This window comes from Longispora urticae, from assembly GCF_053902585.1.
In genome coordinates this window covers 1-57653 of the sequence record NZ_JAQZSH010000016.1, presented here as the reverse complement: position 1 = coordinate 57653, position 57653 = coordinate 1, and the positions used below count along the sequence as shown (strand labels likewise).

Genomic DNA, 57653 nt, shown 5'->3' with positions numbered 1-57653 from the left:
CCCCCCGACGGGCTCGGGGCCCCCCCGCCCGCCCCGGCGCTAGTCCGCGGTCAGCGGGGACCCGGACGGCGCTGCCGTGGGCGGGGTGAAGACGACCCGGGACCGGAGCTGGCGGAACCCGGTCCGTTCCAGTTCGGCCAGGATCGTGACCCGGTGGGCGTCCACATCGGCGACCACCTCCCGGGCACCCCCGTCGGCCAGCACCCGGACGGCCTCGGCCAGCAGTTCGCTCCGGGCGTCCTCGTCGAGCAGGCCCAGGTAGGCCACGAGCGGGTAGCAGGCGTCCCCGGCCGGGCCGACGAGTCCGACCGGCCGCCCCGCCTCCTCCGCGACGCGCCACTCGGCCGGGTTGTCCAGCCAGGCCAGCGGATCGGTGGCCAGGTCCACGCCCCGGACCGCCAGCGCCGTCTCCTTGCCGGTCAGCACGTCCGGCGTGGGGATCCGGGCCACCAGCGCGGTGATCTCGGCCGCGTCGACGGCGGGGCGGAAGGAGTACCGCCCGGAGGTGGCCGGCAGCGGCGTACCCGTCCAGGAGCACCGCACCCGCTCACCCCGCTCGACCAGGCCGGCGAGCCGGGCCGCCGCCATCGGGGCCGCCGTCACGGCCAGCACCTCCGGCCGTCGTCGCCAGTGCGCCGGCAGCGCGGCGTAGTAGATCCGGGGACCGCCGAGGGCCGCGTGCGCGGCGCGCAGCAGCTCCGCGCCGACCTCCGGCCCTGCGGTCAGGTCGAACCGCTCCAGCCACGGGGCGCCGGCGGCACCCGGCGGCCGGCACCAGGCGGCCCGGGCGACGACCCGGCCGGAGCGGAGCGCGACCCAGGTGTTCTCCGGCCGGTACCCGCCGCCGGCGATCCCGTCGGCGTAGCCGACCTGGCGCAGTTGGGGCAGCGGATCGGGCATGGAGTCGAACAGATTTTCCTCGCCCGCGACGAGCGGGCGGATGACGAGATCGGTCATGGCGAACCTCCGGGCAGCGGGCGCCCCGGACTCAGACCCGCGCGGACGCCGGAGCGCGGAGGGGGCACAGAACTTCGGACATTGTTCTGACCTCCTTCCAGCTCGACGGCGTGCCCGGAAACCTACCCGCCGCCCCGCGCCGTCGCAACACGGCCCGGGGCGCTCCCGGCCCGGGCGCGGACAGTGCGGTCCCCCGCGAGGGTCGACGCGGTGGGGGCCCGGCCAGGGGTCAGCTGGTCGGGCGGCCCCCGAAGCGCCACGGGTGGACCTCGACCCGCTCGTACAGGCCGGCCTCGGCGTAGGGGCCGTGGGCCAGCATCGCCTCGGCGGCCGCCCGGTCCGGCAGCTCGACGAGGGTCGCGGTGCCCAGCCAGTCGGTGCCGTCGGCCGACAGCAGCGGGCCGTGCGCGATGAGGCGGTCGGAGTAGCCGGCGGCGAGGTGGTCACGCTGGTCGGCCCGGAGCCGGTCGCGGTCGGCGGTGGCGCCGGGGCGGCCGTGCCCGAGGACCAGGAACTGCGGGTCCCCACCCTTGCCCGGGTACGCCCACATCGTGCGGCCGAGCGTGTTGCTGAACCGGCGGACCAGGACGTCGGCGAACACGCCGGCCCGGTAGTAGGGCTCGTCGTACGCGAACGCGCGGGCCGCCTCGGGGCCGGGCAGGTCGACGATGTGCACGCTGCCGGTGACGCCCTCCCCGTCGTCGGTCAGCGTCGGGCCCCGGGCGATCAGCACGTCGGCGTAGGAGTCCATGAACGTCCAGTGTTCCGCCGTCCGCTCCCACCGCAGGTCCCCGACGTCCGGGCGGTCGCGACCGTACACGAAGTACTCCATCCCGCGATCATAGGCACCGGGCGGCCGGGGTGGGCCGTCCATGTCGGAGAGTGGGGTGGAACGGGGCGGACGTCGGTGCCGTGCGGCACTGCGCCTCCAGCATCCTAGGTCGCTAGGTAGAACCCGGGGCGCGTCCGGCGCTACGATCCGGGGCTATGTCCGCCACTCCCGCGCGCCGGGCCGCCCTCGTGACCCTCGCCGTCGCGTGCGCCGCCGCCGTGCTCGCCGGCTGCGCGTCCCCCGAATCCCGGTGGGTCGCGGGGTCGCCGCCGGAACAGCCGTCCTCGCAGGCACCGGAGGTCGTCCCCACCGCGGAGCCGTCCACGGTGCCCACCCCGGCTCCCCCGACCGCACCGGTACCGACTCCGCCCCGGGCGACCGGCACGGCGGCGGCACCGGCCGAGTTCGCGCGGGTCACGGCCCTGAATGTCATGCCCGGTACGGTCATGCAGGCGCTGGACGGCCGGCCCTGCGGGTTCTCCGGGCAGTTGCGGGCCCGGGTGGTCGCCCAGGTGTCCGCCCCCGGCCGCGGCGCGGGTCAGCTGAAGGTGCGGATCAGCTACGGCGGGTTCGCCGGGTACCAGGGCGACTCGACGATGCGGTACGACGCGGGCCAGCAGGCCTACGTGTTCGACATGCCGGTCATCGAGGTCGCCCGGACGAAGGGCGAGGGCGGGCACCTCGGGATCTCCGTCTCGATCGACCAGCCGCCGATCGGCGGCCACGCGCAACCGCCGCCGACCTCCACGTCCGTCGCGGTCGCCAGCTGCCTGCCCGTGAAGAACGGCACCGGCTGACGGGTCCGCGCCCGGGGCGCCGGGTCCCCGCGGCGGCCCCTCGGGGCACTGAGCCGCCTAGCCGACGACCCGGCCCACGAATCCGGCGAGCCGCCCCACGGTCCGCTCGATCTGCTCCTCCAGGGTCAGCGACTCGTACAGCCGCGCGCCGCCGGCCGCGGGCACCTTCTTGCCGCGCAGGTAGAGCGAGCAGGCCAGGTCGGTGCAGATGTACGTACCCAACGAGTTGCCCAACCTCCCCTCCGGCCCGGCCTTCCGCGCGGTCATCAGCGAGACGCCGTCCCCGGTGTGCGTGGTCAGGCACAGCGAGCACATGCTGCGCCGGGCCCGCGCGGCGCTGGGCGCGGCGATCCGCAGCGCGAGGGCCACGAACCCGTCGCCGGACTCGGTGACCAGGCAGGCCCGTTCGGGGGCGGCGGGGTCGCGCCAGCCGAGGAAGTCCAGGTCCGCCCATGGTCGGGTGGCGAGGTCCCTGGGCACGGCCAGCCGTTTGGCCTCGCCCTTGGTCGCGTTGACGAGGGACGCGCGGATGTCGCGTTCGGTGACTGCCTTCATGGGGGTAAGCTAACTTTTCCTAGAAGTCCTAGGCAAACGATTAAAGCCTCTAGGCTGCGGAGGGTGTGACCCATGGCACGCGCGGGACTGACCGCCGAACGCCTGACCCTGGCGGCGGCCGACCTGGCCGACGGGATCGGCTTCGACAACGTGACCGTCTCGGCGCTCGCCCGGCACTTCGGGGTCAAGGACGCGAGCCTGTACTCGCACATCAGGAACGCCCGCGACCTCAGCGCCCGGGTGGCGGTGCTGGCCCTGGCGGAGCTCGCCGACCGGGTCGCCGCCGCGCTGGCCGGGCGCGCGGGCAAGGAAGCCCTGGTCGCCTTCGCGCACGCCTACCGGGACTACGCGCGGGAGCACCCCGGCCGGTACGCGGCGACCCTGTTCCCGCTCGACCCGGAGACGGCGGCGGCCAGCGCGGCGGGCCGGCACGCGGAGCTGACCCGAGCGATCCTGCGGGGCTACGCGCTGGCCGAACCCGACCAGACCGACGCGGTCCGACTCCTGCACAGCACCTTCCACGGGTACGCGAGCCTGGAGGCCGCCGGCGCGTTCCGCCCGCCCCGCACGGCCGACGCCTCCTGGGACCGGGCCCTCGACGCCCTGGACGCGACCCTCGGGAACTGGCCGGCCTGACCGCCGGGCGCGCGCGTTCCCCGGTGTTGCCGAAACGGCAAAGACATTTGCCGGGTACGGCGGTACCGCGCACGGTGGTCCCAGGAGGTGGTCACGGTGACCGGTCAACTGGGGGACGACTACGACGTGGTGGTGCTGGGCGGCGGCGCGGCGGGGCTGAGCGGGGCGTTGATGCTGGCCAGGGCCCGGCGGTCGGTGCTGGTGATCGACGCGGGCGCACCGCGCAACGCCCCTGCCGCGGCCGTGCACGGGCTGCTGGGGCACGACGGGACGCCGCCGTCCGAGCTGCTGGAGCGCGGGCGCGCGGAGGTCCGGAGGTACGGCGGCCAGGTGGTGACCGGGGAGGTCGCGGGCGTCACCCGCATGCCGGACCCGGCGCCTGACGGGGCCGCTGCCGGGGAGGCCGGGTTCGCGGTGGCCCTGGGGGACGGCCGGACCGTCCGGGCCCGGCGGCTCCTGGTGGCGACCGGGCTGGCGGACGAGCTGCCGGACGTGCCGGGCCTGCACGCCCGGTGGGGCCGGGACGTGCTGCACTGCCCGTACTGCCACGGCTGGGAGGTCCGCGACCAGGCCATCGGCATCCTGGCGACCGGGCCCATGTCGGCCCACCAGGCGCTGCTGTTCCGGCAGTGGAGCGCGGACGTCGTGTACCTCGCGCACACCGCGCCGCCGCTGACCGGTGCGGACGCCGAGCGGCTGGCGGCCCGGGGCGTCCGGGTGGTGGCCGGCGAGGTGGCGGCCCTGGAACTCGACGGCGACCGGCTCGCGGGGGTCCGGCTGCGCGACGGCACGGTCGTCCGGCGCGACGCCCTGGTGGTGGCGCCGCGGATGACGGCGCGCGCCGGTTTCCTGGCGGACCTCGGCCTGCGCCCGGTGGCACACCCCTCCGGGCTCGGCGAACACCTCCCCGCCGACCCGACCGGCCGGACGGACGTGCCCGGGGTGTGGGCCGCGGGCAATGTGACCGACCTGGCGGCACAGGTCGGCGCGGCCTCGGCGGCCGGTGCCACGGCGGGAGCGCAGATCAACGCGGACCTGGTGGCGGAGGAGATCCAGCGGGCGGTCGGGGCGTTTCATCCCACGGAACAGTGAGTTGCCGGGTATTGGCCGGATTGGCCAGACTTGCCCGACGATCCGCACTCCCGAGGAGACGCATGACCATCAGCCCTGCCACGGAGGCGGCGGAGCGGCAGCTCAGCCTCAGTACCGCCGCCGCACGCAACCTGGCCACCACCACCAAGTCCGTGCCGCAGATGCAGGAGATCAGCTCCCGCTGGCTGCTGCGGACGCTGCCCTGGGTGCAGGTGCCCGGTGGCGCGTACCGGGTGAACCGCCGGCTGACCTACACCGTCGGCGACGGCCGGGTCGAGTTCGTCAACACCGGCTCGGACATCCGGGTGATCCCGGCGGAGCTCACCGAGCTGCCCGTCCTGCGCGGGCTCGACGACCCCGACACGCTGTCCGCGCTGGCCGGCCGGTTCACCCAGCTGGAGTTCGAGCCCGGCCAGGTGATCGTCGAGTTCGGACACACGGCCGACCAGGTGTACCTGATCGCGCACGGCCGGGCGGTCCGGCTGGGCGTCGGCGAGTACGGCGACCCGACCGTCCTCGGCGTGCTGGCCGGCGGCGACCACTTCGGCGACTGGTCGCTCGTGGACGACGCGGGCATCTGGGAGCACACCGTCAAGGCCACCACCCAGCTCACCGTGCTCGCCCTGCCCCGGGCGGCGTTCGAGCAGGTCCTGGACTCCTCGACGCCGCTCCGCGAGCACGTGGACCGCCTGGTCGCCGCCGTCGGCCCGGAGATCAACCGGCACGGCGAGGCCGCGATCGACATGGCCGCCGGGCACGTCGGCGAGGCCCTGCTCCCCAGCACGTTCGTGGACTACGAGCTCGCGCCGCGCGAACTGGAACTCAGCGTGGCCCAGACCGTGCTGCGGGTGCACTCCCGGGTCGCCGATCTCTACAACGAGCCGATGAACCAGGTCGAGCAGCAGCTGCGGCTGACCGTCGAGGCGCTGCGCGAACGCCAGGAGTACGAGCTGGTCAACAACCCCGAGTTCGGGCTGCTCGCCAACGCCGACCTGCGGCAGCGGATCCACACCCACAGCGGCGCGCCGACCCCCGACGACCTCGACGAGCTGCTGTCGCGGCGGCGCAACTCCAAGGCCTTCTTCGCGCACCCGCAGGCCATCGTGGCGTTCCTGCGCGAGTGCACCAAGCGCGGGATCTACCCGGACAACGTGGAGGTGGACGGGAAGCGGCAGCTCGCCTGGCGCGGCGTGCCGCTGTACCCGTGCGGCAAGATCCCGATCTCGAAGAACCGGACCACCTCGATCCTCGTGATGCGCACCGGCGAGGAGGACCAGGGCGTGATCGGCCTGCGGCCCGGCCCGCTGCCGGACGAGTACCAGCCCGGGTTGAACGTGCGGTTCATGGGCATCAACGAGCAGGCCGTGATGTCGTACCTGGTCAGCGCCTACTACTCGGCCGCGATCCTGGTGCCCGACGCGCTCGGCGTCCTCGACGACGTCCAGCTCGGCGTCGAGCACGGCTAGCCCGCACCCCCGCCCCGCACGAGGGAGGTACCCGTTGCCTGTCATGTCCCACCTGCCCACCCCGGGCGGTGCGCCGCGCGCGCCCGACGACCTGGCCGCGCTCGCCCGGGCGCTGCTGTCCGACACGTGGGCGGCCCCGTCGGCCGCGCTGGACGACCTGCTCGACCCGCCGGAGACGACGGTCCCGGCGGTGTTCCAGGCCCGGCCCACCGGCCTGGGCACCTCGGCGGCGCGGTTGGTGGCGAGCCTGCTCGGGCCGTCGCCGACCGGGGTCGAGGCGCCCGACGAGGGGCCCGGGGAGGCCCCGGCGGCCGAGGACGACCCGCTGCCGGAACTCTTCTGCCCCGGCCCGGTCCGCGACGACCCCGCGCTCGGCGAACTGGTCAACGAACGGCTCGTCGACTGGGCCGGGGAGATGGGCATCTACGCCGGACGCCTGGAGCACCTGCGCTCCTGCAACTTCGGCCGGCTGATGATGCTCACCCACCCGGCGGTGGACGACCCGGACCGGCTGCTGGCCGCCACCCAGGTCGTCGTCGCCGAGTGGGCCGCCGACGACTACTACCTCGACGAGGAGGAGATGGGGGCGGACCCGCGGCTCACGAGCGCGCGCCTGGCCCTGATCTACGGCATGGTCGACCCGGTGGCCCTGCCCCGGGCCTACCAGCCCGAGCTCGACGCGTTCGTCCGCACCGAGCCGATCGCCCGGGCGTTCCGGTCCGGGATGAGCAACCTGTCGCGGTACACCACCGGCACGCAGATGGGCCGGTTCCAACACCAGATGGCGATCCTGTTCACCACGCTCGGGCAGAACGCGAGCTGGCGGGTCAGTCAGGAACGGCCGGCGGTGTGGGAGTACCTCGTGCACCGCAACCACAACAGCTACCTGCCGCCGATGATCCTCATCGACGCCCTCGCCGGCTACGAGCTGAGCGCCGAGGAGTTCTACCACCCGGCGGTGCGGCGCGCGTTCACGATGGCCGGCCTGGCCGCCGTGCTGATCAACGACCTCAACTCCGCCGGCAAGGAATCCGACGACGACCTGAGCCTGCCCGAGCTGCTCATGTCGGAGGAGGGCCTCACCAGGAGGGGCGCGATCCGCCGCACCATCGAGATCCACAACGAGCTGATGCGGGGCTTCGTCGCCGAGGCGGCCGCGCTCAGCCTCGTCGGCACGCCCAATCTGCGCCGGTTCTTCGCCGACACCTGGGCGTGGTGCGGCGGCAGCCGCGAATGGCACGCCACGACCCGCCGGTACCACGCCGACTCCCCCGCCGCCTGACCAGTACGAGGAGAACACCATGACCATGACGGACACCGTTCTGCGCACCGCCTACCAGCGTTCCATCGCCCGGTACTGGGACGAGGAGCGCGACCCGGTGAACATCCGGCTCGGCGAGGTCGACGGCCTGTTCCACCACCACTACGGGATCGGCGCCGTCGACCCGAAGCTCCTGGAGGACCTGCCGAACGCCAGCGACGAGCGGATCATCGCCGAGCTGCACCGGCTGGAGAGCGCGCAGGCCTCGTTCCTGCTCGACAACCTCGGCCCCGTCGCGGCCACCGACCGGCTGCTCGACGCCGGCTCGGGGCGCGGCGGGACCTCGTTCATGGCCAACCAGCGGTTCGGCTGCCAGGTCGACGGGGTGTCGATCTCCCAGCAGCAGGTGGACTTCGCCAACGCCCAGGCCGCCGAGCGCGGCGTGGCCGACAAGGTGCGGTTCCACTTCCGCAACATGCTGGACAACGGCCTGCCGACGGGTACGGTGCGCGCGGCCTGGAACAACGAGTCCACGATGTACGTCGACCTGTTCGAGCTGTTCGCCGAGCACGCCCGCAGCCTGGCGTTCGGTGGCCGCTACGTCACGATCACCGGCTGCTGGAACGACCTCACCGGCGGCCGGTCCAAGGCCGTGATCCAGATCGACGAGCGCTACACGTGCAACGTGCACTCCCGGGGCGAGTACTTCAAGGCGATGGCCGCCAACAGCCTCACCCCGATCGAGGTCATCGACCTGACGGCCCTGACCATCCCGTACTGGGAGCTGCGGGCCCGGTCCTCGGTCGCCACCGGGGTGGAGGAGCCCTTCCTCACCGCGTACAAGGAGGGCAGCTTCCACTACCTGATGATCGTGGCCGACCGGATCTGACGGGTCGCCCGGGACCGTGCCCTCCGGCGCGGTCCCGGGACGCCGGCGCCAGGGGGCGGGCCGGGACCCCGGCGGCGCGTCGCGCACCGATCCCCGTCGTTATCTACAGGTTGCCCCTCGCCCCAGTGGCCTGTCCCGTCCGGCGGTATCCATGACCGACGCACCGTCCACCACCTCCCTCGTCGGCCGGGTCATCCGGATCGCCACCTGCCTGCTCCGCGAGGGCCGCCCGCTGGGCATCTCTGAGATGGCGCGCCTCCTCGGGCTCCCCAAGGCCACGGTGCACCGCCTGGTCACCGCCCTGGTCGCGGAGGGCGCGGTGGTCCGCTACGGCAGCCTGTACGACATCAGCGACCGGACCTGGCGGCTCCTCGACGCGGCGGCCACTCCCCCGCACGCGCTGCTGCGCACGGTGCTCGCCCCGCACGTCATGGAGCTGTTCCACCACACCCGGCACTCCACCAGCCTCGCCGTACTCCGCGGCACGATGGTCTTCCACCTCGAACGCCTCCAGACCCGCACCGGCCGGCCGCAGCTCGCCAACCACGCGCCCGCGCACGCCACCGCCACGGGCAAGGCCCTGCTGGCCCACCACGCCGACATCCACCAGATCCTCGGGAGCCTCCCGCTGCGGGCTTTCACGGCCCGGACCGTCGCCGACCCCGCCGACCTGGGCGCCGAACTGGCCGCGATCCGGGCCCGGGGCGTCGCCTACGACCACGGCGAGCACGTCGAGGACCAGGTCGGAGTGGCCGTCGCGGTGCACGGCGCGGCGGGCAGCCCGGTCGCCGCGATCGGCGTGGTCGGACCGCGGGCCACGTTCCCGTTCGCCAGTGTCGAACCGATCCTGCGGCGGGTGGCGCACGCGGCGTCGACGGCCCTGCGGCGGGCCGGGACCGGTGATCGGGTTCCGACCTGACCCGGCGCGCCCGAGCCGCCGACCCGCGCCGGTGGCCGGCCGCTCCGCCACCGGCGGGTGGCCGGATCGGGAGCCGCTGCCTAGAGTGGAGCGTCCCGCGACGAAAGGCGCCCCGTGAACCCTGACGAGATCGACCGCCGGATCCAGAAGGACACCAAGCACAACAAGCTGGGCGAACTCTCCAAGGAACTGATGATCGCGGGACTCGTGGTGGCGGTGGCGGTCGTCTGCGTGGGGCTGTGGCTGTGCCGGTGACGGCCGACCCGACGGGGCTCGGGGGCGGGTCAGGGTAGAACCAGGGTCCGCGACCGGGGACTCCCCGGAGGCCCCCGCGCCCGGACCGGGCCAGGATCAGGACATGGCCTCCCAGAGAGCACTCGTCCTCGCCGCCCCGCTGTGCGTCGCGGGCTACGGGCTGGTCCGGTTCCTCGGGACCCAGGACGGCCGGTACGGGCCGGGGCTCGACTGGCAGGCCGCCCACCTGCTCGGACTCGCCGGCATGGTCCTGTTCGTCCCCGTGGTCCTCGGGCTCGGCCAGTGTCTGCGGCGGGGGCCGGTCCGGGCGGTCACCGTCACGGCCACCGTGGTCGGGCTGCTCGCCGCGATGGTCCGGTTCGGGGCGGACATCGTCCAGGGCGTGCTGGCCGCGGACCCGGCCGAACTGAGGACCCTGTCGGCGGAGTTCACCGCGATCCCCGGGGTGACCCCCGCGTTCCACACGGTCGGGCCCCTGTTGTTCCCCGTGGGCCTGGTGGTGCTGCTGACGTTGCTCGCGGGGGCGCGCCGGATGCCGTGGTGGAGCCCGGTGGTGATGCTCGCAGGGATCCTCACGACGGTGGTCGACCTGGACCTGCTGCCGGTGGCCGGGCTGCTGATGGCGGTCGCCCTGGCGCCGACAGCCACCTGGCCGGAGCCGAGGTTCGCCCGGTCGGCCCTGGTCTGGAGCCCGTGAACCCCGGCCCGGCCCCTGGTGCGGGATCGGCCGGGGCGCTCCGGCCGCGTCGTGGGTGTCAGATCCCGGTGTTGGCGCCGCCCATGGCCGAGGGGCCGGTGCGCGACTGCTCGGCGATCCCGGCGTAGTTGGCGTTCTCGCCCCGGTCCGGATACATGTCCGACGGGCCGCGCGACCCGAGCCTACCGGCCCGGCGACGGTCGAAGAGGACCGCGAACACAGTCAGTGCCACCACTACCAACCCCGCCCATATCATCCACATGCCACAAAGGTAGGTCTCGCGCGGCCGGTCGACAACGATCGACGATCACGATTCGGATACCGGAGTGCCCGGGCGGCGCGCCGTCCGGGCCGCCAGGTACGGACCCGTCACGCTCCCCGGGGCCGCCGCCACCTCCCCCGGTCGCCCGGCGGCCACGATCCGGCCACCGGCGGACCCGCCGCCCGGTCCCAGGTCGATCACCCAGTCCGCGCCCGCCGCGACGTCCAGGTCGTGCTCGACGAGGACCACGGTGTTCCCGGCGTCGACGAGGCCGCGCAGCTGGGAGACCAGGAGCTCGACGTCGGCGGGGTGCAGTCCGGTGGTCGGCTCGTCGAGCACGTACAGGGTGCGGCCGCGGCGGACCCGTTGGAGTTCGCTCGCGAGTTTGACCCGCTGGGCCTCGCCGCCCGACAGGGTGGTCGCCGGCTGGCCGAGCCGCAGGTAGCCGAGCCCGACCTCGGCGAGGACCGCGAGGCTGCGGGCGGCGGCGGGCACCTCGCGGAGGAAGGCGCGCGCCTCGTCGACGGTCATGGCGAGCACGTCGGCGACCGACCGGCCGTCGACGGTCACCTCCAGGGTCGCGGGGTCGTAGCGGCTGCCGTGGCACACCGGGCACGGCGCGCTGGCCCCCGGCAGGAACAACATCTCGATGGAGATCGCGCCCTCGCCCTGGCAGTTCTCGCACCGGCCGCCGGGCACGTTGAAGGAGAACCGGCCGGCGTCGTACCCGCGGGACCGGGCCTCGGGGGTGGCGGCGAACAGCTTGCGGACCGCGTCGAACAGTCCGGTGTACGTCGCCAGGTTCGACCTCGGGGTGCGGCCGATCGGGCGCTGGTCGACCCGGACCAGCCGGTGCACCCCGTCGAGGCCGGTCGCGGTCACCCCGTCGGCGGGCCGGTCCTCGGCGGCCGGCAGGTCCTCGTCCTCGTCGGGCCGGTCCGGTTCGACCCCGAGGTGCGCGGCGACGACCGCCGGGAGTACCTGGCTGACCAGGGTGGACTTGCCCGAGCCGGAGACGCCGGTCACGACGGTGAACGCGCCCAGCGGGAAGCGCGCGGTCACGTCGCGCAGGTTGTGCCGGGTCACGCCGCGCAGCTCCAGCCAGCCCGAGGGTTCGCGCGGGGCGGGGCGGGCGGATCCGGCCCCCTCGAACAGGTACGGCCTGGTGGCCGAGGCCGCCACGTCGGCCAGCCCCGCGACCTCCCCGCTGTAGAGCACCCTGCCGCCGTGCTCGCCCGCCCCGGGGCCGACGTCGACGATCCAGTCCGCGTCGCGTACCACGTCGAGGTTGTGTTCCACCACGAACAGGGAGTTGCCGGCGGCGCGCAACCGGCGCAGCGCGGCCAGCAGCGCCTCCGTGTCGGCCGGGTGCAGCCCGGCGGACGGCTCGTCGAGGACGTAGAGCACCCCGAACAGCCCGGTGCGCAGCTGGGTGGCCAGCCGCAGCCGCTGGAGCTCCCCGGCGGACAGGGTGGCCGTGGACCGGTCGGTACTGAGGTAGCCGAGCCCCAGCTCCGTCATCGTGCCGATCCGGTCGAGCAGGTTGGCGACCAGGGTCGCGGCGGCCTCGGCGCGGGCACCGGTGACCCCGTCGGCGGCGAGCCGGTCCGGGGCGACGGCGGCGCCGAGGGCCGTGGCCAGCCCGGACAGCGGCAGCGCGGCCAGCTCGGTCACGTCGTGCCCGGCGAACCGCACGGCGAGGGCCTCCGGGCGCAGCCGGCGACCCCCGCACACCGGGCACGGGGCCGACTCCAGGAACCGGGCGGCGCGGGCCCGCAGCGCGGGGCTCTTCGTGGTGGCGTAGGTGTGCAGCACGTAGCGGCGGGCGCTGGAGTAGGTGCCCTGGTAGGGGCGGGTGATCCGGTGGGCCTCGCGCACCGGGTGCACGGTGACCACCGGCTGCTCGTCGGTCGTCAGGATCCAGTCGCGGCGCTCGGCGGGCAGCTCCGACCAGGGCAGGTCGATGTCGACGCCGAGTTCGGCGAGGATGTCGCGGTAGTTCTTGCCCTGCCAGGCGCCCGGCCAGGCCGCGACCGCCCCGTCCCGGATGCTCAGGCTCTGGTCGGGGACCATCTTCGCCGCGCTCACCGTGTGCACCTGGCCGAGGCCGTGGCAGTGCGGGCACGCCCCGACGGCGGTGTTCGGCGAGAACGCGTCGGAATCCAGAGGACCGGCACCCGACGGGTACGCCCCGGCGCGGGAGAACAGCATCCGCAGCACGTTGGACAGGTGCGTGACCGTGCCCACCGAGGACCGGGCCGTGCCGCCGCCCCGGGGCTGGCGCAGCGCGACGGCGGGCGGCAGGCCGGTGATGTCGCCGACCCGGGGCGCGCCGACCTGTTCGATCAGGCGGCGCGCGTAGGGGGCGACGGACTCCAGGTAGCGGCGCTGGGCCTCGGCGTAGATGGTGCCGAAGGCGAGCGAGGACTTGCCGGAACCGGACACCCCCGTGAAGACCACGACCTTGTCGCGGGGTACGGCCACGTCGACGTCGCGCAGGTTGTGTTCGCGGGCGCCGCGCACCCGGACCATGGCGTCGTGCCCCGCGTCGGCAGGTGTCCCCGGCACAGCACACCCCCGTCTCCGCACCTCGGGCGCCAGTCTAGTGAGCCGGACCGGTGACCCGGAGCGGATCCCGGGGGCCGGGCTAGCGCGAGGGCTGACCGGCGCCCGGGCAGGGCCCGCCCGAGCCGTCGGCCGGGTGCGGGGGCGTCGGGCTGCCGGCGTTGACGTACACCCGGGCCTCGCAGACGGGGCAGCGGCTCATGACCTCGTGTTCCATGCGTGGCCCGTACCCGTCGAGGACGTTCTTCGAACATGACCCGGCACGTGCCGGACCTTGGCCGTTCGGCACTGCCGAGGGGACCGGCCGCGAACCTAGCGTGGCGGCATGTCTCTCACCTGGTTGTCGCGCTTCGGCGCAGTGTGCGGTGTCCTGCTCGGCCTCTCGCTCGGCGTGCCCGGCCTCATCGAGTCCTTCACCGGCGAGACCACGGTCACGAGCTTCGTGGTCGGCCTGGGGGCGGCGGGCGGCGCCCCCGCGCTGACCGCGATCTACCTGCGGCAGAGCCACGCGGCGGGCCGGTTCGGGGCGGTGGCCTACGCGGTCAACCTGATCGGGCTCGGCCTGTTCGCCGGGGTCGCGTTCGCCCTGAACCTGGTCGTGTTCTTCCTCGACAGGGCCGTGGTCACCGAGCTGCTCGCGGGGCCGACCCGGTTCGCCGTCCTCGGCAGCGTGCTCGTCTTCGTGGTGGGCACGGTCCTGTTCGGGATCTCCCTGATCCGGGCGAGGGTCTTCGCGCGGCTACCGTCCTGGGGCTACCTCGTCACGCTCACCCTGCTGGCCGTCCTCGCGTCGCTGCCGGACACCCTGTTCAGCAGCGCGGTGCACGTCCTGGCCTGCGCGTCGATGGTGTGGCTGTCGGTGTCCACGTGGACCGGGACCTCCCCGGCCCTGGCGCGGACGTAGGCTCGGGGCCGTGACCTCCTCGCGGCCCGTCCCGTGGGTGTCGCCCGTGCTGTACGTGGCCGTCCTGGTCGCCGGGGTGTACGCCGGCGTCCGCGGCCTGGGCGACACCCACCTCGTCCTGTTCACCGGCGGGCTGGCGGCGCTGATGAGCCTGGAGCACGTCGAGCCGCGCGGGAATGTCCAGGCCGCCCTCCTGCTGGCTGCCCGGACCGGCCTGTTCCTGGTCGTCGCGGCGGTGGACGGCTCGGGCCTGTCCCGGGTGCTGTTCGTGCTCATCCCCTTCACCGCGTACTTCGCCTTCGGCCGGACGGTGGCCCTGGCCCTCGGCGCCGGCTGCCTCGGCCTGGTCCTCGTCGGCTACCAGGTCGCCTCCCCCGGCTGGACCACCGACGTGGAGAAGGTCTCCGACCTGCTGATGTTCACCCTCGGCCTGGTGCTCGCCGTGACGATGGCCTCCGTCGCGGTCGAGGAGCGCTCCGGCCGCCGCAGGCTCGAGGAGTCGCACCGCCGGATCGCCGACCTGTCCGCCGCCGCCGAGCGGACCCGGATCGCCCGCGACATCCACGACGACGTCGGGCACCACCTCACCGCCGTGCTGGTCCTGCTGGAGAAGGCCACCGCCTTCCGCGACCGCGACCCCGACCTGGCCCGCGGGGCGCTCGGCGACGCGGAACGGTCGGCCCGCCGGGCCCTGGAGGACGTCCGGCGGTCGGTGCGGACCCTGCACGCCGAACCCGGGCCGTTCCGCCTGACCCGCGCGCTGGCCGAGCTGGTCGGCGACAGCATCCCGGTGCGGGTGACCGGGGACGAGGACCGGTACGGCGAGGAGACGCTGCGGGTCCTGTTCCGCGCCGCCCAGGAGGGCATCACCAACGCCCGCCGGCACGCGCGGGCCACCGCCATCGAGGTACTCGTGGACTTCGGCGCCGACCGGGCCGCGCTGACGATCGGCGACGACGGCCGCGGGTTCGCCCCCGGCGCGGAGGGCTTCGGGCTGCGCGGTCTGCGGGACCGGGTGGAACAGGTCGGCGGCCGGCTGGACGTGCACAGCGGGCCGGGCACCCGGCTGGTGGTCACCGTGCCCGCCCCTCTCCGGCCCGCCGGGGGCGCGCGGTGACGGTGCGGGTCCTCGTGGCCGACGACCAGGTCCTGGTGCGGGAGGGCATCGCGTCCCTGCTCGGCCTCCAGGAGGGCATCGAGGTGGTGGCGACGGCCGGTGACGGTCGGGAGGCCGTGGCCAGGGCGCTGGCGACCCGGCCCGACATCGTCCTGATGGACGTGCGGATGCCCGACATGGACGGGCTGGACGCCGCCGCGCTGCTCCGGGCCGAGCTGCCGGACTGCCGGGTCATCATGCTCACCACGTTCGACGACCAGCGGTACGTGGTGCGGGCGTTGCGGGCCGGCGCCGCCGGGTACCTGCTCAAGGACCTGCCGTCGGCCCAGCTCGGGGCGGCGGTCCGGCTCGCCCACGCCGGGGTCGTGCAGTTCGACCCGGCGGCCGCCGCGCGCCTGGCCGCGGCGGTCGGCGCCCCGCCGGAGCCGTCGGACGTGGCGCTGACCGCCCGCGAGGTGGAGGTGCTGCGGCTCGTCGCGCGGGGGCTGACGAACCGCGAGATCGCCCGGCAGCTGCACCTGAGCGAGGGCACGGTGAAGAACTACCTGTCCCGGGTCCTGGAGCGGCTCGGCGTCAGGGACCGCACCCAGGCCGCCGTCTACGCGCGGGAGCACGGACTGCTCGCACCGTGACCCGGCCGCCCACGTGCCCCCACGTGGGCGGCCGGGGCCGGGCCGCTCCGGCCGTGCGCGGGGCACACGGTCCGCCCGCCGTCACCCGGCGTCGGGCGGCGACAGGTGCAGCGTGGCGCCGGTGAACATGCTCCGGATCCGCCGGTCATGTGTGACGGTCACGACCGCGCCGGGGTAGTCGGCGAGGGCCCGTTCGAGGTCCTCGACCAGGTCCGGCGCCAGGTGGTTGGTGGGTTCGTCCAGGAGCAGCAGGTCCACCGGGTGTCGCACGAGCCGGGCGAGGTCGGCCCGGCGCCGCTGGCCGACGGACAGTGCCCGCACCGGCTGGTCGAGGTCCGCCGGGCGGAACAGGCCCAGGGCCAGGAGTTCGGCCGCGTGTTCGGCCGGCGGACCGGGGAGACCGGCCGCGTAGACCTCCAGCAGGGTCCGGTCCGGGTCGCCGGTCGCCGGGTCGTCGTGCTGGCGCAGGTGGCCCACCCGGGCGGGGCGGCGTACCGAGCCGGACGCCGGGGCGAGTTCTCCGGCCAGTACCCGCAGGAGGGTGCTCTTGCCCGCCCCGTTGGGGCCGGTGACCAGCAGCCGTCCGCCGGCGGCGATCCGCAGGGACGTGGCCCGCAGCCGACCCGGAACGGCGACCCCGGTGAGTTCGACGACGGGCCCCTCGACGGGCGCGGCTCCGCCGGGCACCCGGGCCGCGAACCGCAACGGCTCGGGCGGGGCGGGCACCGGGTCGCCGAGGAGCGCGCCGATCTGCTGTTTGGCGGCGCGGATCCGCCCCGCCGCGCCATGGGTCCGCGAACGGGCCCGGAACGCCCCCGCGCCGCTGAACCCGCGGGGTCCCTTGCGGGGGATCGCGGTCAGCCGGTCGCTGTTGGCCTCCAGGAGCGCGGTGTGCCGGGCGACCTGGGCCCGCCACTCGGTGTGCCGGTACTGCTGCTCGGCCCGGCGGGTGGCCCTCGCGGCGAGGAAGCCCCGGTAGCCGTCGCCGTGCCGGTGCACGGCGTGGGCGTCACCGTCGACCTCCAGCACCGTGGAGGTGATCCGTTCCAGGAAGGTCCGGTCGTGGGTGACGGCGACGAGGCTGCCCCTGTGGGCCCGCAGGCGTTCCTCCAACCAGTGCAGCGCCGCGTCGTCGAGGTCGTTGGTCGGCTCGTCGAGGAGGAGCAGTTCCGGGGCGGACGCCAGCGTCCCGGCCAGCGCCAACCGGGCCTGGTCGCCGCCGGAGAGCGTGCCGAGGGGACGGTCCCGGTCCAGTCCGGGCCGGCCGAGACCGTGCAGCGCGCGCTCCACCCGGGCGTCGGCGTCGTACCCGCCCCGGGCCTCGAACGCCTCGACCAGCGCGGCGTACTCCGCGAGGTGGGCGGCCGCGCCGTCGCCCAGGTCCCGTTCGGCCGCGTGCAGCCGCCGTTCGAGGTCGCGGATGTCCGCCAGCGCCACGTCGATCGCGGCGGCGACGGTGGCGCTGGCCGGCAGGCCGAGGGTCTGGCCCAGGTAGCCGATCCCGCCGGGGGCGGACACGGTGACGGTGCCGTCGTCCGGGGCGAGCCGACCGGCCATCAGGCGCAGCAGTGTGGACTTACCGCTGCCGTTGTCGCCGAGGACGCCGATCTTCTCGCCGGGACGGACGGTGAGGTCCACCCGGTCGAGGACGACGCGGTCGCCGTAGCGGCGGGTGACGTCGCGCAGGGTGAGTTGGGTGTCGGAAGGGGCATGCGGGACGCGCATGGTGGGCTCGACAATCTCGGCCGTGGCCGGTCGCTGTGACGGGACGCGACGCGGACGCGACGGAGCGGGGCTCGACGTCGACGGTCCGCGGGGGCCGCGATCACAGGAACAGGAATGCCATCCACCCAACGTAACGGCGTTCCCCGCCTCTTACAACAGGTTTCGCAGCGCCGTGCGCGGGGTCACCACCGGGCGGGGTCGGGGGTCCAGGCCGGGCCCGCGACCCGTCCGGTCAGCCGCGCCCGACCGAGCACAGTGGGCGCGGCTGACCGGGTTCGCTCCGCCCCTACCTCTTCGGCAGCTGCTCGAGGATGAACTCGCACAGTTCGCGGGTGATGGCGGTGTGGCCGGTGTTCGCCGAGGACGTGCGGCGCAGGTCGAGTTCGAACCGGTCGTCGTCGAGCGCGTCGACGTTCAGCGCGAGGTCGGCCGGGTCGCCGATGTCGGTGCCGGTCACCGCGAGCGCGCTGATCGTGGGGATGAAGTTCACGTCCGGGTACGGCGCGACGGCCTGCTGCCCGGCGACCGCGCTGATCGTGGCGGCGGCGATGGCGAACGAGTCGAGGGTGCCGCCGGCCACGCTGTCGAGCTCGGGATAGCCCGGCGTGTACTTGTCGGCGGGGAACAGCCCGATGGTCCGGAGCTTGGCGACCTGCTGCGGGTCGCCGGAGCCCTGGATGTAGAGCTCGGTGCCGTAGTACAGCCCCTGGGTGACCTGGAATCCGATCTCGCCGGCCGGGTTGCCGTTGCCCTGGCCGTCGCCGCGGCCGTTGGCCACCCCGATCTTGACGGGCCGCGCGGGCCAGTCGCCGAGCCGGGCCAGTTCGGCGAGGAACTTGCGGCGCTCCTCGTGCTCCTCCGGGTCGGCGGCCAGGCTGGTCTTCTGCTTCCAGAGCATCTGCCGGGCGGCGTCGCTGTCGACGAGGTCGGCGAGGGCGGAGTTGGTCGGCCTGATGTACCAGGCGAGGCTCTGCAGGCTGATCGGGACCCAGGCGCCCAGGTGCGGGGTGTCGTAGGAGAAGTAGTGCGAGACGCGGTGGTCCATCCGGAGGAGTTCCATCCTGGCCAGCGCGTACCGGGTGACGAGGCCGCCCATACTGAACCCGCCCACCACGAGCGGGGTGTCGGTGACGGACTCGGCGATGGCCTGCCAGATGCACTGGGTGGCCGTCTCGGCGTTGGCGAGGATGGAGCGGGAACAGTCGCGGTAGCCGAGGACGATCACGTCGTAGCCGCGCTGGTTGAGTTCGGTGATCAGCGCGAACTCGCCGTTGTTCTCGAAGCCCCAGTACAGGGCGGTGCGGTCGCTCTCGCCGAGGTGGAAGCCGTCGGACATGATGATCGGCTGCTGGAGCTGGTCGTGGCCGGGGGCGTAGTAGACCCAGCCCCAGCCCCCGTCGAGCGTCCACGTGCGGTCGGGTACGCGGACGCGTCGGACGGACTGGTCGGGCTGGGCCTGGCCGAACGGGTAGACGGCGGATCCGGTCATGGGAAACCCCTTCCATCGGGTACTACCAATGACCGAACGTAGTCTTGCCATATTCGGAGAGCAATGCCCGTTGTAGACGGTCCACAGCGGATTAATCGATATTTAGCTGTGTTAAGAGTTCTGTAGCGCCTGGTAGGGCAGTGGATATGACATAGGTTCCCTTGATTCCGATAGCCGTCATGTCGGACTTCAGACAGGATCGGCGACGGGTACGGCCGGCGCGGAGCGCTCCGCCGGGAAGCCCCTGACCAGCAGCAGCACGCCGAGCGCGACCTCGAACAGTCCACCGGGGACGGACAGCGCCACGCCGACGCCGTACCCGAGGACCTCCAGGACGGCGCCCAGCGCGAGGACCGCGTACCCGACGAGGCCCAGACCGCCACGGGTCGGGGGACCAGGCGCGCGCGGAACAGGACGCGGCAGAACAGCAGGCCGCCGAGCCCGAGCGAGATCATGGCGACCTGGTACGCGTACCGGTTGCCCTCCCGGGCCAGCGACGCCAGCAGGGCCGCCCCGCCGTCGCGCTCCCCCGCGAGCGGCACCTGGAGCAGCAGCAGGACGACCCCCACGGCCAGCAGCACCGCCTCGCCGACCCGGGACACCAGGTACGCGAGGGCGGAGACCTCCCCGTGCGGCCTCAGGACGGGGAACACCAGCACCCCGATGCCGGCGACGACGACGGAGTTCGCCAGCATCAGCAGCGCCCCCGCCCGGAGTCCCCCCTGCGTGCCGGCCTCGACCAGCGCGTTGCCGGCGATGTACACGACGAACGCGAGCAGGAACAAAGCGCCCACAACGCGTCCGGTGGTCCTTCTCGACATGGCTTCCCTCTTCCCCCCGGCGCGGCCGGACCGCACCTTACTTAGTAAGGCACGGTAACGTACTTAGTACCAGAGCGCTATCCGCCGGGAGGCACGTTTGTCGAAGACAGTCAGGGACCGCGCTCCGCTCAACCGGGAACGGGTGCTGCGCGCCGCCGTCGCGGTCGCCGACGCGGGGGGCATCGGGGCGCTGACCATCCGGTCGCTGGCCCAGGAACTCGACGTCAAGCCGATGTCGGTCTACTACCACGTCGCCAACAAGGACGAGATCCTCGACGGCATCGTGGACCTCGTGTTCGCCGAGATCGACCTGCCCGCGACCGACGGCGACTGGCGGGCGGAACTGACCCGGCGGGCGGACTCGGCCCGCCGGGTGCTCCGCCGGCACCCGTGGGCGGTCGGCCTGCTGGACTCGCGGTCCGCCCCGGGCCCGGCGACGCTGCGGCACCACGACGCGGTGATCGGCACCCTGCGCGGGGCGGGGTTCTCGGTGCCGATGACCGCGCACGCGTTCGCCCTGCTCGACAGCCACCTGTACGGGTTCGTGCTCCAGGAGAACGCGCTGCCGACCGGCCCCGACGCCGTGCCCGAGGTCGCCGGGCCGATCATGGAGCAGTTCCCGGCCGGGGCGTATCCGCACCTCACGGAGCTGGCCGTCGAGCACGTCATGCGGCCCGGCTACTCCTTCGGCGACGAGTTCGCGTTCGGGCTCACGATGATCCTCGACGCGCTCGCCCGGACGCTGCCGCCCGGCGACGAGCCGTCGTCCTGATGCCACGGGTCCGGCACCGCGCGCGGCGGTACCCGTCGAACGGTGGTGTGGTCGCGCTCTTCGCGCGGAGGGCCGGATGCCGTGCGGGCCCGGACTCCACAGGGGAATCCGGGCCCGGCCGAGCTAGGGGACGCTGTAGCCGAGGGTGTAGTTCCCGGCGCCCGAGTAGGACAGCACCCGGTACCGGTAGGTGCCCGCCGTCCCGGTGTAGGTCAGGGTCTCGTCCGCGCCCGGGGTGGTGCCGCTGGCCACGTTCACCCAGGTGCTGCCGTTCCACTTCTGCAGGTACAGGTCGAAGTCGGCCCCGGTCGGGCCGTCCACGCAGCCGCGCTGCGTCCCGGCCGCGGCGGTGAACCCGGCGGTGCCCGGCCGGTACACCGAGGCCCCGGTCGCCAGGGTGCCGGTCAGCGTGTTCTGGTAGCCGGCGCAGAAGCCGCCCGGGGTGACGGTCACCGGCACGACCACCTGGTGCTGGCGCCCGTTGGCCGTGCCCAGCACCGTGATCGAGTACCCGGAGCCGGGGGTTGCCCCGGCCGGCACGGTGACGCTCAGCGCGGACGAGCCGCCGGCCGCCACGGTCGCCGGGCTGAAGGCGTAGGTCGTGCCGGCGGGCAGCCCGCCCGGCCCGCTGGACAGCGCGATCGACGGCACCGCGCCGGAGACCAGGGCCGTGGACACCGTCAGGGTGCCCGCGGTGCCCGCCGGTACCGACAGCGCGGCCGGGGCGACGGCGAGGGAGAACTCGTTGGGCCGGGGCCGGACGGACAGCGTGAACGCGGTCTGGTGGTCGGCGACCGTGCCGTCCCCGGTGACCGTGATCCGGTAGTCCCCGTGCGCCGTGCCCGTCGTGGTGGTCAGGTGCAGGATCCCCGGCTGCCAGACGATGCCGCCGGTCGGCACCACGGGCGGGTCGAACGTCGCCGACACCCCGGCGGGCAGCCCGGAGATCCCCAGCGTGACGTACTGGTTCGCCGAGCTGGAGTCCTTGATCGCGTTCACCTTGAGGTCGGCGGCGTCGCCCGGCACCACGAACCCGGGCACGTCCGTCACGGTGAACGCGTAGTCGTCGAAGTTCAGGGTCACCACCAGCGTGAACGTGGTCGTGTGCGTCTGTCCGCCGATCCCGGTGACCGTGACCGGGTAGCTGCCGACCGGGGTGGTCGCGTCGGTGTCGATGAACAGTTCCGTGCCGTAGCCGGTGGGCACCCGGTTGGAGGTGAGCACGCCCGTCGCGCCGGCGGGCAGGCCGCTGACGGACAGGGACACCAGGTTCGTGCTGCCCGTGGCGACGCCGGTGGACACCCAGGTGGTCACCCCGCCGTCCTGCTTGACCGAGGCGGTCGCCGGGTCCACGGCCAGCGTGAAGTCGTCCGTCGTGCCGCAGGTCGGCTCGTGCGGGCCGGCCGGCACCGCGACCGCGTTCCAGGCGTCGCGGACCCGGTTGAAGTTCACACAACTCGACGGGTACAGGTTCTTCGCGGCCGCGAGGGTGGCCACCCGCACGTCGGCGTACCGCCAGCCGGAGGTCTTGGCCAGCAGCCCGTTGTACAGCACCTTGGCCGCGTCCTGGAGCCCGATCGGGGTCACCGACGACGGGCCGCCCGCGCAGATCGGGCTGGCCGGGCGGCCGTTCGTCGGGGTCGAGCCCTCGGCGAGCAGGTAGAAGAAGTGGTTGAGCGGGCCGGCCGCGAAGTGCGCCTCCGCGCCGGGCAGGTCCGTCGACCAGCAGTCCGGCCCGTAGTACGCCGACGGCTGGGACTGGCTGCGCAGCGGGCCGTTGCCGTACAGGTTCACGTCCTCGCCCACCAGGTAGTCGGCCGGGCGGGTCGGGTCGTTGGCGTAGAGCTCGGTCAGGGTGCCGAAGATGTCGGCGTACCCCTCGTCCAGGCCCGGTTCGTCGTTGAGGCCGCCGGGGCTGTGCTGGTAGATGCCGTGCCCGAACTCGTGGCCGACGATGTCGAGGCTGGTCGCCTGGCGCTGGAGGTCCACGGCGCGCCCGAACGTGGCCACGGTGCCCGTCCAGTAGGCATTGGCGTAGTCGCCGCCCACCCGGGCCCCGAAGGCGTGGCCCTGGCCGTCCAGCCCGGTGCGGCCCAGCCACGCGGAGACCATGTCGGACTCCTTCGCCCCGGCGTACAGCACGTCCGCGCAGGCCGTCTCCAGGTCCGTGCCCGAGCCGTTGCCCCAGGTGTCGTCGGGGCCGGAGTAGACGACGCCGTCGACGTTGCCGCACTCCAGGCCGGGGCGCGCCGGGTCGGCCATCCGGAACGTCCCGCCGGAGCCGGTGGTGCCGATGGTCTTCGAGCCGTTGTAGTAGGTGCTGGCGGTGCCGGCGCGCACCTCGTCGTAGCTGCGGGCCACCGCGCCGGTGCGGGCGTCGACCAGGACGCGCTGCCGGCTCGGGGCCGGCCCGGACCGGCCGGTTACCACGGTGTCCCAGACCAGGCGGGGGCCGGTCTCGGAGGCGAGGACGGCCAACGTCGGCTCGGTCGTCTCGCGGACCGCGTCGAGCGTCGTCCGGGCCGTGGCCAGGGCGGAACCGGTCGGCACCGTCGGCGTGACCGGGAGGTCGAGCGGGCGGCCCGGGGCGACGGCGGCGTGCACGACCCGGCCGGCCGCGTCGGTCACCACCACCGCGTCGCCGCCGAGGACGGGCAGGCCGCGGTACGTGCGCTCGTAGCTGGTGTACCGCAGGCCGTTGCCGCCGGCGTACTCCCGGATCCGGCGCAGTTGTTCCTCGGGTCCCCGGTGGAACCGGGTCGGCTCGTGCGCGACGAACCGATCGGCGGACGAGAGGGTCGGCCGGTCCGGCGCGGGGCCGGCGGGGGCGGGCGTGGCCGGCACGACGAGTGCCGTGGCGGCCAGGGTGAGGGCGAGCAGGGTGGGTCTCAACGCGACGCTCCTGTGGGTACGGCCCGGGTGCGGGCATGACGGAGGAGCGCGCCGCCGGGTCCGGATCGCGGAACGGCGGGGCGCGGTGGGGGCGGCTGACGCCGCCGGGGATTGTCAGTGTCCTTTGTAGATACGTCGAGTTGATCTTATAGGGATGATCACCGATTGGCCCCTGAGGTGACGGCCGTCTCACCCCCTTTCGAGGGGTACCCGACCACCCGACCCGACTCCCCGGTTGACGGGATTATGAAGACCGGTCTATTCTTCGGCCATGGGACAGAAGGGCGAGGAGACCAGGGCGCGACTGCTGGACGCCGCGTCCCGGCTCCTGGAGTCGGGCGGCTACTTCGGCGCGGGCCTCAACCAGGTGCTCGCCGAGAGCGGCGCCCCGCGCGGCTCGCTGTACTTCCACTTCCCCGGCGGCAAGGACCAGCTGGTCACCGAGTCGGTGAGCCGGGCCGGCCAGGACATCGCCGCGCTGATCAGCGGGGTCGAGGCCACCGACACGGCCGACCTGCTGGCCCAGCTGCTCGACGTGCTCGGCGACCGGCTGGAGCGGTCCGCGTGGCACCAGGGCTGCCCGGTCGCCACCGTGGCCCTGGAACTGGCCGCGTCGAACGACGCCGTGCAGCAGGCCTGCTCGGCGGCGTACACGTCCTGGGAGACCGCCCTGCGCGACCAGCTCGTCGCGGACGGCCACCCGGCGGCCGAGGACCTCGCCACCACCGTCCTCGCGCTGATCGAGGGCGGGCTGCTCCTGGCCCGCGCGCACCGGAGCCGGCAGCCGCTGACCCGGGTCGCCGGGGCGATCACGGCACTCCTGTAGGGCCCCGTGGCCGGCGGCCCGCGTTTGTCGTACCCAAAAAATATGTAGATTGGTCTACAGAAGGAGTTGCCTTGTCCCCCGACTCGATCGTCCTCGGCGCCGCCGGGTTCATCGGCCGTTCCCTGGTCGCCGAACTCCTCGACCAGGGCCGGCACGTGGCCGCCGCCGTGCGCGCCGGCTCCGCCGCCCGACTCACCGACTGGCTCGACGAACGGGGTGCGGACCGGACCCGGCTCACCGTCGTGACCTGCGACATCACCCTGCCCGACCTCGGGCTGCCCGCCGGGCTGGACGAGGTCCGCGACGTGTACAACTCGGCCGCCGCGTTCGCCTGGGGGCTGACCGCCGAGGCCGCCCAGCGGGTCAACGTGACCGGCGCGCTGCACGTGCTCGACTGGGCCGCCTCGCGCCCCGCCCTCCGCCGCCTCGTGCACATCACCGGCTACCGCGCCGCGTTGAAGGACAACAGCGCCACCGGGGGGTACGAGTCGTCCAAGCTGGAGGCCGACACCGCCCTGACCGCCCGGGCGGGGGCCGCGGGGGTCCCGTTGACCATCGCGAACCCGAGTTCGGTGATCGGGCCCGGGCAGTACATCGGGCTCGCCGACATCGTCGCCGACCTGTGGCGGGGCAAGCTACCCGCGCTGCCCGGCGGCCGGGACACCTTCGTGCCCGTGGTCACCGTCGACTACTTCGCCCGGTTCCTCGCCTCGCTGCCGGGGCGCGCCGGGACCGCCGGCCGGTCCTACACCGTCCTCGACGACGCGACCCCGAACCTGCCCGACCTCGTCCGGATGCTCGCCGCGCACCTCGGGGTCCCGGCCCCCCGGTTCCAGGTGCCCGTGGGCCTGGTCCGCCGGCTGCCGCGCGCGCTGACCGGCGTGGAACCCGAGACGCTCACGTTCCTGTCCGACGACCGGTACGACACGACGGCCGCCGACGCGCACGCCCGGGCCGTGGGGCTGCGGATGCCCCCGGTGGAGGAGGCGCTGCGGGAGTGGGCCGACCATCTGGTGGGCAGCCGGTTCGGCGCGGTGCCCGGGGCTGAGGAGGGTGGGTTCCACGACGGGATGTGGCTCGCGGGTGACCGGGAGGAGCCCGGGCACGTGCTGCTGCACGGGGTGCCCGTCGACGGGGACAGTTGGGCGGAGGTGGCGGGGGCGCTCGGTTCCCGCACGCTGCGGGCGGATCTGCCGGGCCTGGGGCGGTCGGCACCGGGGGCGGGGCGGGACCGGTCGGGGCGGGATCGGTCGGCTCCACAGGCCCCGGGCACGGGGCCGGACCGGTCGGCTCCGCAAGCCACGGGCACGGGGCCGGACCAGTCGGGACCACAGGCCCCGGGCACGGGGCCGGACCAGTCGGGACCACAGGCCCCGGGCACGGGGCCGGACCAGTCGGCTCCACAAGCCACGGGCACGGGGCCGGACCGGTCGGGACCCAGGGGCTCCGCGCCGCGCACAGGAACGGAGCTGGCCGCGCCCGGTCGCCCGGTGCGGCGGTCCGTCGAGGGGCCGCCGGAGTGGCTCGTGGAGCTGATGCGTCCGGTGCGCACCCGGCCCGTACTCGTCGCGCACTCCCTGTCCTGTGACCCCGCGATCCGGTTCGCCCTCGCGCATCCGGAGCGGATCTCGAAGCTCGTGCTGGTCGCGCCCGCGTTCCTCCAGGCGCGCGCCGGACGGCTGGCCCGCTCCGGACTCGCCGCGGTCCTGCTGCGCCGGATGTCGACGACCCGGCTGTCGACCGTGCTCGGCGTACCCGACGGGCCCGCGGTCGCCAGCGCCGTGGCGAACCTGCGCCGGCCGGGGGTCGCGCGGCGGACCGTCGCGGCGCTGCGGGCGGCCAGCGGGCCGGACCGGCGGGCGGCGTCGCGGGAGCTGTTGCGGCAGGTGGCGGTGCCGGTCGAGATCATCGTCGGCGAGCGGGACCCGGTGGTCGGGTACGCCGGGTGGCCGGTGGCCGTGGTCGCCGGGGCCGGGCACTACCCGCAGATCAGCCATCCGGCGGAGGTGGCGCGGCTGGTGCGGGGCGTCGGGGCGGGCGGCGGGACCGCGGTGACCACGGTGGAGACCGCGCGGGCCTGAGGAAAGCCTCGCGTCTGTCTGATCCGCTGTCCGTGGTGGAGGCCGACGGTCATGGGGAGCTCAACCGTGGCGTGGACGGGGCGCCGTCGTGCGGGCAGGCGCACCTCGACCGTGACGTGGACGGGCCGCCGTCGTGCGGCGGGCGCACCGCGATCGCGTGGCGCCTTCGGGGCCCGGGGCGGCGCGGGCCCGGCGTGCTGGATCGGGCGCCGGGCGGACGGCCCTTAGGCTGGTCGGATTGGCCCCACGGAACGGAGCACGGTACATGTCCGACGCACAGCCCCTCTCCCCCGCGCAGACCGAGGAGTACAGGAAGGCCTTCACGCTCCACGACCGCAACAACAGCGGCTACATCACCTCCGACGAGCTGGGTGTCGTCCTGCGCAGCCTGGGCGCCCGGCCGACGGCCATCGAGCTGCGGAAACTGATCGCCGACGCGGACGCCAACGGGAACAAGCGGCTCGACCTCGCCGAGTTCCTCGCCCTGATGGCCGCCCACGGTGGCCCGTCGGACGCCGAGCTGGCCGAGGCGTTCCGCGCCCACGACGCGGACGGCGACGGGTACGTCACCGCCGAGGAGATGACGCGGCTCATGGTCAGCATGGGCGACCAGCCCACCACCGAGGAGGTCGCGGCCGCGTTCACCGCCGCGGACGGGGACGGCGACGGCCGGCTCGACTACGCGGAGTTCAAGGCGCTGTACAGCGCGAGCTGACGGATCCTCATCGCGGGTCGGCGGCCCGCGATGAGGCCACCGCCGCCCGCCGACGGCCCGGGTGGGCCCCGACCCGGCGGGCCCGGGCACGCCCCGTGAACCCGCCCCGGGTGTGCGGCCGCGGCGACCCCGGGCGGCCCGGTCACGGCCGGCGCGGGCCGGGTTTTCCCGGGCGCCCCGCGAGCCGTCCGCACCGCCTGCGCGGCCGGACCCCGCACGGTCGCTAGGCTTGTCGGTCATGAGCCGCAACCAGCACCACACCGACCGGGACCTCCCGGCACCCAGCTGGAACCCGTTCGCGGTCGACGGGGCCGGCACGGACACGGACCCGACGGGTACGACCGCCCCGGCCGACCCGCCGCAGGCCACGCCGGACGAGGGTACGACCGGGAGGCTCGGGGACCCGTTCAGCGTGCTGTGACGCCCGCGCTGCGGGACCGGCGTGCCGTGACGGCCCGGCGATCAAGGTGACGCCCGTACTGTGCCAGCCCGCGGGCGGGGCGCCCGGCCGCAGAGACGCCGCGGGCGGCGCGACCCACGCGCTGTGCCGGCCCAACGGTCCGCCGTGACCCGACGGGTGCTGTGCCGGAAAAGGGGATTGATCCACCCCTCCGCCCGTGGCTAGTCTTCCCCGGCTTACGCACACGGGGGAAGGAACGTCATGAGTACACGGCTGCGTGCTGTGATCGCACTGCTGATGTTGATCGGGGTCTACGTGTTCTCCCTGGCCATCGCGGCCGGGGCGGCGTTCGCCGGCTACGCGGTCTGGACCCACTCCAGCGGCGGTGCCGCCGCGGGCAAGGTCAGCCTCCTGCTGGCCGGCGTCGGGGTCACGGTTCTGATCGGCATGTGGAAGGCGTTGGCCCCCCGCCCGTCCCAGCCGCACGGGCACCCGGTGACGGAGGCCGACGCGCCGGAGCTGTGGGCGCAGGTGCGCGCGCTGGCCGCCGAGGTGAAGACCCGCGCGCCGGACGACATCCGGATGATCGGCGACGTGAACGCGGCCGTGTCCGAGGACGCGCGGTTCCTGGGGCTCCAGGCCGGCCGGCGCACCCTGTACCTGGGCGCGCCGCTGCTGCTCACCCTTACCGCGGACCAGCTCCGTTCGGTGCTCGCCCACGAGCTGGGGCACTACTCGGGCAGTGACACCCGGCTGAGCGGGGTCACGTACCTGGGCCGGGAGACGCTGATCCAGATCGGTTCGAGGTTCAGCCGGTGGAACCCGGTCAACTGGCTGCTCCGGGGCTACTTCCGGCTGTACCTGCTGGTCACGCGGGCGATCAGCCGGCGCCAGGAGCTGCTCGCCGACGAGTTCTCCGCCCGGGTCGCCGGTCGGGACACGGCCATCGCCGCGTTGCGGGAGATTCCGGTGGCCGACGCGGCGTTCGACACGTACCTGCGGCACTACGTCAGCTGGGCCGCCGAGCACGGCTACGCGCCGACCGACGTGATGGGCGGGTTCCGCGAGTTCCTCGCCGCCCGTCCGGACCAGCTCGAGAAGGTCCGCGCCCAGCCGGCCCCGGAGGAGCGCTCGCGCTGGGACTCGCACCCGCCGTTCGCCGAGCGGATCCGGCTGCTCGCCGCGTTCGAGTCGCCGTACCGGATGGCCGACACCCGGCCCGCCACGGCGCTGGTCCGGGACCCGGGCGCCCTGATGCTGGCGGCGGAGCGGACGGCGTTCGACTTCGGTACCCGTCAGGTGCTGCCCTGGTCGGAGCTGATCCCGGCGGTGGCCGTCGCCAGCTCCCAGCACGTCGTGGACCGGCTCTACCGGGCGGCCGCGCGGGTCGCCGGCACCGGTCCGGGGGGCCTGGGCCTCGTGCTCGACCTGCTGGCCGCCGGGCGGGCCCCGGAACTGGCCGCCCGCCTGCGGGTGGCCGCCGACGACCTCGGCGAGTTCGTGACGGCGGCGGTCCGGGCCACGGCCGTGGCGTCGGGCGTGGCGTCCTGGGAGTTGAACTGGGCCGGCCCGTTCCGGCTGCGCGGGACCGACGGCGAGCCGTTCGCCCTGGGCTTCCTGGTGACCGGGGCGGTCACGGATCCGGCCTCGGTGCCGGAGCTGCGGGCCCGGCTGGCGGAGCTGGGCATCGACGCGTCCGCCGGGGTGCAGGCCTCGGCCCGCGCGGACGCCCGGACCGCCGAGCCGTTGTTCGGCATCGCGAACGTCAAGCTGGGCGAGGCCGAGCACGACCTGATCGTCACCGACGAGGGCCTGATCTTCACGTCCTCGGGGAAGTCCGACCAGGGCACGGCGCGTCTGTCGGAACACCTCGCCTCCGCGCCGGTCGCGGAGCTGGCCGCGCGGAACCGGTGGCTGCCGTTCGAGGAGGTCTCCTCGACGCGGATCGTGAAGGAGTCGCCGGTGCAGGTGGAGCTCACCTTGCACGGCGGCGGGACGCTGCTGGTCAAGGAGACCTGGGGCAGCGAGTACCTCGGGAAGAAGGTCCAGAAGAGTTTCCGGGTACTGATGGAGTCGCTCAACGACTAGATCCACTTTGGGTATGTTTGAGGCAAGTGTTCCTGGGGCACCTCCACATTGCACCAGTAAAGGCGACTCCGCCGCTTCGATGGCAAGCCGGTGGAGGGCCTCACGCGAGAGCCGGTACCCCATGCACAGCAGTAGGATCATCGCCCTGTTCGCCACCCCGCTCCTCGTCGCCACGGCCACGTTCGCCCTGGCCACCCCCGCGCACGCCGCCTGCGCCAACCTCAACGGGGCGGCCGGCGCGGCCGGCACCCCCAGCAACCCGGCGGGCCAGCCCGGCGGCGCCGGCGGGAACGCCGTCCCCGGCTGCCCGGGTGGCGCGGGCGGCAAGGGCGGGGCGGGCTACGCCGGCGGAGCGGGCGGCGCCGGCGGGCCCGGCGGCACCGGTGACCTCGGCGGGACCGGCGGGGCGGGCGGCGTGAGCGGCCCCACGGCCGGTACGGGCGGCGCCGGCGGCGCGGGCGGCACCAGTCGGATCGGCAACGGCGCGTGGGGCGGCGCCGGCGGCTACGGTGCCGCCGGTGGGGCCGGCGGGCGCGGCGGCGCGTCGAACATGCTCAACGGCGGCCACGGCGGCACGGGCGGCAACGGCCGGCCGGCCAACGGCCCCGGCGGGGCGGGCGGCGCGGGCGGCGACGGCGTCCTCGGGTTCGGAGGGACGGGCGGCACCGGCGGCAGGGCCTGCGGCGCCGGCGCGAACGGCTCCGGCGGACTCGGCGGGAACGGACTCCTCGGCAACGGGCTCGCCGGCCCGAACGGCGTCACGAACACGGGCAGTTGCCTGTAGAACTCCCCGCACGACGGCCGCCCTCCCCCGGGACTCCCACCGGGTGGGGGCGGCCCACCGACCGGCGGCGCCCTGTTGTCCACAGTGGTAATACATGAGACTCTGCACATCACACCTCACCACTGAGAAACGAGGCAACATCATGGTGCGTCGCATCCTGCTCACCCTGGCGCTGGCCGCCGGAGCGGTCGCCGTCTCCGCCGGACCCGCGCAGGCGGGCGCCTGCTCCTGGGGCTACACCTGCGACACGGTCTGGTACTCCGACGCCACCCACACCACGCAGGTCGGCGGCAAGCGGGAGTTCTGCGAGGGCGACACCCAGAGCTGGGGCGTCCGCTCCGGCTACCAGACCTGGACCTCACGGGCCTGCTGACCACGTCCGGGGCCGCCCGGACGCGGCCCCGGACGCCCGGGTCACACCGCCCGACCGGCGCGCCGGGGCCGGCGACGACTCCGTTGATTCCTGGCCCGCCGAGGGTCCGTCGGCCGCACCGGCCGCCATCAGGAGGACCGCGGGCCGCTGGCCGGGAGGAGTTACCATGCGCCATGACCGAGACCGTGTTGCTGACCGTCCGGGGCGAGGCCGTGCTGGAGGCCGAGCCGGAGCTGGCCGCGGTGACGGTGACGCTCGTCGCCCAGGACCGGGACCGGCCGGGGACCGTGGCGCGGCTGGACGCCGCGGTCGCGAGGCTCGACACGATGCTGGACCGGTACCCGGGAGCGGTCGACGTCCGGGAGTCCGGGTCCGTCAGCGTGCTCCCGGAGCAGGAGAGGAAGCGGTCCGGGTTCTCCGGCTCCGCCCGGGTCGTCCTGTCCGTCGTGGACTTCGCGCTGCTCGGTGAGCTCGTGGCCTACGTCGCCGGAGTGGAGGGCGTCTCGCTGGGCCAGGTGCGCTGGACGCTGCGCCCGGACAGCCCGGTGTACGCGCGGGCCCGCCGGGCGGCGCTCGCCGACGCGGCGGCCAGGGCCAGGGACTACGCCGAGGCGCTGAACGCGACGGTCGTCCGGCTGGTCGAGGTGGCCGACGAGGGGCTCACGAGCGGCCTGGCGTGGCAGGGCGCCCGGGTCGAGGGCGTGGCCTCCGCCGGGTCCGGATCGGGCAGCTTCGGCGGCGTCGGCTACGGCAAGGGTTCCGGGCCGGGCATGGAGCCGCAGCGGCAGCGGATCCGCGCGGTCGTGGAGGCGCGGTACGTCCTGAGCCAGCCCGGGAGCTCCCCGCACCAGGGCTGACGGGCTCGCGGCGGCCCCGGACGGCGGGTCGTCGACCGTGCCCGCTCCGCCCGGGTGCGGGCCTGATCCACCCCCGGCCAGGCTACGGATCCACACCCGCCGGGGCGGCGTCATCAGGACCCGCGCCGCCCGGGGCACGGCCGGCCGGCCCGTCGACCTCGCGCAGGCGCCGGGCCAGGTAGCGGCGTTCGGCGTCCGTGGGCGCGAGGGCGAGCGCCGCCCGGTACGCGTCGGCCGCCTCGGCGTACCGGTCGAGTCGCCGGAGCAGGTCGGCCCGGGTCGCCGGCAACAGGTGGTAGCCCGCGAGCGCGGCGCCGGCCGACAGCTCCTCGACCAGGCGCAGGCCGGCGGCGGGTCCGTCCGCCATCGCGACGGCGACCGCCCGGTTGAGTTCCACGACCGGCCCGGGGGTCAGCTCCGCGAGGCGCGCGTACAGGCCGGCGATCTGCGGCCAGTCCGTCGATCCCGCGTCGGGCGCCTCGGCGTGCACGGCCGCGACCGCCGCCTGCACCTGGTACGGACCGGGGCGGCCCCGGCGCAGCGCCCCGTCGAGGACGGCCACCGCCTCGGCGATCCGGGGCCGGTTCCAGGTGGCCCGGTCCTGGTCCTCCAGCGTGACCAGGTCCCCGGCGGGGTCCACCCGGGACGCCCGGCGCGCGTCGTGCAGCAGCATCAGGGCGAGCAGGCCGGCGGCCTCCGGTTCGTCGGGCAGCAGGGTCGCGAGGAGCCGGGCGAGCCGGACCGCCTCGTCGGCGAGGTCGACGCGGAGGAGGTCGGGGCCGGACGCGGCGGCGTACCCCTCGTTGAACAGCAGGTAGAGCACCGCCAGGACCGCGGACAGCCGGGCGGGCAGCAGGTGCGGCGGCGGGACCCGGAACGGGATCCCCGCGTGCCGGATCCGGCTCTTCGCCCGGAACAGCCGCTGCCCCATGGTGTGTTCGGAGACCAGGAACGCCCGGGCGATCTCCGCCGTGCTGAGCCCGGCGAAGCAGCGCAGGATCAGCGCGACCTGCGCCTCCCGGGTCAGCGCCGGATGCGCGCAGGTGAACATCAGCTCCAGCCGCTCGTCGGGGAAGTCGCCGACGGGCGGCGGCTCGCCCGTCGCCGCCGCCTCCCGCAGCTTCGCCGCCTCGACGGTGGAGCGGCGCAACCGGTCCAACGCCCGGTTGCGGGCCGTGGTGGTCAACCAGGCCCCGGGTCTGGCGGGTACGCCGTCGGCCGGCCAGCGTTCGACCGCCCGGGTGAACGCGTCCTGCGCGCACTCCTCGGCGAGGTCCCAGTCGCCGGTGAGCCGGATCAGGGTGGCGACGACCCGGCCCCACTCGGCCGCGTAGGCGGCGGCGACCGCGTCGCCGACCGGGGACCCTCGACGGTCGACGAGGCCGGATCGACCGCCCGGGGCGGCACCCGCGCGGCCCGACCCGGCCGCAGGGCTCAGTCCGTCCAGAACGGCCTCAGTTCGAGGGCCCCGCCGCGCGCCATCGGGTGCCGCGCCGCGATCTCCACCGCCTCGTCGAGGTCCGCGCACTCGATCACGTCGAACCCGGCGATCAGGTCCTTCGTCTCCGCGAACGGGCCGTCGGTCAGCAGGATCTCGCCGCCGCGCACCCGGACGGTCGTGGAGTCGCCGGCCGGGCGGATCCGCTCGCCGATCAGGCGCGCTCCCCTGCCGTCCATCTCCTCGACCCAGGTGTCCACGTCGATCTCGGCCGGCGCGGCGCCCGCCGGTCGGCCGGGGTCGGCCGGTTCCCCGGTGGGTGCCACGCAGACCAGCATCAGGTACCTCATCTGTCCTCCCGGACGGGTCGCCGCACTCGGGTGAGCGCGTCCACGCCTGTACGACGAACGGGTCCCCGCCTTCTCTACCGGCGGGGCGGAACTATTCCCACTCCCACCGGATCCCGACGACCCCGAGCCCCGGATTGCGCCGCGCCACGAGGGCGATGTGCGCGCTCGACAGCCGGATCTCCTTCTCGGTGCGCGGACCGTCGACATGGCTCGCGTGGAACTCGTAGCACCGGACGGGCAACTCGGCGGGGTCGAACCGGACGCGGAGGACATAGAGTTCGGACGTTCCGGTGAACGCGCGGAAGTACTCGTCGTCCGCGTTGGGCTGGTTCAACACCGACTTGTACTCGACGACGAAGGAGTCCCCCGCGGTGTACGACTGGTCGAGGATCAGCTCGGTGCCGACGATGTTCTCGGCGTAGTTCCTGCGCACCCGGCCGACCCGGCAGTGCAGGGTCGCGACGACGTGGATGGCGTCGAGGTCGGTCCCGGGTTCGGCGAGGTTCACGGCGTAGGCCCGGTCGACGCCGTCGGACCGCGCCTCGGACACGATCCGGGTCTGCACCTCCGACAGTGACCGACCGGTCGCCAGGACCACCTCCTCCTCCAGGTAGAGGCCCTGGATGTCGGCGGACAGGTCCGGACAGATCTCGCCGACGATCTCCTCGATCGCGAGACCGTTGGACATCACGTCGAAGATCCGCCCCGCCTCGTCGAGCGGGTGCCGGCCCCGGGAGCGGCGGGGTCCGAGCAGGGCGGTCAGGGCGCCCGGGTCGAGGTCGAACAGTTCCTCCAACACCGTGACGGCCCGGATCGACTCCACCCGTTCCGGACGGTTGTGGCCGGTCTGCCAGCTGCTGAGGGTGGCGATCGCGACGTGGACGCCGCGGCGGGCGAGCCGGCCCTGGACCGCGTGCAGGGTCAACCCGCTGTCACCGATCGCGGCGCGCAACGCGGCACCGAATGTGACGTGTGTCCGGGTTCGCATGCCGCACCTCCGCGCCCGTGGCGTCTTGGGTATCGAGCCACGTAGCTCTAAAATTCCAGAGTTTTTCCAGCCTGGCAATGCTGGGCACTCCCGGTGGGTGACTACGGGGCGGTTACTCCCCGTTTCGCTTCCCGACCCGTTCAACAACTACGCACAGTGATCAGACGACAACTTGTTATGTCGCTGTACGTCACTACGCTCGTGCTCACCCCGGACAGCCATCGGCACAGGTCCATGGCGCCCCGTTCCGGACGGCCGCATGACGAGTACCCCTGTTTCAGAAAGCCCCCGCGTCCTCCTGACGTTTCCGGGTGGACGCGGGCCCCTCGGCTAAAGGAGCACCAATGAGACGCAGAACCGGTTTGCCGGTCGCGGCGGCGGGGCTTGCCCTCGCCGTGGTCGCCGGGACGGCCGCCGCGCTGTCCTGGTCGGCCGCGCAGTCGCCGATCGCCAAGGCCGCCGCCGACCCGGTCGGGCTGGCCGTCGCCGCCGCCGACCAGGCCGCCGCGAGCGGACTGGACGCGTTGCGCAAGGGCCCGAACGAGCAGTTCGACCGCAGGGCCGTCTACACCGGGGGCGACCCCGGCAGCAACACGCTGTACTACGTGTCCTACGACCGCACCTACCGTGGCCTGCCGGTGGTCGGTGGCGATGCTGTCGTGGCCACGGACGCCGCGGGCAAGGTGCTCAGCACGGTGTCGGGCAGCAACACCCCGATCGCGCTGAACCCGCAGCCCCAGATCAGCGCGGAGCAGGCCACGGCCGCCGCGCGCGCCCGGCTCTCCAAGGTCGACAAGGCCACGGACCCGAAGCTGGTGGTCCTGACCCTCGACCAGCCGCAGCCCGTACTCGCCTGGCATGTGGTGGTGTCGGGCACGGCGAACGGCGGCGGTCACCCGGGTGAGAAGGCGACCCGGCCGAGCCGGCAGAACGTGTACGTCGACGCCAACACCGGCAAGGTCGCGCACTCCGCGGAGGAGATCCACGCGGGCACCGGTACCGGCGTGTGGAGCGGCTCGAACCTGAGCATCCCGACCTCGGGCTCCTCCGGCTCGTACAAGATGCAGGACCCGACCCGGGGCAACATCAGCTGCGCCAACTACTCGGGCAGCGCCGGTGCGATCTTCACCGACACCGACGACGTGTGGGGCAGCTCCAGCAAGACGGACAAGGTCTCCGGCTGCGTGGACGTGATGTACGCCAACGCCGGCGAGTGGGACATGCTCAAGAACTGGCTCGGCCGCAACGGCTTCAACGGCAACGGCGGCGGCTGGCCGTCGTACGTGGGCCTGTCCGACCAGAACGCGTACTGGGACTACGTGCCCAACGCGACCCTGTTCGGATACAACTCGGCGAACCAGTGGCTGACCGGCCTCGACGTCGTCGGGCACGAGAACGGCCACGGCCTGGACGAGAACACCCCCGGCGGCACGTCGTCGGAGGCCGGCCTGGGCGAGGCGACCGGTGACATCTTCGGCGCGCTGACCGAGCACTACATCAACAGCTCGGTGGACGTCCCGGACTACGAGACCGGCGAGCGGGTCAACTTCTCGGGCAACGGCAAGCCGCTGCGGTACATGTACGAGCCCTCGAAGGACGGCCGCAGCCCCAACTGTTACTCCTCGTCCATCCCGAACACCGAGGTGCACGACGCGGCCGGGCCGCTGAACCACTGGTTCTACCTGCTCGCCGAGGGCTCGGCCCCCGGCAACGGCAAGCCGAACAGCCCGACCTGCAACAGCACGACCGTGACCGGGGTCGGCATCCAGAACGCCGGCAAGATCTTCTACAACGGCATGCTGCTGAAGACCTCGGGCATGACGCACAAGAAGTACCGGATCGCCACGCTGCAGGCCGCGAAGAACCTGGACAGCACCTGCGGTCTCTACAACAAGACCAAGGCCGCGTGGGACGCGATCAGCATGCCGGCGCAGTCCGGTGAGGCGACCTGTGCGCCGAACACGCAGAACGACTTCTCCATCGGGCTGAACCCGGGCTCCGGCAGTGTCCAGCCGGGTTCCTCGGTCACCTCGACGGTGAACACCACGACCACCACGGGCAGCGCGCAGACCGTGAACCTGACCGCCTCGGGGGCGCCGTCCGGCGTGACCGTGTCGTTCAGCCCGGCCTCGGTGCAGTCCGGCTCCAACAGCACCATGACCGTCGCGACCACCTCCTCGGCGGCGGCGGGCAGCTACACGATCACGGTGAAGGGCGCGGGTTCCGTGGAGCACACGGCGACCTACAACCTGACCGTCGGCTCGGTGAACCCGAACCCGACGGTGCCGGACATCGACGTGGCGAAGGTGCAGGCGCACCTGACCCAGTTCAACACGATCGCGTCGAACAACGGCGGCAACCGCCGGGCGGGCAGCGCGGGCTACACGGCCTCGCTGGCCTACGTGAAGGGCAAGCTCACGGCCGCCGGCTACAACGTGGTCGAGCAGACCTGCAACAGCGGCTGCACGTACACGTCGAACAACCTGATCGCGGACTGGCCGGGCGGCGACACCGCCAACACGGTCATGTTCGGCGCGCACCTCGACGGGGTGAGCGCGGGCCCGGGCATCAACGACAACGGCTCCGGTTCGGCCGCGCTGCTGGAGACCGCACTGGCCCTGGCCAGCGCGAACCCGACCATGACCAAGCACGTCCGGTTCGGTTGGTGGACGGACGAGGAGCAGGGGCTCAACGGCTCCGAGTTCTACGTCAACTCGCTCTCGTCGACCCAGAAGAGCGCGATCAAGGGCTACTACAACTTCGACATGATCGCCTCGACCAACGCCGGCTACTTCATCAACAACGTCAACACGGCGACGGCCAAGCCGCTCAAGGACTACTGGGACTCCCTCAACCTCTCCCCCGAGGAGAACGTCGAGGGCCAGGGCCGCTCCGATGACGCCTCGTTCAAGAACGCGGGCATCGCCACCAGCGGTTACGCCACCGGCGCCTCCGCCCGCAAGACCTCGGCGCAGCAGCAGAAGTGGGGTGGCACGGCCAACTCCGCGTACGACCCCTGCTACCACGCCTCGTGCGACACCACCAACAACATCAACGCCACGGCGCTGAACCGGGGCGCGGACGGCATCGCCTACGCCATCTGGAACCTCGCCGTCGGCACGTCCACCCCGACCAACGACTTCTCGGTCTCGGTGAACCCGACCTCCGGCAACGCCAACCGCGGCTCCTCGGTGACGGCCACCGTCAACACGGCCACCACCACCGGCAGCGCGCAGACCGTGAACCTGACCGCCTCGGGAGCGCCCTCGGGCGTGACCGTGTCCTTCAGCCCCTCGTCGGTGCAGTCGGGCTCCGACTCCACCGTGACGTTCGCGGTGGCGGCCAGCGCGACCCCCGGCACCTCCACGATCACGATCACGGGTACCGGTTCCGTCACGCACAACACCACCTACACCCTGACCGTGAACGGCACCGCGCCGACCACGGCCCCGCCCACGACCCAGCCGCCCACGACGCAACCGCCGACCGGGCGCACCTTCACCAACGGCACCAACTACACGATCGCGGACAACCAGATCTTCAGCAACGTGTCCTCGACCGCGACCGGCGCGGCCGTGTCGCCGGTGCAGCTGTCCATCACCATCGACCACACCTGTGCCGAGGACCTCGGGATCAGCGTGATCGCGCCGAACGGTGTGATCTACCCGGTCAAGTACTCCGGTACCGGTAACTACCCGTGCACCCAGTTCGGGGGCACGCGGACCTACTCCGTACCGGTGAACTCCGCCGCCGCCGGCACCTGGCGACTGCGGGTCACCGACTACGGCCCGGGTGACTACGGCGTCCTCGACACCTGGTCGATCACGCTGTAGCCGCCACACCCAGGAACTCCCCGAGAGGGAGAGCAGGGGCCGGCCACCTTCGGGTGGTCGGCCCCGACCCATGTCGGCGGGAGAAACGGGCAGGGCGCGCGGAGTCCCGGCACGGCACGCCGACGCGCGCCGGCGGGCGTGCGGGCTATCCGGCGCGGAGGGTCTCCGGGTCGACCGGGATGTCTCCGGGGCCGAGGTAGCCGCCACCGAGACCGGCCGGGGGTGCGCCAGGTGTGAACATCTTCCAACATTAACACACAGATTTACCCGTGCTTCGACATTCTCGCGCATTGGGATACCCGGGGAAATCCGATTGCCCCGCCGGCGGGTCCGGGGCAAGGTAGGCGGATGACGTTCTGACGGACTGCCCTCCCCACGGCCCGGTGTGCCCACCCCACCGCGCCGTCGTCTGATCAGCCTGCCCCGAAGAGAGCCTCCTTGTCCGAGCACCCTCCCGTGCCCCCGGCCGCCCCGGCGACCCCCGGCACGGTCACCGTCTTCGCCTCCCCCACCAGCTGGATCGAGTCCGACGCCGTCGACCAGTGCCGCCAGGTGGCCGCGCTCGACGGCATGCTGCACGTCGCCGGCATGCCCGACCTGCACCCCGGCAAGGGCGCCCCGATCGGCGCGGCCATGGCGTCCACCGTGCTGTACCCGCTGCTGGTCGGTTCCGACATCGGGTGCGGCATCGCCGTCTTCCCGATCAGGATCAAGCGGGTGGTACCGGAACGGCTCGCCACCCGGTTCCCCGACCTCGACCTGGAGCCGGACGCCGACGACCCCGCCTGGGACGTGCTGGACGAGGTCCCCGAGCACGTCGAGGGCCTCGGCACCGTCGGGCGCGGCAACCACTTCGTGGAGCTCGCCCAGGTCGGGACCGTCCTCGACCACGACCACGCCAGCCGGCTCGGGCTCGCGGCCGGCGACGTCGTGCTCATCGTGCACAGCGGCTCGCGCGGGCTCGGCGAGCAGATCCTGCGCGCGCACACCGAGGTGCACGGGGCCGGCCCGGCCGCGGACCCCGCCGGGTACCTGGCGGAGCACGACCACGCCGTGCGCTGGGCGTCGACGAACCGGCGCCTGATCGCCGCGCGGGTCGCCCTCGCCCTCGGGGCCCGGCCCGCCGAGCCGGTCGTCGACATGTGCCACAACTCCGTCGAGTACGGCGACGGGGTCTACCTGCACCGCAAGGGGGCCGCGCCGGGTGACGGCCGCGACGTGCTGGTCGCCGGCACCCGGGGCACCCCGTCGTACCTGGTGGCCGCGCACGCCGGGCCGGACGCCAACCACTCGGTCGCGCACGGCGCGGGCCGCAAGATGTCCCGGTCCGACGCGCTCCGCCGGGGCCGGGCCAAGCACACCGTCGAGGAGCTGCGCCGGACCCCGGTGGGGTCGTTCGTGGTGTGCGGGGACCGGCAGCTGCTGTTCGAGGAGGCGCCGACGGCGTACAAGCGGATCGAGCAGGTGATCGGCGACCTCGTCGGGCACGGGCTCGCCACGCCGGTGGCCACCACGGTGCCCCTGGTCACGTACAAGACCGCGGACCTCGGGTCCGGGGAGCGGCGGGAGGAACGGCGGAAGCGGGGGCGGCACTGACCTGCGGGTGGCCGCCGGGTGCGGCCGATCGGGGCGGGACCGGCACGGTCGGGCTGTGCCCGGTCCGACCGATCGGGGGGCGGCGCCGGCCTGTCCGGCAGGTGACGTATCTGCCAATATATTGACGTTGATTGATTCTCGCGCGCCGAAGCGGTGAAGTGGGTAGCACCCTGCACCCTTGGAGGCGCGATGAACCCCCTCTTCTTCCGCCGATCACGCTGGCTCCTGGTCGGCGCCGCCCTCGTCCTGGGCCTGGCCCTGTCGACGCCGGCCGGCGCCGGCCCGGTCCGGGAACCCGCGGACAACTCCTCCGCCGAGTACGTGCTGACCGGCCCCCGGACGAACGCGGACGTCAACGCGATCGCCCGGACCGGCGCGTCGGTCGACCTCGTCGAACACGGCCGCGTCCTCGTCACCGCGACCCGGACGGAGATCGCCGCGATCGGCAAGCTCGGCTTCGGGATCGAGAAGGCCCCCCGGCAGCACGACGACCACGCCCTGCCCGGACTGGCCGGCTTCCCGCCCGCCGACTCCAACTACCACGACTACGCCGAGCTGACCACGGAGGTGAACAACCTCGCGGCGGCCAAGCCGGCGATCTTCAAGAAGCTCAGCTACGGCACCTCGTACGAGGGCCGCGACCTGATGCTGATCAAGATCTCGGACAACGTGGCCACGGACGAGGACGAGCCGGAGATCCTGTTCAACGCGCACCAGCACGCGCGCGAGCACCTGACCGTCGAGATGGCCATCTACCTGATGCACCTGCTCGCCGACAACTACGGCACCGACCCGCGGATCACGGCCCTCGTGAACAGCCGCGAGTTCTGGATCATGCCCGACGTGAACCCGGACGGCGGCGAGTACGACATCGCCACCGGCTCCTACCGGTCGTGGCGGAAGAACCGCCAGCCCAACGCCGGCTCGTCCAACGTGGGCACGGACCTCAACCGCAACTGGGCGTACAAGTTCGGCTGCTGTGGCGGCTCGTCCAGCAGCACGTCCAGCGAGACCTACCGCGGCCCGTCGGCGTTCTCCGCGCCGGAGTCCAAGAAGTACGCGGACTGGGTCCGGACCCGCAACGTCGGCGGCGTGCAGCAGATCAAGGTCGCCATCGACTTCCACACGTACTCCGAGCTGGTGCTGTGGCCCTACGGCTACCAGAGCGCCGACACCGACCCGGTGATGAACGCCGACCAGCGCGGCACCTTCGCGACGATCGGCCAGCAGATGGCGGCGACGAACAACTACACCCCCGAGCAGGCCAGTGACCTGTACATCGCCGACGGGATCGTCATCGACTGGCTGTGGGCCGACCAGAAGATCTTCGCGTACACCTTCGAGATGTACCCGTCCTCGGGCGGCGGCGGCTTCTACCCGCCCGACGAGGTCATCCCGGCCCAGACGTCGCGGAACAAGGAGGCGGTGCTGAAGCTGTCGGAGTACGCGGACTGCCCGTACCGGGCGATCGGCAAGCAGCAGCAGTACTGCGGCACTCCGGGCGGACCCCGGTTCGAGAACGCGGCCGACGTGGCGATCACCGACAACGCGACGGTGGAGAGCCCGATCACGGTGTCCGGGGTCTCCGGGGCGTCGTCGGTGACCGTGGCCGTGGACATCAAGCACACGTACCGGGGCGACCTGGTGCTCAGCCTGGTCAAGCCCGACGGCACCGTGGTCGTGCTGGAGGACTTCCCGAACAGCGACTCGGCCGACAACGTGCTCAAGACGTACTCGGCCACGGTGCCCGCCGCGGCCAACGGGGTCTGGAAGTTGCGGGTCCAGGACGTGGCCAGCAACGACGTCGGCAAGATCGACGTGTGGTCCCTGCAGTTCTGAACCGACCGGGGTGGCCGCGCCCAGGCTGGGCGCGGCCACCCCGGCCCGGCCCCCAGCCGGACGGCGCGCTCATTCGGTGGGCGGCCAGAGGAGCCGCGACCACCGCCCGGTCCGGCGGACCCGCTCGTTTCTGAGCACCCAGATCTCCGACAGCTCCCGGTGCAGCCGGTCGAGCTCCCCGGAGACGCCGATCAGGTGCCGGTACCCGGGAGAGTCCCGGTAGTAGGCGATCGCGTCCGCGGTGTAGCCGGGCCACACGTTGAGCCGGTTGTCCGGGATCGACCACGAGCCCCGGTCGCGCACGTCGACAGACAGCCGGAACCACACCGCCGTGATCTCGTCCCACGGGGTCCACCTCGTCCGCCACCAGGTGCGGAACTCCACGCCGGCCGGGGTGAGCACGACCGTCGGGCCGGGGCGGAGCAGCCCGAACAGCGCCACCATGGTCGCCAGCAGGAGCACGGCCAGCCACGCGGCCATGGTCGGGTGCCCGAACCCCCGGACGAAGAGGACGCCGTACCAGGCGACCAGTGCCAGCGGCTTGAGCAGGCGGCCGGCACGCGCGTGGAAGAGAGGCGGGGCGACGAACCCGCTCCCGTGCACGACGAGGCGCGCCGGCGGCCGCCCACCGAGCCTGGTCCGGACATGCTGGAGGACGGACATCCCGAGCGGAAACAACGTCAACGCCACCAGGGGCACCCACCACGGGGAGTACCGCCCGGGAAACAACGTCATCCGCACGGTCGAGGCGACCAGCCCCACACCGATCACGACGAGGATGGCGCCCAGCTCCACGCGCTCCAGCTTCGGGGAGGCCACCCGGAGATCGGACCGGAGGCGCGGCGGGTACATGGCGCACACACTAGGACGTGGGGACCGGTGCGCGCTGCCCCGCGTACCCGTCGCCGTGGTTCCGTCGTCGACCCGTCCTGCCTGGACAGTGGGGCACCGGTTGCGTCGGCGGTGTCCGACCCCCGTCGCCGCCGGCGCCCGCGGACACGGGATAGTGCCCGGATGACCGATCATGTCCGGATCTTCTGCCTGCGGCACGCCGAGGCCGACACCGCGTTCGGCGGCGGTGGCCGCGTCAACCCGCCCGCGCCGCTGACCCCCCGCGGCTGGGAGCAGGCGGCCTCGGCGGCGACGACCTTCCGGGGCACCGTGCTCGACGGGGTCTACGACAGCACCGCCGTCCGGTCCCGCGACACCGCGGGCGTCCTCGCGCGGGTCGTCGGCGTCGCCCCGGTCCCGGCACCCGGGCTGCTCGAAGCCGACGTCGACGCCGCGACCCTGCGCGCGTGGATCGTCGACCGCGACCTGTCCGCCCGCGCCGACGACGGCGAGACCGGCGCCGGGGTCGCCGCACGGGTGACGGCCGCCCTCACCGACATCGCCTCCCGGCACCCGGGCGGGACCGTCGCCGTCGTCGGGCACGTCGCCAGCCTGACCGTCGGCCTCAGCGAGCTCTGCGGACTCGGCGCCGCCGTCTGGGGCAGACCCCTGCCGCACGCCGTCCCGTTCCTCGTCGAACGGAACGGCGGCACGTGGACGTGTACCTCCTGGCCCGGCCCCTGACGCACCGGTCACCGGCCCGGGAAGGTGTCCGCGTACCCGCCGTCTGGTCTGTTCCTATTTTCGCCAAATTCGCTCGTCGGCGCCGCCCGGCCTGTAGACCCCTTGTATGGGTACTACTGAAGCGCGCACCTCTCCGGTCACCGTGGCCGCCGCGGCGTTCCCGATCCTCGCGCTGCTGCTGCTCGCGGTGACCTGGGGCCGGAAGCCGGGGCCGGTGCTGGTCGGCATCGTGGCGCTCGTACTGGCCGGGGCGGTGCTGTCCGCCGTCCACCACGCCGAGGTCGTCGCGCACCGGGTCGGCGAGCCCTTCGGTTCCCTGGTGCTGGCGGTGGCCGTCACCGTGATCGAGGTCGCGCTGATCATCACCCTGATGATCTCCGGCGGCGAGGGTGCCTCCTCGCTGGCCCGGGACACGGTCTTCGCCGCCGTGATGATCACCCTGAACGGCATCGTCGGGATCTCTCTGCTGACCGGGGCGCTGAAGTTCGGGGAGACCCTGTTCAACGCGGAGGGCAGCGGCGCGGCGCTGGCCACCGTCGCCTCCCTGGCCGGGCTGAGCCTGGTGCTGCCGACGTTCACCAGCAGCCGGCCGGGGCCGGAGTTCTCCACCGGACAGCTCGCGTTCGCCGCCGCCGCGTCCCTGGTGCTGTACGCGAGCTTCGTCGGGGCGCAGACCATCCGGCACCGGGACTTCTTCCTGCCCGTGACACCGGACGGGCCCTGGGTCCGGACGCCGCCGCTCGCGGAGACCGAGGTACGGGGCACGGCCGCCGCGGGGAGCGGGCTGCGGGATGCGGCCGCTGACGGGAACGGGGCGCGGAGCACGGTCGACTCCGGAGCGGCCGGGTCCGGCACGGTCGACGCCGGGGCGCCCGGCGTGGCCGGGTCCAGCTCGCGCGGCGCGGACGACACCGTGACGCCCGGCGATCCGGCGGTCCCCGACGACGGAGAGCACGCGCCGCCGCCCACCCTCCGTGCCACGTGGATCAGCCTCGCACTGCTCGTCGCCGCCCTCGTCGCCGTCGTCGGACTCGCCAAGGTCGAGTCGCCGGCCATCGAGTCGGCCGTCCGCGCCGTCGACTTCCCGCTGTCCTTCGTCGGCGTCGTGATCGCCCTGCTGGTCCTGGCGCCCGAGACCCTCGCCGCCCTGCGCGCCGCCCGGCGCAACCAGCTCCAGACCAGCCTCAACCTGGCGCTCGGCTCGGCGATGGCCAGCATCGGGCTGACCATCCCGGCGATCGCCGTCGCCATGCTGTGGCTCGACGGGCCGCTGCTCCTCGGCCTGGGGTCGACGCAGACCGTCCTGCTCACCCTGACCGTCGTGGTGAGCATCCTGACCGTCGTGCCCGGGCGGGCGACCCGGTTGCAGGGGGTCGTGCACCTGGTGCTGTTCGGCGCGTTCGTGTTCCTGTCGATCAACCCGTAGCGACCCGCCACGGGTCAGCCCAGCGGCGCCGGGGAGGACGCGTCGGACCGGACCAGCCGGGGCGCGCCCGACCCGTCGGCGGGCACCGCGAACACCGCCGGACGCGCGGCCCCCGCCGGGGTGGTCGCGTACCCGACCGTGGTGGCGTCGAACCACACCGCCTGGTCGTCGACGTTCGCGGTCTCCGCCAGGGCGACCTCCCGACCGGAGGCCAGGTCCAGCACGTGCAGCCGCCACGCCCCGCCCGCGCCGCGCTTCTTGTACGCCACCCGGGTGCCGTCCGGCGACACCGCGGGGCACTCGGCGTTCTCGTGGATCGCGGTCAGGGTGCGGGCCCGCAGGTCGCCGCGCAGCAGCCAGGTCCGGCCGGCCGAGCCGAGGGTCGCGTAGAAGGTCCGGTCGTCGGCGGCGAAGGTCACGCCCCAGAAGTTGACGTCGGGCCTGTCGTAGGGGGCGCCGTCGACGGTGAGGGTGAAGTCCTCCAGGGAGCCGTACAGCTTCCTGTCGGCGGTGTCGTAGATCCCGGCGGTGGTGGAGAACCGGCCGGGGTCGTAGGAGTCGCCGGCCCGGAACACCGTCCACGCGACCAGCCGGCCGGACGCGGACACCCGGGCCCGGCTCGGGGTGCCGTCGACGCGGACCGTGCGGATCTTCGCCAGGTTCCGGTCGAGGAGCAGGGCCTCGAAGCCGGCGGGCACGGTGAGGGCGCGCAGGCAGACGGTGGTGCCGCCGGCGGAGTACATCCGCAGGCAGCGCAGGTCGCCGGTCGAGGCCTCCCCGCCGGGGGCCACCTGGCCGACCCGGCGGTCGCCGGCCGCCTCGTCCACGTAGAGCAGGGTGCCGGACCGGGCCGGGTCCAGTCCGCCGGTGGCCGCGCTGGCCGGGCGCTGCCGCCACACGGTCCAGCCGACGTAGCCGGCCCCGGCGAGCAGGACGGCGGCGATGGTGAGGATTCCGGCGAGCCGGCGGTTCATGCGTACTCCCTGTCGGTGGATCGGTGGACGACGGCGCTGGCGACAGTCGCGACCAGCAGGGCGGCGGCGAACACCGTGAACGCGGGCCGCAGCGCCCAGCCCTGGGCGAGCGCCCCGAACGTGACGGCGGCGGCCATCCGGGCCAGCGCCTGTCCGGTCTGGACGAGCGCGAGGCCGGTGGAGCGCAGTTCCGGGGGCAGCAGCGCGCCGACGTGGGCCATCAGGACGCCGTCGGTGGCCGCGTAGTACAGGCCGTGCAGGAGGAGGACCACCGGCAGGAGCGCCCAGCCGGTCAGGGGGCCGGCGAGCAGCGCGTACCCGGCCACGAGCAGGACCTGGCCGGCGAGGAACACCCGCCAGCGGCCCAGCCGGTCGGCGAGCCGGCCCACGGGGATCGCGGCGAGCAGGAACGTCGCGGCGGTCCCCAGGGGCATGAGCGACAGGGCGTTGCCGCCGATCCCGCTGCGTTCGGCGAGGGTGACGAAGAGGAACGCGTCCCCGGCGGTGGCCAGGCCCAGCAGCAGGGCGCAGCCGGCGACCCGGCGCAGCGCGGCGTTGCGGAGCAGCGCCAGGCTGCCGCGCAGGGTGACCCGGGGGCGGGCCACGGCCGGGGCCGGGGACGAGGTCAGGACCGGGGCCGGGGACGAGGTCAGGACCGGGGCCGGCGGCTCGACCCGGACGAAGAAGAACAGGATCAGCACGCCGATCAGCGCGAGGCAGAAGCTGGTGCCGAACACCGCGTCGTAGGCGCTGCCGACCCCGGCGAGCAGGGCGAACGCGAGCAGCGGCCCGAGCAGCGCCCCGGCGGTGTCCAGCGCGCGGTGCACCCCGAAGGCCCGGCCCAGCGCCGCCCGGGGCGAGGCCGCCGTGATCATGGCGTCGCGGGGCGCGGTCCGGATGCCCTTGCCGGCCCGGTCGGCGGCGAGCAGGCCGCCGATCCCGGCCACCGAGCCGCCGACCAGCGGGAAGCCGAGCTTGGTGACGGCGGAGAGCCCGTAGCCGAACAGGGCGACCGCCCGGGGCCGGGCCGTGCGGTCGGCGAGGTGGCCGCCGGCGAGGCGGAGGACGGCCGTCGCGCCCGTGTACAGGCCGTCGAGGACGCCGAACTGGAGGTAGCCGATGCCGAGGCCGTAGAGGAGGTACACGGGCAGGAACGCGGCCACGAGCTCCGAGGACGCGTCGGTGAAGAAACTGACCAGCCCGAGCCCCATCACGGTGCCCGACACGCGCGCGGGGCCGGCGCCCCCCGGGGTGGTGGGGGGCGCCGACCTGCTTGTCGCGAGGTACAAGAAACTCTCTCCTGCTAGGGCAGCGTGATGCGCCAGTTGTTGATCCGGCCGACGTCTGAGGCCGCGGTGTCGCGCGCCCGCAGGATCCAGGTGCCGTTGGCCGTCTCGGTGGCGGCGTCCACGGTGTAGGTGGCGACCACATTGTCGCCGCTGTCACTGTCCGAACTCTTCAACCGGTACGCCGTGCCGTCGGGTGCGATCAGATCCAGCTGCAGGTCGCCCCGGTACGGGTGGGTGATGTCCACGCTGACCGACACGGCCGTCGAGGCCTGGCCGGGCACGCCGGTGACCGCGATCGGGCTGTCCACGGTCCCGTTGTCCGGGATCGGGTACGCCGTGGCGTTGGTGAACGTCTGCCGCCCGCCGCCCGCCGTGCGCACGTCGTCGATCTGCGCCTCGACCAGGCTGGCCCCGCTCGCGTCGGCGGCCTCGACGAGCAGCCGGACGTTCTGGCCGACGAACGCGCCCAGGTCGGCCGTGCCGGTCTGCCAGACCCCGTCGGTGTCGGTGGCGCTGGCCAGCTTCTCGAACACCGTGGTGGTGGTGCTCGCGCCGACGACCCGGACCCGCAGGTAGTCGCTGGACGACGCGTTGCTGCCGTACGCGAAGTTGTAGCGGAACGACAGGTTCGACGTCGCCGCGGTCACGGCGAACTGGGGCGACCGGATGGAGCTGACCCCGCCGTCGAGGTCGTTCGTCCCGGAGGACGCGCCGGCGAGCCTGCCGGTGACCAGGGAGTTCGAGCCGCTCGTGGTGGTGCCGAGCTGCTTGGCCCCGTTGTCGGTGGTCGCCTCGGGGTCGCCGCGCTCCCACTTGCCGGCCGTGGCCGTGTCGGAACCGGCCGGGTTGACGGTCCAGCCCTTGTCGGTCTCGAAGTCGTCGGTGAACCCGACGCCCGGCGTACCCGTCGGAGTGGGTGTGGGGGTCGGGCTCGCCGTCGGCGACGACGTCGGAGAGGACGTCGGCGTCGGGGTGGAACCGGTCGCCTTGTGGCAGGTGCCCTCGCCGGAGTCGGTGAACGTCCGGCCCTCCACCGGCACGAAGTCGTACCGGAACCCGGTCGGCTTCAGGGTCAGCTTCACCACGCCGAGGGTCGAGTCGTTGCCGACCTCGAAGTTGGGCGCGGTCTGGTTGAAGCCGTACAGGCCACGGCCGCCGGTGCCGACGAGCAGCTGGCGCAGCCCGTTGGCGGTGTCGAGGGTGCCGTCGGGCTTCATCGGCGCGAACCGCTGGTAGTTGTGGTCGTGGCCGGCGAGGACCAGGTCGGCCTTGGCGTCGTACAGCGCCTGCCACAGCGGCTGCGGCTTGGTGCTGGTCCCGTGGTCGCCGCGGCTGAACCGGGGGTGGTGCATGTACGCGGCGGTGCACTTCTTCGTGTTGGCCGCCAGGTCGGCGCGCAGCCACTGCTCCTGGGCCGAGCCGGCCGTCACCGCGATGTTGGTGTTCAGCGCGATGAAGTGCCAGTCGCCGAGGTTGTAGCTGTAGTAGCCCTTGCCGCGCTCGCCGGCCCGGCCGTTGGCCTGTCCGACGCCGTTGTAGTAGTCGAAGTAGCCCGACGCGTTGCTCGTCTGGTACTCGTGGTTGCCCACCGACGGGTACGTGATCGACTTGAACTTCCCCCAGTAGGGGTCGTAGGAGTTGTTGTACTCGCTGAGCGTGCCGTCCTCGTAGGCGTTGTCGCCCAGGGTGATCACCGCGTCCGGGTTCATCGCGGTGGCCAGGTCGGCCGTCTGGTCGCAGGACGTGCCGCACAGGTCACCCACCACCGTGACCACGAGGTCCGCGGCCGGCGCCGCCGTCGGGGCGGTCTGCGCCCCGGCGGTGCCCGCGACGACGACCGCCCCACCGAGCAGCACTGCCGTGGCCGCGGCCACGACGTGTCTGGCTCTCATCGTTTCACCTCTCGTCAGAATTGCGGATCGATGGCCCTGTCTACCCGCAGGTCACTAAGCTGCGGGGCAGTCGACTGCCAGTGGCACGAATGTGCACCGGGACGAAGGGAACCCACGATGGGTACGGAGGCTCTCGCCGCCGACCTCCGCCTGCTCGGACTCGCCCCGGCCGACGCCGACGCCTACGTCGCACTGCTCAGAACGGATAACGACCCCCCGACGGGTACGGATACCCGGCTGCTCGACCTCGGCCTGGCCAACCGGGTCGCCCAGCACCTGGAGCCGGTACCGCCCACCGTGGCCCTGGACCTGCTCACCCACCGCCGCGAGGCCGACCTGGCCGGCGCGCGGATCGCGGTCCGCAACGCGTACGCCGCCGGTCCCCAGGCCGACGGCTGCGGCACGGTCGAGGTGCTCTCCGGCCCGGTGATGCGCGCCCGGATCAAGGACGCCGAACGCAACGCGGTCCGCCTGGTCCGGATGCTGGACTCCCCGCCGCACTACGCCGCGTCCACCCCGAACCGCGAACAGCTGGCCAACCTGGACCGCGGCGTCGACTACCAGGTGGTGTACGCGGCGGCGTCCCTGACCCTGCCCGGCTACCTGGCCGGCAACATCATCCCGGCCGCCGAGCACGGCGAACGCGCCCGGATGCTCGACGCGCTGCCAGTGAAGGTGTCCATCTTCGACGACGAGGTGGCCTACGTCGGCCACACGCTGCAGGACACCGCCGCGATGCGGTCGATGACCCGGGTCGGACCGGGCAGCCTGCTGACCGGCCTGATCGGGCTCGTCGAACAGTGCTGGGCGCTCGGGCTGGCGTTCTACCGCCGCGACAGCCCGCTGCGGGCCGACGAGCGCCGGCTGCTGGCCCTGCTGGTCGCCGACGCCAGCGACGAGCGGATCGCGGTCGAGCTCGGCATCGGCCGGCGGACGCTGTACCACCGGCTGGAGGTGCTGATGACCAGGGCCGGGGCGGCGAACCGGTTCCAGCTGGCCGTGGCGGCGGTGGACCTCGGCTGGCTCTAGGTCCGGTTCCGTTCCCGGCCGACACCGGGCCTAGAGCCAGCCCGCGCGCCGGGCGTACATCGCCAGTTGGACCCGGTTCGCCGCGCCCGCCCGGGTCATCAGCGCGCCCAGCCGGCGGTAGAAGGTCCGCCGGCTCAGGCCCAGGTCCCGGATCACGTGCTCGTCGGTCGCGCCCGCCGCCAGGAGTGCCAACAGCCTGCGCTCGGCGGGCGGCGGGCCGCACGTGTCCGGGGACGTGGCCGCCGGGTACAGCGGGGCGGCGGTGCGCCAGGTCAGCTCGAACAGCCCGGCCAGCGCCGACAGCAGCCCCGACGGCCGGACCATCAGCAGCACCGGGCTGGACTCCGCGGCCCGGACCGACGGCGACAGCAGCGCCAGCCGGTCGTCGACCAGGGTCAGCTTCACCGGCAGGCCGGGCGCCTGGCGGGCCTGCTCCCCGGCGGCCACGCACGGGGCGATGTTGCCGTCCAGGTAGCCGGGGCGGGCGAGCGACCCCGCCGCGTACACCACCCGGTAGCGGATGCCGGTGGCGAGCTGGTCCAGTTCCACGGTGTTGGCGACGTCGGGGAAGAAGTACGGCGGGGTGTCGAACCGGCGGATCTCGGCGGTCGCGCTGCGTTCGACCTGCCGGATCCGTTGCCGGATCGCCTCCCCCGCGACCTCCTCCACCACCCCGTCGGCCGGGTGCGAGTGCCGCGACCGGCGGAACTCCTCGTACGCCGCCAGCACCGTCGACCGGGCCCGGTGGATCGCGGCCTGCCGGCGGCCGGCGAGGATCTCCAGGCCCACGTCCGGCGGCACGGCGACCAACCGGTCCCCCGACAGCGGGTCGACCGTGGCCAGGCCGAGCTCGACCAGGCTGTGCAGTGCCGGGGCGTCGGGGGCGCCGGGGTCCCGGGGGCCGGTGTCGCGGGCCAGGAGGAGGCGTTCGTAGGCCGCGCACTCGGCCGGGTCGAGGCCCAGCAGCTCCAGGTGGCCGGCCAGGCCCGCGCCGGTCGTCGCCTCGACTGTCACTTCGCCTCCTCCGGGTCCCGGTCGACCGGAGGCAAGGCGACCACAGACCGACCGCCGGGTCAATGCCGCGCCGACCGGCGCCCCGGGTCCGGCGACGTGGCGCCGGGCCGGCCGGCCGATGTGGGCGTCCAGGTCACGGCGTGGGCCCGCCGGGCGCCCGCCGAACCCGCCCGGCGCACGGAACGGCGCACCGTGGCCCGGGGTCAGGGCCGGGTCGGCGAGGATCAGGCGCGGTCGGCGGCCTCGAAGTGGTCGACCACCACGCGCGCGATCCGGCCGATCCGGTCCTCCTCCTGCTGGTAGTCGCCCGCGAGGTCGTTGGCGAACACCGCGATGACGATCGGACCCGAGGCCGCGTAGACGACGCCGATGTCGTTGGCGTCGAAGGGCGGGTAGTCGCCGGTCTTGTGCGCGACCGGCTCCTCCAGCAGGCCCGGCAGGCGCCGTTCGCCCAGCTGCTGCTCCCGCAGGGCCGCCAGCATCTCCGCGCAGCCGGCGGCCGACGCCGCGGTCCCGCGCTCGATCGACTCCAGCATCCGGCCGGCCTCTCGCGGCGTCATCTGGCCGAAGCAGGTGGGCAGGCCGCGCTCCCCGGCCAGCGCCCGGACCTCGTCGAGCGGGCGGGCCACGAGGGCCGCCATCTGGTCCTCGATCCCCTGCTGCCACTCTCGCGTCATGCCCGCCCACCCGGGATCGCCGTGCCCGAGCGCGTAGGCCTGGGCGCCGGTGAGCGACGCGTGCGCCGGGTCCGCCAGCACGTACGGGAACCGGGCGGCGTCCTGCACGCTCTGCGCGAAGCGGGTGTGGGTGTACCCCGACTCCGCCAGCCAGGCGTTGAGCGCGTCGGGGCCGCCGACCCGGGCGAGCAGCAGATCGGTGGCGGTGTTGTCGCTCGCGAGGAGCATCATGGTCACCAGGTCCCGGACGGTGACCTCCGCGCCCGGCTGGAGGTAGCGCAGGAAACCGGAGCCGCCGACGATGTCGGACCGGGTCAGCCGGACCCGCTCGTCCAGGTCGAGCCGCCCGGCGTCGGCGAGCTGGTGGGAACGGACCGCGAGCGCCAGCTTGATGACGCTCTGGGTCTCGAAGACCACGTCGGGGCGGACCGCGGCCTCCTCGCCGGTGGTCAGGTGCCGGACGTAGATCCCCACCCCGAGGGGTTTGCCGGCGCGCACCGTCTCCAGTTCCACGACCCCGGCGGGGGCGGTCGGGTCCGGGGGCTCCTGGAGCGTGAACCGTGCGGCTTCGGCTTCCAGCAGGGCGGTGAGCCCACTCGCGTCAGTACCCATCAGAGGTGTCTGCCTTTTCCACGCAACGGGCAGCGCTGCCCGGCCCAGGAGCGGCGGTCGCCGCGGTCCGCCACAGTGTCACCGAGGCGGGCACCCGCGACAACGCATTTACCGCCGTCAGCCCGCGCCCCGTGGCCCGCACGGCCACGGGGCGGTCCGGCTAGTAGTCCCGGCTCGGCATGATGATCCACAGCGCGATGTAGATCAGGAACTGGGGACCCGGCAGCAGGCAGGACAGGAGGAACAGGAGCCGGACGGTGTTCGGGCTCATCCCGAACCGGTCGGCCAGCCCGGCGCACACACCGGCGATCACGCGATTACGGGGCCTGCTCATCGTCTTCGTCATGCCCTCAACGATCCGTCACGGGCGGCCCACCCGCATCGGGAACAACCCCGATCTTGACCCTTAGCGGGCAGGTCAGGGGCCCGGCGTCGTCGACCGCCCGACCGGGGCCGGCGGGACACACCGGGCGGGCGGAGACCCAGGACGACCGTTCCGACGGGTACGGCTCCCGCCGGCCGTCAGGCGCCGTCCCCCGCGCGCCAGACCGCCATCCCCTCGACCACCTCCAGCTCCTCCGAGACCCGGCGCCGCTCCGGTTCGGTGAGCGGGACCGCCCGCAACTGTTCCAGCAGTGGCGCGATCCGCTCGGGTTCGCCGAGGGCGGTCGCCACCTCGATCAGGGCGGCCAGGGCCAGCGCCCGGTCCACCGCCGGGGCCCGCTCGCCGTGCCTGCGCAGCCCGGAGGTGAGGGTCCGGTACGCGGCGCGGTCGTCGTTCTTGAACTCGCGGAGGATCCGGGCGCTGTCGAGCACCCGGGCCAGCCCCTCGAGCTCCTTCGACCCGCCGTACTCCAGCTCCACGGGCTCGTCGCGCTGGATGAACAGGACGCTGTTGCCCGACGGGTCGACGAGCGTGAACCGGCTCGCACCGGGCCGGTACCGGGTGATCCGCGGCTGCCCGGTGGCCAGTACCTTGCCGTGGGCCGCGCGCATGGCCGCGGTGAAGGCGGCGTGGTACGGGGCGACCGCGTCGACCATCACCAGGCAGCAGCCGCCGGCCTCCTTCGCCGGGTCCAGGTCCCTGGGTGCCTTGGTGAAGTGCAGGTGGAAGCCGCTCATGGTCAGCGCGAGGTACACGTACGGCTTCGCCTGCCGGTACGTGACCTCGAAGCCGAGCATCTCGTAGAACGCGGCGGTGTCGTCCACCGACACGCACGGCAGCATCGGGATGGTCGTCTCGTTCGCCTGGATGGTCGCCTCAGTCAATGGTCCGCGCCTCTCGATCCGTGACCCCTCGATCGTTCGCCGCCATTGTGGCCGAGTTCGGCGATTTCCGCCTATGCGACAGGATCCGTCGATGCGTCAGGCGACCCGGGAGGGTTCGGGCTTCGCGGCGGGCCGGCGGTTCTGGTCGAGGGGTACGAAGAGCAGGCCGAACAGTGTGCAGCCCACGATCGCCACGATCGGCGCGATGAACACGAACCGGTTGACCCCGCCCGAGACGTCGGCCGCCCGGTGCAGGTGCACCTGGATCCCGAACATCCCGGTGTAGTGCATGCCGACCACGGCAAGGCCCATGATCAGGGCGGCGCCGACCATCGAGGCCCAGCGCTGGATCTTCAGGGTGAACCACAGGGCCACGGTGGACGCGGCCACGGCGATCAGGACCGAGGCCACGTAGTAGACCGTGTCGTAGGTGACCGTGCCGCCCATCCGCATCGCCGCCATGCCCGTGTAGTGCATCGCGGCGACGCCGAGGCCGGTGAACACGCCGCCGAGCAGGATGCGCCAGGCCGACGCGGCGCCGAAGCCCACGACGAACAGGCCGATGCCCACGGACAGGACCGCGATCAGCGCGCTCGCGGCCGTCATCGCGGGGTCGTACCGCAGGTCCGTGCCCGGTACGTCGAAGCCGACGATCGCCGTGAAATGCATCGTCCAGATGCCGCAGCAGCCGATGGAGAAGGCGCCCGCGACGAGCCACCATTGCCGGCCGGCCATGGAGGGATGATTTCGCGCATTGGACGTGCAGACCAATCCGATACCGCAACCGAATACCGCGATCACGTACGCCGCGACGGGGGTGACCCACCCGAGCGCGAACTGCTGCACCTCGGCCATGACACTCCGATTCCCCACGCGGTCAACTGTCCTAAAAGTAGAACATCAAGTGGCGTGACCTGCCACTTTGGGAGCGGCGGAACAGGCGGCAGGACTGGGCGTCTCGTGCGGATTCAGTATGACGAACAGGAGAATTCCACCAGTGTGCCGTTAGGCACAGTCGGAATGCGCGGGGCCTTTATCGGGTGCGCCTGCATTACGTACCCGGCGCGTGTTTCGCGTTATTCCGTGTCGCGGAATCCGTGCACGGAAAGCATTCCGATATTCACCGAGAGGTAATGCGGCCGACGGTGTTCGTTCTTTTCTCCTCAGATTGCCCGGGTCGCGCGGGACCTGACGAGGTAGCCGAACCCGGCGGCCGTGAAGAACATGATCAGGCTGTAGACCGCCGCCGGCACGGCCATCTCCGTGTTGTGCAGCAGGGTCGTCGCGATGACGATGGCCAGCGTTCCGTTGTGGATGCCGATCTCCATCGCGGCGGCCACCGACTCGGACCGCCCCACCCCGGCCAGGGTGGGCGCGTAGTAGCCGACGGCCAGGCTGACCAGGTTGAACGCCAGCGCCGCCGCGCCGGCCACCGCGAAGTACCCCGCGATGTGGTCCTTCTCCTTCAGGATCGCCCCGGCGATCACCAGCACGAGGACCACCACCGAGAAGATCCGCACCGGCCCGCGCATCCGCTCGGCGAACGCGAGCGCCCGGCTCCGCACCAGCATGCCCACGGCCACCGGCACCAGCACGATCGCGAAGACCTGCACGACCTTGTCGAACTGCAGGCCGATCTGCTCGGCGTCGCGCACGAAGTACCCCAGCGCGAGGTTGACCACGACCGGCAGGGTGAACACGGCCAGGACCGAGTTCACGGCCGTCAGGGTCACGTTCAGGGCGACGTTGCCGCCGAACAGGTGGCTGTAGAGGTTCGCCGTGGTGCCGCCGGGCGAGGCCGCCAGCAGCAGCATGCCCACGGCGAGGAACGGCGGCAGGTCGAACGCGAGGACGATGCCCAGGCAGACCACCGGCAGCACGAGCATCTGGCAGACCAGCGCCACGAGGACCGCCCGGGGGAACACCAGGACCCGGCGGAAGTCCGCGACGGACAGGCTGAGGCCCAGGCCCAGCATGACGATCCCGAGGGCCACGGGCAGGAGCACCTGCGTCAGTACCGAATCCATGTCTGTGGATTGTCCTCGCCACCGACCGGCGCACTATCCGCTGAACGCTCGCTTGACGGTGGGCGGCCCACCCCGCAACCCGTCAGGTCGTCAACTATTGCCCAATCACGTGATGCCCTGATAGTTTACCGATCACCTATCAGCCCATGGAGGTCCCGTGCCCAGCACGAAGGTCGTCGCCATCCCCGTCGTCGGGAAACACACCATCAACGCCCACCTGGTGCTCGGCCGCCGCCCCGTCCTCGTCGACGCCGGCACGCCCGGCAGCGCCCGGCGGATCCTCGACCAGGTCATCGCGCACGGGGTGGACCCCGCCGACCTGGCGCTGATCGTGCTCACCCACGGGCACATCGACCACTTCGGATCCGCCGCCGAACTGCGCCGGCTCACCGGGGCGCCCGTCGCCGGCCACGCGGACGACCTCGGCCCCTACTCGCGGGGGCGGGTCCGCGAGCCGTACCTGCCCACGGGACCGTTCGGCGCCCTGCTCGCCCGCAACCCCGCCCTGCACGTGGCCGTCGACCCCGTGGTCCCCGACCTCGTGCTGCACGGCGAACTACGCCTCGACGGGTACGGCGTCCGCGCGCGGATCATCCCCACCCCCGGCCACACCCCCGGCTCGGTCTCCGTACTCACCGACGACGGCGACCTGCTCGCCGGGGACATGATCGCAGGCTCCTTCCTCGGCACGCTCGCCACCCGGCCGGCGAACCCCCCGTTCCACGACGACGCCCGGGGCAACCTCGCGAGCCTGCGCGCGATGCTCGCCCTCGGGCCGGACCGGCTGCACGTCGGGCACGGCGGCCCCCTCGATCCCGCCCGGGTCGCCGACTGGGCCCGGCGCGAACACGCCCGCCTGGCCCGGCCCGGCCGGCTCCCCGCCCGGGCCGGGACCGAGGACCGGTCAACTGTTGACAGATCACCTGTCCGGTAGGCTCGCGGACATGAGCACCCCGCCGCCGGCCGCGTACTTCCAGCAGCTCATGGCCCGCCGCCGCATCATCGGCCTGTGCCGTGCGGGGTCGGCGGCCACCCGGATCGGCGAGACCGCCGCCGGTGCCCACGACCTCGGACTGACCCAGTACCTGGTCCTGGACATGCTCGCCACCGTCGGCCCCCGTTCCCAGCAGGAACTCAGCGAGGGCCTGCGCACCGACCGCACCACCATGGTCGGCACGGTCGACGCCCTCGAGACGTCGGGGCTCGTCGCGCGCGAACGCAACCCCCGCGACCGGCGCGCCTACATCGTCACCGTCACCGACGCCGGCCGGGCGGCCCTGGCCGCCGTGGACACCGACGCCGACGTCCTTGAGGAGCAGTTCCTCGGCCGGCTCACCGGCGCCGAACGCACCCAGCTCGTCGCGCTGCTGGCCAAGATCCTGATCACGCCCTGACCCCGGCTCCGGGCGCCCGGGGTGGGTGCGGTGGCCCGGCAGGTGCGGGGGCCGGCGGGTGTGACGGCCCGGGCGCGGGCCGGGCCGGTGGCCGCTAGGCGCGTTGGGACTTCTCCCACCAGGTGAACGGGGCCCGGTACGCCGTCGGGGTGTCGTCCGGCGCGTGGCTGGCCAGGCCGTTCCTCCCGAAGTAGTAGTCGTGGACCTGGCGTTGGGCCGGGGCCGACAGCTCCGGGTCGCTCACCGCGACGGCGTGGATGTGGAACGGGAAACCCTGTTCGGGGGTACGCAGCCACGCCGCGAAGCCGATCGTGCGCAACGCCTGCACCAGCCGCCACCGCTGGGTCGTCGACAGCCCCGCCACGGAGATGTCGACGACCCCGCCGCCGTCGTGCGTACCCGCCGAGGTCGGGTCCTCCGTGGTGTACGAGCCCTGGCTGAGCGTAATGCTCCACGGCAGGGTGGCGTCGGCGGCGGCGAGCATGGTGGCGGTGCGCGCGTTGACCTGCCGGCCGCCGTACTCGTCGGTCCGGGAGCCGGCGCGCACCGGTCTGGTCACCGTGTAGCGGGTCTCGCCGAGCCTGGTCAGGGAGGTGGCGCCCGGGAGGCCGTTCGCGTCGATCCCGGAGTAGCCGAGGTGGCGCTGCCAGGCGGCGTACGCCGAGACCGTCGAGGAGCCGAAGTGGCCGTCCACGGCGGACGCCGCGAGCAGGCCCCTGCTGTTGAGGGCCTGCTCGACGGCGAGCACGTGGGCCKTGGCGCCCGGGGTGAG

52 protein-coding genes and 1 pseudogene are annotated in these 57653 nt (G+C 73.5%); 29 read left to right on the top strand and 24 right to left on the bottom strand.

Going from position 1 to position 57653, the window contains the following annotated elements; translation table 11 throughout:
* Positions 1-39: 39 nt before the first annotated feature.
* Entirely contained in the window at positions 40-957 is a 918-nt protein-coding gene (locus PT931_RS08205) for an acetyltransferase (protein WP_456245077.1), read from the bottom strand.
* Positions 958-1186: 229 nt separating this feature from the next.
* Positions 1187-1789, bottom strand: a complete 603-nt coding sequence (locus PT931_RS08200; protein ID WP_456245076.1) for a YciI family protein — start codon at positions 1787-1789, stop codon at positions 1187-1189.
* Positions 1790-1944: 155 nt separating this feature from the next.
* Here PT931_RS08200 and PT931_RS08195 point away from each other — a divergent pair, with 155 nt between their 5' ends.
* Positions 1945-2586 carry a hypothetical protein gene (locus PT931_RS08195; protein ID WP_456245075.1) on the top strand — a complete coding sequence of 214 codons (642 nt, stop codon included), beginning with the start codon at positions 1945-1947 and terminating at the stop codon, positions 2584-2586.
* Positions 2587-2643: 57 nt separating this feature from the next.
* Here PT931_RS08195 and PT931_RS08190 read toward each other — a convergent pair whose 3' ends face one another.
* On the bottom strand, positions 2644-3141 hold the full coding sequence (locus tag PT931_RS08190; protein WP_456245074.1) for an FBP domain-containing protein: 498 nt from the start codon (positions 3139-3141) through the stop codon (positions 2644-2646).
* Positions 3142-3213: 72 nt separating this feature from the next.
* On the opposite strand from PT931_RS08190, the gene PT931_RS08185 reads away from it, so the two are divergent.
* The 8 genes from PT931_RS08185 to PT931_RS08150 all read left to right on the top strand — a co-directional run bounded on the left by PT931_RS08185 (position 3214) and on the right by PT931_RS08150 (position 10356).
* Positions 3214-3777 (top strand): TetR/AcrR family transcriptional regulator, encoded by a 564-nt coding sequence (locus tag PT931_RS08185; RefSeq protein ID WP_456245073.1) that lies wholly within the window; start codon positions 3214-3216, stop codon positions 3775-3777.
* Between the two features lie 96 nt (positions 3778-3873).
* Complete coding sequence (locus tag PT931_RS08180) at positions 3874-4869, top strand: NAD(P)/FAD-dependent oxidoreductase (protein ID WP_456245072.1); 996 nt, start codon at positions 3874-3876, stop codon at positions 4867-4869.
* A gap of 62 nt (positions 4870-4931) precedes the next feature.
* Entirely contained in the window at positions 4932-6335 is a 1404-nt protein-coding gene (locus PT931_RS08175) for a family 2B encapsulin nanocompartment shell protein (RefSeq protein WP_456245071.1), read from the top strand.
* Between the two features lie 43 nt (positions 6336-6378).
* A complete protein-coding gene (locus tag PT931_RS08170) occupies positions 6379-7617 on the top strand; it encodes a family 2 encapsulin nanocompartment cargo protein terpene cyclase (RefSeq protein WP_456245078.1) in 1239 nt (412 codons plus the stop codon).
* Between the two features lie 19 nt (positions 7618-7636).
* Positions 7637-8485 carry a geranyl diphosphate 2-C-methyltransferase gene (locus PT931_RS08165; protein ID WP_363721328.1) on the top strand — a complete coding sequence of 283 codons (849 nt, stop codon included), beginning with the start codon at positions 7637-7639 and terminating at the stop codon, positions 8483-8485.
* Positions 8486-8636: 151 nt separating this feature from the next.
* A complete protein-coding gene (locus tag PT931_RS08160; protein ID WP_456245070.1) occupies positions 8637-9404 on the top strand; it encodes an IclR family transcriptional regulator in 768 nt (255 codons plus the stop codon).
* 114 nt (positions 9405-9518) lie between these two features.
* On the top strand, positions 9519-9659 hold the full coding sequence (locus PT931_RS08155) for a hypothetical protein (protein WP_456245069.1): 141 nt from the start codon (positions 9519-9521) through the stop codon (positions 9657-9659).
* Positions 9660-9762: 103 nt separating this feature from the next.
* The gene (locus tag PT931_RS08150; protein ID WP_456245068.1) at positions 9763-10356 is read left to right on the top strand and encodes a hypothetical protein; all 594 of its coding nucleotides are present in this window, start codon (positions 9763-9765) and stop codon (positions 10354-10356) included.
* Positions 10357-10414: 58 nt separating this feature from the next.
* Here the strand turns inward: PT931_RS08150 and PT931_RS08145 are convergent, their stop codons facing one another.
* The 3 genes from PT931_RS08145 to PT931_RS08135 form a co-directional block, all read right to left on the bottom strand.
* Complete coding sequence (locus PT931_RS08145; RefSeq protein WP_456245067.1) at positions 10415-10588, bottom strand: hypothetical protein; 174 nt, start codon at positions 10586-10588, stop codon at positions 10415-10417.
* 75 nt (positions 10589-10663) lie between these two features.
* Entirely contained in the window at positions 10664-13186 is a 2523-nt protein-coding gene (gene uvrA / locus PT931_RS08140; protein WP_456245066.1) for an excinuclease ABC subunit UvrA, read from the bottom strand.
* Positions 13187-13265: 79 nt separating this feature from the next.
* Entirely contained in the window at positions 13266-13400 is a 135-nt protein-coding gene (locus tag PT931_RS08135; protein WP_456245065.1) for a hypothetical protein, read from the bottom strand.
* Between the two features lie 108 nt (positions 13401-13508).
* Between PT931_RS08135 and PT931_RS08130 the strand changes: the two genes are divergently transcribed.
* The 3 genes from PT931_RS08130 to PT931_RS08120 are packed head-to-tail and all read left to right on the top strand — an operon-like array spanning position 13509 to position 15836.
* Complete coding sequence (locus PT931_RS08130; protein WP_456245064.1) at positions 13509-14087, top strand: hypothetical protein; 579 nt, start codon at positions 13509-13511, stop codon at positions 14085-14087.
* Positions 14088-14097: 10 nt separating this feature from the next.
* Positions 14098-15204 carry a sensor histidine kinase gene (locus tag PT931_RS08125; RefSeq protein ID WP_456245063.1) on the top strand — a complete coding sequence of 369 codons (1107 nt, stop codon included), beginning with the start codon at positions 14098-14100 and terminating at the stop codon, positions 15202-15204.
* On the top strand, positions 15201-15836 hold the full coding sequence (locus PT931_RS08120) for a response regulator (protein WP_456245062.1): 636 nt from the start codon (positions 15201-15203) through the stop codon (positions 15834-15836). Before PT931_RS08125 ends, PT931_RS08120 begins: the two co-directional genes overlap by 4 nt.
* 81 nt (positions 15837-15917) lie before the next feature.
* On the opposite strand, the gene PT931_RS08115 is transcribed toward PT931_RS08120, so the two are convergent.
* From PT931_RS08115 to PT931_RS08105, 3 genes and pseudogenes are all read right to left on the bottom strand, one after another.
* The gene (locus tag PT931_RS08115; RefSeq protein WP_456245061.1) at positions 15918-17561 is read right to left on the bottom strand and encodes an ABC-F family ATP-binding cassette domain-containing protein; all 1644 of its coding nucleotides are present in this window, start codon (positions 17559-17561) and stop codon (positions 15918-15920) included.
* A 286-nt stretch (positions 17562-17847) separates the two neighbouring features.
* A complete protein-coding gene (locus PT931_RS08110; protein ID WP_456245060.1) occupies positions 17848-19050 on the bottom strand; it encodes an esterase/lipase family protein in 1203 nt (400 codons plus the stop codon).
* A 380-nt stretch (positions 19051-19430) separates the two neighbouring features.
* Positions 19431-19871 (bottom strand): annotated as a pseudogene (locus PT931_RS08105) (DUF4386 domain-containing protein); the annotation flags it as partial.
* Between the two features lie 97 nt (positions 19872-19968).
* On the opposite strand from PT931_RS08105, the gene PT931_RS08100 reads away from it, so the two are divergent.
* Positions 19969-20643, top strand: coding sequence for a TetR/AcrR family transcriptional regulator C-terminal domain-containing protein (locus PT931_RS08100; RefSeq protein ID WP_456245059.1), 675 nt, complete (start codon positions 19969-19971; stop codon positions 20641-20643).
* 123 nt (positions 20644-20766) lie between these two features.
* Here the strand turns inward: PT931_RS08100 and PT931_RS08095 are convergent, their stop codons facing one another.
* On the bottom strand, positions 20767-23535 hold the full coding sequence (locus tag PT931_RS08095; RefSeq protein WP_456245058.1) for a M4 family metallopeptidase: 2769 nt from the start codon (positions 23533-23535) through the stop codon (positions 20767-20769).
* Between the two features lie 271 nt (positions 23536-23806).
* On the opposite strand from PT931_RS08095, the gene PT931_RS08090 reads away from it, so the two are divergent.
* The 8 genes from PT931_RS08090 to PT931_RS08055 all read left to right on the top strand — a co-directional run bounded on the left by PT931_RS08090 (position 23807) and on the right by PT931_RS08055 (position 31659).
* Complete coding sequence (locus PT931_RS08090; protein ID WP_456245057.1) at positions 23807-24361, top strand: TetR/AcrR family transcriptional regulator; 555 nt, start codon at positions 23807-23809, stop codon at positions 24359-24361.
* A 71-nt stretch (positions 24362-24432) separates the two neighbouring features.
* Positions 24433-26442: an SDR family oxidoreductase gene (locus PT931_RS08085; protein ID WP_456245056.1), complete on the top strand. Its 2010-nt coding sequence runs from the start codon at positions 24433-24435 to the stop codon at positions 26440-26442.
* Between the two features lie 265 nt (positions 26443-26707).
* Complete coding sequence (locus PT931_RS08080; RefSeq protein WP_456245055.1) at positions 26708-27157, top strand: EF-hand domain-containing protein; 450 nt, start codon at positions 26708-26710, stop codon at positions 27155-27157.
* A gap of 238 nt (positions 27158-27395) precedes the next feature.
* Positions 27396-27578, top strand: a complete 183-nt coding sequence (locus PT931_RS08075; protein ID WP_456245054.1) for a hypothetical protein — start codon at positions 27396-27398, stop codon at positions 27576-27578.
* A gap of 240 nt (positions 27579-27818) precedes the next feature.
* Complete coding sequence (locus PT931_RS08070; protein WP_456245053.1) at positions 27819-29645, top strand: M48 family metallopeptidase; 1827 nt, start codon at positions 27819-27821, stop codon at positions 29643-29645.
* 121 nt (positions 29646-29766) lie between these two features.
* Positions 29767-30429, top strand: coding sequence for a hypothetical protein (locus tag PT931_RS08065; RefSeq protein ID WP_456245052.1), 663 nt, complete (start codon positions 29767-29769; stop codon positions 30427-30429).
* A 142-nt stretch (positions 30430-30571) separates the two neighbouring features.
* Positions 30572-30802, top strand: coding sequence for a DUF6289 family protein (locus tag PT931_RS08060; protein WP_456245051.1), 231 nt, complete (start codon positions 30572-30574; stop codon positions 30800-30802).
* Positions 30803-30975: 173 nt separating this feature from the next.
* Positions 30976-31659, top strand: coding sequence for an SIMPL domain-containing protein (locus PT931_RS08055; protein WP_456245050.1), 684 nt, complete (start codon positions 30976-30978; stop codon positions 31657-31659).
* An 82-nt stretch (positions 31660-31741) separates the two neighbouring features.
* Here the strand turns inward: PT931_RS08055 and PT931_RS08050 are convergent, their stop codons facing one another.
* The 3 genes from PT931_RS08050 to PT931_RS08040 all read right to left on the bottom strand — a co-directional run bounded on the left by PT931_RS08050 (position 31742) and on the right by PT931_RS08040 (position 34435).
* A complete protein-coding gene (locus PT931_RS08050; protein ID WP_456245049.1) occupies positions 31742-33187 on the bottom strand; it encodes an RNA polymerase sigma factor in 1446 nt (481 codons plus the stop codon).
* Complete coding sequence (locus PT931_RS08045) at positions 33094-33447, bottom strand: YciI family protein (protein ID WP_456245048.1); 354 nt, start codon at positions 33445-33447, stop codon at positions 33094-33096. The genes PT931_RS08050 and PT931_RS08045 overlap by 94 nt, the downstream gene beginning before the upstream one ends.
* A 91-nt stretch (positions 33448-33538) precedes the next feature.
* A complete protein-coding gene (locus PT931_RS08040) occupies positions 33539-34435 on the bottom strand; it encodes a hypothetical protein (RefSeq protein ID WP_456245047.1) in 897 nt (298 codons plus the stop codon).
* A gap of 344 nt (positions 34436-34779) precedes the next feature.
* On the opposite strand from PT931_RS08040, the gene PT931_RS08035 reads away from it, so the two are divergent.
* From PT931_RS08035 to PT931_RS08025, 3 genes are all read left to right on the top strand, one after another.
* Complete coding sequence (locus PT931_RS08035; protein ID WP_456245046.1) at positions 34780-38268, top strand: M28 family peptidase; 3489 nt, start codon at positions 34780-34782, stop codon at positions 38266-38268.
* Positions 38269-38706: 438 nt separating this feature from the next.
* A complete protein-coding gene (locus PT931_RS08030; RefSeq protein WP_456245045.1) occupies positions 38707-39864 on the top strand; it encodes an RNA ligase RtcB family protein in 1158 nt (385 codons plus the stop codon).
* 189 nt (positions 39865-40053) lie between these two features.
* Positions 40054-41703, top strand: coding sequence for a M14 family zinc carboxypeptidase (locus PT931_RS08025; protein WP_456245044.1), 1650 nt, complete (start codon positions 40054-40056; stop codon positions 41701-41703).
* 69 nt (positions 41704-41772) lie between these two features.
* On the opposite strand, the gene PT931_RS08020 is transcribed toward PT931_RS08025, so the two are convergent.
* On the bottom strand, positions 41773-42555 hold the full coding sequence (locus tag PT931_RS08020; protein WP_456245043.1) for a hypothetical protein: 783 nt from the start codon (positions 42553-42555) through the stop codon (positions 41773-41775).
* A 162-nt stretch (positions 42556-42717) separates the two neighbouring features.
* Here PT931_RS08020 and PT931_RS08015 point away from each other — a divergent pair, with 162 nt between their 5' ends.
* Together PT931_RS08015 and PT931_RS08010 are read left to right on the top strand one after the other, a co-directional pair.
* The gene (locus PT931_RS08015; RefSeq protein WP_456245042.1) at positions 42718-43278 is read left to right on the top strand and encodes a histidine phosphatase family protein; all 561 of its coding nucleotides are present in this window, start codon (positions 42718-42720) and stop codon (positions 43276-43278) included.
* 106 nt (positions 43279-43384) lie between these two features.
* A complete protein-coding gene (locus PT931_RS08010; RefSeq protein WP_456245041.1) occupies positions 43385-44704 on the top strand; it encodes a calcium:proton antiporter in 1320 nt (439 codons plus the stop codon).
* A gap of 14 nt (positions 44705-44718) precedes the next feature.
* Here the strand turns inward: PT931_RS08010 and PT931_RS08005 are convergent, their stop codons facing one another.
* Genes PT931_RS08005 through PT931_RS07995 form a run of 3 tightly spaced genes read right to left on the bottom strand, consistent with a single transcriptional unit; the run spans position 44719 to position 48859 of the window.
* The gene (locus PT931_RS08005; RefSeq protein WP_456245040.1) at positions 44719-45678 is read right to left on the bottom strand and encodes a TolB family protein; all 960 of its coding nucleotides are present in this window, start codon (positions 45676-45678) and stop codon (positions 44719-44721) included.
* Positions 45675-46967, bottom strand: coding sequence for an MFS transporter (locus tag PT931_RS08000; RefSeq protein ID WP_456245039.1), 1293 nt, complete (start codon positions 46965-46967; stop codon positions 45675-45677). The genes PT931_RS08005 and PT931_RS08000 overlap by 4 nt, the downstream gene beginning before the upstream one ends.
* Positions 46968-46981: 14 nt before the next feature.
* Positions 46982-48859 (bottom strand): proprotein convertase P-domain-containing protein, encoded by a 1878-nt coding sequence (locus PT931_RS07995; protein ID WP_456245038.1) that lies wholly within the window; start codon positions 48857-48859, stop codon positions 46982-46984.
* A 117-nt stretch (positions 48860-48976) separates the two neighbouring features.
* On the opposite strand from PT931_RS07995, the gene PT931_RS07990 reads away from it, so the two are divergent.
* Positions 48977-49888 (top strand): hypothetical protein, encoded by a 912-nt coding sequence (locus PT931_RS07990; protein WP_456245037.1) that lies wholly within the window; start codon positions 48977-48979, stop codon positions 49886-49888.
* 30 nt (positions 49889-49918) lie between these two features.
* Here the strand turns inward: PT931_RS07990 and PT931_RS07985 are convergent, their stop codons facing one another.
* The 6 genes from PT931_RS07985 to PT931_RS07960 form a co-directional block, all read right to left on the bottom strand.
* Entirely contained in the window at positions 49919-50902 is a 984-nt protein-coding gene (locus tag PT931_RS07985) for a hypothetical protein (RefSeq protein ID WP_456245036.1), read from the bottom strand.
* Between the two features lie 224 nt (positions 50903-51126).
* Positions 51127-52191, bottom strand: coding sequence for a serine hydrolase (locus tag PT931_RS07980; RefSeq protein ID WP_456245035.1), 1065 nt, complete (start codon positions 52189-52191; stop codon positions 51127-51129).
* A gap of 160 nt (positions 52192-52351) precedes the next feature.
* The gene (locus tag PT931_RS07975) at positions 52352-52537 is read right to left on the bottom strand and encodes a PspC domain-containing protein (protein ID WP_456245034.1); all 186 of its coding nucleotides are present in this window, start codon (positions 52535-52537) and stop codon (positions 52352-52354) included.
* 176 nt (positions 52538-52713) lie between these two features.
* Complete coding sequence (locus tag PT931_RS07970; protein ID WP_456245033.1) at positions 52714-53460, bottom strand: glyoxalase; 747 nt, start codon at positions 53458-53460, stop codon at positions 52714-52716.
* Positions 53461-53556: 96 nt separating this feature from the next.
* Positions 53557-54333: an MHYT domain-containing protein gene (locus PT931_RS07965; protein ID WP_456245032.1), complete on the bottom strand. Its 777-nt coding sequence runs from the start codon at positions 54331-54333 to the stop codon at positions 53557-53559.
* Between the two features lie 290 nt (positions 54334-54623).
* Complete coding sequence (locus tag PT931_RS07960) at positions 54624-55487, bottom strand: bile acid:sodium symporter family protein (RefSeq protein WP_456245031.1); 864 nt, start codon at positions 55485-55487, stop codon at positions 54624-54626.
* A gap of 157 nt (positions 55488-55644) precedes the next feature.
* Here PT931_RS07960 and PT931_RS07955 point away from each other — a divergent pair, with 157 nt between their 5' ends.
* Both PT931_RS07955 and PT931_RS07950 read left to right on the top strand, forming a co-directional pair.
* Positions 55645-56421, top strand: a complete 777-nt coding sequence (locus PT931_RS07955; protein ID WP_456245030.1) for an MBL fold metallo-hydrolase — start codon at positions 55645-55647, stop codon at positions 56419-56421.
* Between the two features lie 10 nt (positions 56422-56431).
* Positions 56432-56881, top strand: coding sequence for a MarR family winged helix-turn-helix transcriptional regulator (locus PT931_RS07950; RefSeq protein WP_456245029.1), 450 nt, complete (start codon positions 56432-56434; stop codon positions 56879-56881).
* 94 nt (positions 56882-56975) lie between these two features.
* Here the strand turns inward: PT931_RS07950 and PT931_RS07945 are convergent.
* A partial coding sequence (locus tag PT931_RS07945) for a peptidoglycan-binding protein (protein ID WP_456245028.1) occupies positions 56976-57653 on the bottom strand: 678 nt, incomplete at its 5' end.

Coding starts and splice junctions, on each gene's coding strand:
- PT931_RS08025 (WP_456245044.1), top strand. CDS start 40,054: ATGAACCCCCTCTTCTTCCGCCGATCACGCTGGCTCCTGGTCGGCGCC.
- PT931_RS07975 (WP_456245034.1), bottom strand. CDS start 52,537: ATGACGAAGACGATGAGCAGGCCCCGTAATCGCGTGATCGCCGGTGTG.
- PT931_RS07995 (WP_456245038.1), bottom strand. CDS start 48,859: ATGAGAGCCAGACACGTCGTGGCCGCGGCCACGGCAGTGCTGCTCGGT.
- PT931_RS08040 (WP_456245047.1), bottom strand. CDS start 34,435: ATGCGAACCCGGACACACGTCACATTCGGTGCCGCGTTGCGCGCCGCG.
- PT931_RS08060 (WP_456245051.1), top strand. CDS start 30,572: ATGGTGCGTCGCATCCTGCTCACCCTGGCGCTGGCCGCCGGAGCGGTC.
- PT931_RS08190 (WP_456245074.1), bottom strand. CDS start 3,141: ATGAAGGCAGTCACCGAACGCGACATCCGCGCGTCCCTCGTCAACGCG.
- PT931_RS08045 (WP_456245048.1), bottom strand. CDS start 33,447: ATGAGGTACCTGATGCTGGTCTGCGTGGCACCCACCGGGGAACCGGCC.
- PT931_RS08015 (WP_456245042.1), top strand. CDS start 42,718: ATGACCGATCATGTCCGGATCTTCTGCCTGCGGCACGCCGAGGCCGAC.
- PT931_RS08035 (WP_456245046.1), top strand. CDS start 34,780: ATGAGACGCAGAACCGGTTTGCCGGTCGCGGCGGCGGGGCTTGCCCTC.
- PT931_RS08080 (WP_456245055.1), top strand. CDS start 26,708: ATGTCCGACGCACAGCCCCTCTCCCCCGCGCAGACCGAGGAGTACAGG.
- PT931_RS08010 (WP_456245041.1), top strand. CDS start 43,385: ATGGGTACTACTGAAGCGCGCACCTCTCCGGTCACCGTGGCCGCCGCG.
- PT931_RS08205 (WP_456245077.1), bottom strand. CDS start 957: ATGACCGATCTCGTCATCCGCCCGCTCGTCGCGGGCGAGGAAAATCTG.
- PT931_RS08160 (WP_456245070.1), top strand. CDS start 8,637: ATGACCGACGCACCGTCCACCACCTCCCTCGTCGGCCGGGTCATCCGG.
- PT931_RS08075 (WP_456245054.1), top strand. CDS start 27,396: ATGAGCCGCAACCAGCACCACACCGACCGGGACCTCCCGGCACCCAGC.
- PT931_RS07950 (WP_456245029.1), top strand. CDS start 56,432: ATGAGCACCCCGCCGCCGGCCGCGTACTTCCAGCAGCTCATGGCCCGC.
- PT931_RS08135 (WP_456245065.1), bottom strand. CDS start 13,400: ATGGAACACGAGGTCATGAGCCGCTGCCCCGTCTGCGAGGCCCGGGTG.
- PT931_RS08090 (WP_456245057.1), top strand. CDS start 23,807: ATGGGACAGAAGGGCGAGGAGACCAGGGCGCGACTGCTGGACGCCGCG.
- PT931_RS08020 (WP_456245043.1), bottom strand. CDS start 42,555: ATGTACCCGCCGCGCCTCCGGTCCGATCTCCGGGTGGCCTCCCCGAAG.
- PT931_RS08195 (WP_456245075.1), top strand. CDS start 1,945: ATGTCCGCCACTCCCGCGCGCCGGGCCGCCCTCGTGACCCTCGCCGTC.
- PT931_RS07990 (WP_456245037.1), top strand. CDS start 48,977: ATGGGTACGGAGGCTCTCGCCGCCGACCTCCGCCTGCTCGGACTCGCC.
- PT931_RS08070 (WP_456245053.1), top strand. CDS start 27,819: ATGAGTACACGGCTGCGTGCTGTGATCGCACTGCTGATGTTGATCGGG.
- PT931_RS08065 (WP_456245052.1), top strand. CDS start 29,767: ATGCACAGCAGTAGGATCATCGCCCTGTTCGCCACCCCGCTCCTCGTC.
- PT931_RS08165 (WP_363721328.1), top strand. CDS start 7,637: ATGACCATGACGGACACCGTTCTGCGCACCGCCTACCAGCGTTCCATC.
- PT931_RS08200 (WP_456245076.1), bottom strand. CDS start 1,789: ATGGAGTACTTCGTGTACGGTCGCGACCGCCCGGACGTCGGGGACCTG.
- PT931_RS07980 (WP_456245035.1), bottom strand. CDS start 52,191: ATGGGTACTGACGCGAGTGGGCTCACCGCCCTGCTGGAAGCCGAAGCC.
- PT931_RS08170 (WP_456245078.1), top strand. CDS start 6,379: ATGTCCCACCTGCCCACCCCGGGCGGTGCGCCGCGCGCGCCCGACGAC.
- PT931_RS08185 (WP_456245073.1), top strand. CDS start 3,214: ATGGCACGCGCGGGACTGACCGCCGAACGCCTGACCCTGGCGGCGGCC.
- PT931_RS08005 (WP_456245040.1), bottom strand. CDS start 45,678: ATGAACCGCCGGCTCGCCGGAATCCTCACCATCGCCGCCGTCCTGCTC.
- PT931_RS08115 (WP_456245061.1), bottom strand. CDS start 17,561: ATGCGCGTCCCGCATGCCCCTTCCGACACCCAACTCACCCTGCGCGAC.
- PT931_RS08150 (WP_456245068.1), top strand. CDS start 9,763: ATGGCCTCCCAGAGAGCACTCGTCCTCGCCGCCCCGCTGTGCGTCGCG.
- PT931_RS08110 (WP_456245060.1), bottom strand. CDS start 19,050: ATGACCGGATCCGCCGTCTACCCGTTCGGCCAGGCCCAGCCCGACCAG.
- PT931_RS08130 (WP_456245064.1), top strand. CDS start 13,509: ATGTCTCTCACCTGGTTGTCGCGCTTCGGCGCAGTGTGCGGTGTCCTG.
- PT931_RS08055 (WP_456245050.1), top strand. CDS start 30,976: ATGACCGAGACCGTGTTGCTGACCGTCCGGGGCGAGGCCGTGCTGGAG.
- PT931_RS07960 (WP_456245031.1), bottom strand. CDS start 55,487: ATGGATTCGGTACTGACGCAGGTGCTCCTGCCCGTGGCCCTCGGGATC.
- PT931_RS08175 (WP_456245071.1), top strand. CDS start 4,932: ATGACCATCAGCCCTGCCACGGAGGCGGCGGAGCGGCAGCTCAGCCTC.